Here is a 57,671-nt window from a genome sequence, read left to right on the forward strand (position 1 = left end):
TGGAGTCGCAATGCCTGGGCGATCATCACAGAACTCCACCCTTCAGAAGCCAGAAGGATAGCTTTTATTCTGTCTCGTACTCGACCATCGCGAGTGGTGTCGTGAAGACGCTCAAGTTTGATTTTTTGTTCTGATGTAATAAATATTTTCATAGCGAGGATAATGATCTCCATTTCGGATAAAATCAAGCATCTTCAATGATTACGGGTATATAAATATCATAGAATATATTGAAAATAACAATCCTTATTCTCTTAATAGGACAATACCTAATAATTATTCATTTCATTAATTTATCACCTTTATATATTTAAAATCACAATATGATATAATTTTATTTTATATATAAATCATTAGAATTATCATATTATATTGTAAATAAATTCACAAAAATAAATATTTATTACTAATTACGGGTTTAATTATCATGTGTTTTGGTTTAATTTAATAGTCGATTATTTATTAATCCTAACAATCTATTCTGGTAGACATTATTAAGTTAACAACACATAACGCTCACGTATTTCCAGATAAATTACGTCACCAACTTTTAATAACCTAGAGAAATAAAATGAAAATACTTCTTACCCTATTATTGGCAAATACTATTCAATTCAGTCTTGTACATTCAGCCAATGCAGAATCAACTTTTGATAAGATTAAATCAACGGGTGTATTCAGAATTGCAACCGAAGGGGCTTATTCACCATTTACCTACCATGATGCTTCAGGTGCTTTAACAGGCTTCGATGTTGATATCGGTCGTGAAATTGCACAGCGACTAAATGTAAGACCCATATTTATCGAAGGAAAATGGGATGGACTTATTGCCGGGTTGGATGCTGGACGCTCTGATGCTGTCATTAATCAAATTGCAATTACGCCTGAACGCAAGAAAAAATATGATTTCTCCATTCCATATATCACATCTCAAGCTGTGCTTATAATCCATAAAGATAACGACAGCATAAAAATATTCAGCGACTTACGAGGCAAAACCTCAGCACATACTCTGACCAATAACTTCGCCCAAATTGCAAGACATAACGGTGCAGAAATCATCGGCACTAATGGGTTTAGCCAGGAAATAGAGCTAGTTAGTACCGGCAGAGCCGATGCGACAATCAACGATAACCTATCTTATCTGGATTATAAGAAGCACAAACCAAATGCACCGGTGAAAATTGTTGCTTCCCATCCCAATGCAGAGCAGACAGCTATTTTACTCCGCAAAGGAGAATCAGAACTAAAAACTGCCATTGATCAAGCAATAACTGATATAAAAACTGATGGCACTTACCAACGCATCTGGGTTCAATACTTTGGCGTCAATACTGCCGAATAAGTGACACATCTCTTACTTAAATGTCCTCGTTCCCTAAAAGTCGGATACAAATTCCGACCAGGGAACCTTATCGTTAACCTCGTTTATCTGAGCAATTAGGTAATATTTCAATCAAATATAAAATATATTAATTTATACAAATTTTTCGATATATCGAAAAATGCAATATGATATAACTTTATTTTATATATATAAACTACTAGCTTGCCATATGATATTTGAAAAATTATATATAAATATATTGTTATATTCATACAATAGGGAAAATATATGGAACCCTCCTGGTTCAATTTAGTACTCGATTCTTTTTGGCCTATGCTTTATGCTGGCTTTACTTTCACGATTCCACTCACACTTATTACCTTTACTCTTGGTATCATACTGGGTTTTATTGTTGCACTAATCCGGCTGTATGGACCAAAGCCCTTTGTTGCTGTCGCCAAATTCTATGTATGGCTAATCCGTGGTACACCACTGCTTGTACAACTGTTTCTTATTTTTTATGCTCTACCCAGCGTCGGCATTACGCTAGCCGCATTTACCTCAGCCGTTATCGGTTTCACTCTGAATATCGGCGCCTATACATCTGAGATAATCCGCGCGACTTTATTATCCGTGCCAAAAGGGCAGTGGGAAGCCGCTTATTCTATCGGTATGAGCTGGCCCCAATCATTACGCCGAATCATTCTGCCTCAGGCTGCTAGAATCGCTATTCCACCTCTCTCAAACACTTTTATTTCACTGGTGAAAGATACTTCACTGGCCTCTGTAATCACAGTACCGGAACTTTTTCTTGCCGCACAACGTATTGCCGCCGTGACTTATCAACCTCTCATTCTTTACACCGAAGCTGCAATAATTTATCTAATCATCAGTTCAGTATTATCATCATTACAAGCCCGTCTGGAAAAGAAATTTTCGCAAAAGAGTGACACAAAGGAATTAGAAAATGATACAGCTCAACGGCATTGAAAAAAGTTTTAACGGGCAAAAAGTCCTGAAAAATATCGATCTTACCATTGAGGAAGGCAACCTTACTGCATTGATCGGTCCATCAGGAAGCGGCAAAAGCACACTGTTACGCTGTATCAACTTATTAGAAATTCCTCAGGCCGGGAAGCTGCAAATTGGCAATGAAAGCATGACCTTCATCGGTAAAGAGCGAATTGCTCACAAGGACGTACAACGGATCCGCCAACAAACCGGCATGGTGTTTCAAAACTTTCAGCTTTTTCCCCACCTCACCGTCATTGAAAACATTATGGAAGGGCTAATCTGGGTTCAGAAATGGTCACATGAACAGGCAAAAAATCGAGCGCTTGAACTGCTGGAAAAGGTGGGTATGCTGCACAAGGCTGATGTCTCGCCAGCCACTCTATCCGGTGGTCAGCAGCAACGTGTCGCGATTGCCAGGGCACTAGCACTTTCGCCCAAAGTGTTATTATGCGACGAGCCAACTTCCGCGCTTGATCCAGAATTGTCCCAGGAAGTTGTTGCCGTATTAAAGCAGTTAGCCAAAGAAGGGACCACTATGTTAATGGCTACCCATGATCTGCGTCTGGCCGCTAATCTTGCCCACAACGTCATATTTTTAGAATCTGGGGAAATTATCGAATCAGGAACATCAAAAACGATTTTTACCCGTGCCCTGAAACAACGTACTGTGGAATTTGTTTCAACCTTAACCAATACCTTACCGGATTGGGAGATATAACCCACCATTAAAAATCCCTTGTCATCATTGCTCTTTACATCAATCAATGATGATCAAATAAATAAATTTTTTGACAGATTGGAGAAACAAAATGAAAGTATTTTTTACCGCATTATTAGCTGGTGTCATTCAATTCGGCATTGTACATTCTGCCAGTGCAGAATCTAGCCTTGATAAGATTAAATCAACGGGTGTGTTCAAAATCGCTACCGAAGGAACCTATCCACCATTTACCTATCACGATGCTTCAGGAACTTTAACCGGTTTTGACGTTGAGATTGGCCGCGAAATTGCCCATCGCCTAAATGTCAAAGCAGAGTTCACTGAAGGCAAATGGGATGGGCTTATTGCCGGGCTGGATGCCAAACGCTACGACGCTGTACTCAACCAAGTCGCTATCACGCCAGAGCGCAAGAAAAAATATGACTTTTCCACTCCGTATATTATCTCCAAAGCCGTACTTATCACTCGCCAAAACAATGACAATATCAAGGCGTTTAGTGACCTGAAAGGTAAAACATCAAGCCATAGCTTAACCAGCAACTATGCGCAGTTAGCAAAACGTTTTGGTGCGGCAATCGTCCCTACAGAAGGATTTAATCAGGCGATCGATCTGGTTGCTACAGGCAGGGCTGATGCAACCATTAATGATAATCTGTCCTATCTGGACTTTAAAAAACACAAACCTAATGCACCGGTGAAAGTTGTCGCATCTGAACCCAATGGCGATCAGGTCGGTATTCTAATTCGTAAAGGCGAACCAGAATTACAAGCAGCTATCGATAAGGCACTCTCCGACATTAAAACTGATGGTACCTATCTGCGCATTTCTACCCAATATTTCGGTACCGACGTTTCCAAATAAGAAAGTGACCCTCTTTTCTTTCAAGAGATGGTTTCTCTTAATAGCTGGAATATTGTACAAAAAATATGGGTAGCGAAGGTCTGACACAGAATCCTGAACACATTCAGCTATGCAGAGGAAGCGTTCAGAATTCTGCACTTCTGTTAATTAAATTACGCTAAATTTTACTACTTCTTTACCTTCGTCATTTGTATCCATATAGAAACGCAAAGTTTTGTTCCCTCCTCCTGAGCTTTGCCCTTCTATACCCTTCATCCTTCAAGTTGCCTCTTTGTTGGCTGCACTCACTCACCCCGGTCACATAGTTATCTATGCTCCCGGGGATTCGCTCCCTGACTGTCGCGATGCATCTTGAAATCTATTGGGTATATACCGAATGAACTTCAAGATGCTTGAGCCGCCAGACATAAAAACATTTAAATTCAACAATATAATCGTTTTTCAAACATGCACTTTGAAGTGTCTTGAGTATATATCCTCTGCATTTACATAGCTAAAATTCTCCCCATTTGATCCTTACTTAAATGTTATTCTTTTGGAAAGTATTGTTTGATGAAATTATTGATATTCTCATTTATCCCTCTTCCCCATCGAAGATAGAATTTTAGGCTATAATTTGAATTTAGTTTTTCATCTTATTCAAGGTCAAAGAAACTTTATCAGCTGAAACAGTACAATATCTGAATTCACCATCTTAATCATGTGTAACAAATTATTATTTCCGGACTGGATTAAAACAATTTGTCCCAGAGAAATATCGTTAACATTACCTTTAAGATATTGAAATATTAATACTCAAGTTAAATTGGTATAAATAATTACAAAAATCTTATCAAAAACACTTCCTCAATTAATAATTGGAAGTTTATTACGTTTTATTATCACTCCATTATTATAGATGACAAATAATATATGGCATTGCTGAATCAACTAATCATAACTTTATATTTGAAATTCGTATCGATATTTGAGAGTATCCTTCCCGCATGCATTATGGATAAAAAATTCAATTAAGAGGCAGGAATTTCATCCATAAACATTATTTTTAATAAATAGTTCCTTAGAGAAAATAATATATTTCATTAGCCAAATTTTTTAGTTTTTAAAGAAGGGAAGTTGATCTATCCCCCTTCTGACATCACTAAAAATAAATTATGAAAGAGCTTAAAATTAAGCAGAGATAAATGTTAAATCCTTATATCAATTCATCAGCACAAGAGGTAAATATAATGAAATTTCATTATCTTAATATTATCACTAGCGGAGATAAGTATAATGCGAAACCATTATCCTAATATTATTATTGGTGGCGGTCCTGCTGGGCTAAATATGGCCCTTGAATTTAGTAAACGCGGTATTGAATATCTCTTACTTGAAGCAAACGAGACTGTTGGTGGTCAATGGGATAGATTTCCTGTATGTGGAGAATTGATCTCTCTCAACAAAAAATATGTTCCCGGAGACAATCATACCTATCGGATGCGTTATGACTGGCACACTCTCAGTACTATTGATGCTGAAGATGTCGCGAGAGATCCAAAACTTCGATTTACAGAATGGACATCAGCACATTGGCCATCAGCGAAACTCTATAAAGAGTACCTAAAATATGTGGCTGACAAAATGGAACTCACAAAATGTATACACACTAATATGCGCGTTCGACGAATAATGAAAGAGAATGAGCGTTTTATTATCGAGATTTCTGATTCTCTGCATATCTCAGCGGATCGAATATTTTGTGCTACCGGTGTATCAAAACCAATTGTGCCAGATATTAAAGGACTTAATGCTGAGACCTGTACCTTTTATGAAAACTTCGATCCAAATACCGCTGCTGAGCACTATAGAAATAAAATCGTGGTGGTACTTGGACGAGGTAACTCTGCTTTCGAAATTGCACACCACCTTATCGATATCACAGCCGAAACACGTGTTGTCACGAGATCATTACCGCTATTCGCCCGGCAGACTCATAATGTGCATGATTTACGTGCTCAAGTCTCAGATGTTTTCGATTTAATGCAACTCAAATCCAACAACAATATTGTCAGTGACCGCATTGTTGAAATTCGTCGAATCGCTAATGGGAAGCATAAAGGACAATTATTGGTTAGCTACGAGACACCTTGCCTCCATTGGTCTCCACCAAGATGGATGAAACGAACAGGTATCGTTGACGATGTCATTGTATGTTGTGGATTCAACTATACCTTATCAGATATTTTCGATATGGATACTGTTCGACCAGATGTTGATGGCAAAGGCAAATACTGTTTGCTTACATCAAGCTGGGAGTCAGTGAACATACCTGGGCTCTATTTTATTGGTGCTCCTATGCGAGTTAATGATCCAGATGCCGCTTCCGGATTTGTACATGGTTTTCGATGTAATATTCAAGCGCTTGGAAATATCATTGCTGAGAAATATCACGGCATAGCTCTCAAACCAATATTTGAATACAGAATACCCCTTAATAATCCTTCTGATGCGCTGGTATCTCTCTCCAAGTTTCTCGTAGATCTTGTCAGTACAAGCATGCCACTATTTGAGCTTTTCAGCTATTTCGGAAACATAGTCACATTCGAAGAATGTGATGATGCAAGTGTTGTGTGCGCTCGCGTATGGCCTCCATTTTCGCGAGAATATAACAACGAGCGTTGGGGAAATAAGCAAAATCGCCTTGAGGTGGTATTCGAATATGGATTCCATCGGTATGGCAATGGAGAACTCCCTACACATTACTTTACGTTACCAGCTGATCATTTTGACACTTCTCAAAGTGCTTATATTCACCCCGTGTTTCACGTTTTCCGCGAGGGTGTAGAAGTGAGTGCCTTTCATATGCAAGAAAGTCTTATTGGTCGTTGGGATATTGATGACTATGTAGATACCGAGACCAATGTTGATCAGTACAGGAATGTCGCTTTCAATGCCTGCGCCTGTGCACTCGGCATTGAAGAGCGCCGAAGCATGTTGCCAGTGCTTGATGAGTTTGTCGAAAAGTGCTATCCCCTCATGAACGAAGAGGAGATTGCAGAAGCGCTGCGGATTCAGCCAACATTGGCATTGCTTGCCAAACAATCATGATTATATTGTATTAGATATGTACAGCGAAATTTAACTAACACGTCAGGGGCAGGATAACCATTTTTATCTAAAAAATTCATGCCCCTGCACTAGATGACGAAGGCTACTTTATGTTCACAAATTTTACTACACTTCAAGGTTTGTTAGGGCTCTTGCTAACTAGCTCAATACTGATCGCTGTTCCTGGCCCAAGTATCATGTTCATTGTGGGGCAAGCGCTGTCAGTAGGACGGGCCAACGCATTACGTGGAGTGATTGGTAATGCAATCGGAACCTATTGCGTTGCCGTGGTCCTTGCCTTGGGAATTGGCTCTTTGCTCACACAATCCAGCACAGCTTTAATGGTCATTCGTCTGCTGGGCGCTATTGCCTTACTGGTCATCGGTTTCCAGTATCTTTTTTTTTCGAAGCCACTGCGAGTTGGAGAGAATATTAGTTCCAAGAAAAATAAACAGACATTAGCGCTAGGAATAATCGTTGGCGCAACGAATCCAAAAGCATTGATTATGTTTGGTACGATAGTCCCAAGCTTTTTAGCCGAAGGAATAGACAGCCCTATTTTATCCCTGCTCAGTTTCTCATTGATACCGATTGGCTTAGGCTTAGTGATAGATACAGCATGGGTCGCTGCCGCGCATGCAGTGAGTTCGCGCGCATCTTTTACTGAAAAAAGAATGAGGTTAGTGAACATACTAGGTGGAGGAATGATAACCGTAATGGCTATTTTCTTAGCAATGGGAGCTCTACTTTGAAAAATCAGCAGAGATTAACGTTCAGTTCAATTGAAATATAAATTTCTATAACCTATAAAAACGAAATAAGAATTAACCACACTTTAAATTAATAAAGGGCAACTTACAGAGTGGAAACCTGTAAGCTATCCCTCTATCATTTCTTACCTCGATACCTTAATGAAACCTATCTCCTCCGTGCTCCGGTAGATCGTCCTCATCATCTTGTGCGTCAGGATCTTCAAAGTAAGTACCCCAGCCATCATAGTTGACACCGATTTTTTCGGCCAGATTCATCAGTTGTTCAACCTGGGTATCGATCAGCTCTGCATTCAATCCACATTCACTAATAACATCACAACACATAAGGATAGTGCCATCCTCAATCTCCAATTCTTCCGCATCGGTCACTTCATAACCTAATTTAAAGGCTTCAACAGCAGCCTGTTCTAATAGATTAAAATCTTCTGCAGAAAAGTGGTGTTCAATGGCATAAAGCGCATCTGGATCACTACCATCTTCCAATAATTCTCCAATAATAAGGCGCGTTTCTTCGCGCTGTTCTTCTAAGTCTTTTTGATTTGCCATACCCAATGCCCTCAATCAGTTGGCTGTCCTGGCGTTCATTCTCCCACACCACAGTCAGCCTAACCACTATTTACGTCAAAGAAATCTAATACAGAGTTGAAATTGAATTTTTATAGATATAAATTGAATATAAATGCACAAATGAATGCAGAGGCACCCAATAATGAATCCGTTATATCAACGTAATTTCCTAAGGTTACTTGATTTTTCTTCAGTAGAAATTTACGCCTTTCTAAAACTGGCCGCTGAATTAAAATCGACTAAAAAATCCGGCACAGAAAAAGCTTTATTAACAGGCAAAAATATTGTGTTGATCTTTGAAAAAGATTCCACACGTACTCGCTGTTCATTTGAAGTAGCTGCTTTTGACCAAGGGGCAAATATCACTTACCTCAGCTCTAGTGGTAGCCAAATTGGCCATAAAGAATCAATTAAAGATACCGCTCGTATACTTGGTCGCATGTATGACGGTATTCAGTATCGTGGCTATGCTCAAAAGGTTGTTGAAACACTGGCAGAACACGCCGGTATCCCCGTATGGAATGGCCTGACCGATGAATTTCATCCTACCCAGTTACTGGCAGATTTACTCACTATCCAAGAACATCAACCAGAGAAACCGCTGTCAGAAATCAAATTTGCCTATCTGGGTGATGCCCGTAACAATATGGGGAATAGTATGCTAGAAGCCGCTGCATTGACAGGTATGGATGTTCGACTGGTTGCTCCTAAAGAATACTGGCCAGACACGACACTGGTTGCTGAATGCCAAGAACTGGCTGAAAAAATCAGCGGTAAAATTACGTTAACTGAAAATATCGCCGAAGGTGTTAAAGATGCTGATTTTCTTTATACCGATGTCTGGGTTTCGATGGGAGAGCCAAAAGAAATTTGGCAACAACGAATTAGTCTACTGAAACCTTATCAAGTAAATATGAATGTGGTGAAAATGACAGGTAATCCACAGGTAAAATTCCTGCACTGCTTGCCTGCATTCCATGATGAAGAAACAACATTAGGTAAGCAACTAGCAGCCGAGTTTGGTATGTATGGCGGGCTGGAAGTCACCAATGAAGTTTTTGAATCAAAACGCAGTATTGTATTTGATCAGGCAGAAAATCGCATACATACCATTAAAGCGGTAATGGTGGCAACACTAGCAAAGGATTTGAAAATCTGATTATTTAAATATCGGCAGGATTATGTCTACAAAGGTGTGATGCTGCCAATATCATTTTTCTTCTGGCAAATACTTGCTGTGAGATTTTTCACGAGTATAATGCGCCGCAATTTGCCGGGAGAAATCATGGAAAACAACGCTTATTTTCGTCAAGCTAAAGTGCGAGTGCAACTGCCCGAAGGCAGCCAGCAGCCATTGTTTTTCCCGCAGCTAAACCGATCATTTAATGCCCCTCAATGAGGGGCTTTTTTTTGCCCGGTAATCAATTGATGATCGCTACACCCGGATGTCAGTATTAGAGGAGAGTGAAAAATGGCTAATCCGTTATATCGCAAACATATCATCTCGATAAATGATTTGAGCCGCGAGGATCTGGAATTGGTATTGCAAACTGCCGCCGCACTAAAAACCAGACCACAGCCTGAATTGCTGAAACACAAGGTTATCGCCAGTTGTTTCTTTGAAGCTTCTACTCGTACTCGCCTCTCTTTCGAAACAGCCATCCACCGTCTTGGTGCTTCAGTTGTCGGTTTTTCAGATAGTAGTAATACTTCCCTGGGAAAGAAAGGCGAAACACTGGCAGATACTATTTCCGTTATCAGCCAATATGTTGACGCTATCGTGATACGCCATCCACAAGAAGGTGCACCGCGTCTGGCCTCTGAATTTTCTGGTCATACCCCGATTATCAATGCCGGTGATGGTGCAAATCAGCACCCGACTCAAACCTTACTGGATCTATTCACTATTCAGGAAACCCAGCAACGGCTGGATAGTCTGAATATCGCCATGATTGGTGACCTAAAATATGGTCGTACCGTTCATTCTCTGTCACAAGCGCTGGCAAAATTTAATGGCAACCATTTTTATTTTATCGCCCCAGAAGCACTAGCAATGCCAAATCATATTCTGCATATGTTGAACGAAAAAGGTGCTACTTATAGTCTACATACTAACATTGAAGAAGTCTTACCAGAGTTGGATATCCTTTACATGACTCGTGTACAGAAAGAACGTCTTGATCCATCCGAATACGCTAATGTAAAAGCACAATTTGTCCTACGTGCTACCGATTTAATAGGAGCAAAAGAGAACCTCAAAATTCTGCATCCGCTACCACGTATTGATGAAATTACTGTTGATGTAGATAAAACACCTTATGCTTATTATTTCCAACAGGCAGAAAATGGCATTTATGCTCGTCAAGCACTATTATCTTTAGTTTTAAGTGAATGATTAAGATAAAGAAAATACTTGTTAATCCGCGCACATAACTGGTTATTATTTTCTTTCTAGAGTGGAAGAATATCAACTCTTAACAATTGTCTGGAGGGTGAATACAGAAAAGTTTTACCAAAATGTATTCATAAAAAATACTATGACTCAAGATCATAAACTACAAGTCGAAGCCATTAGATGCGGTACTGTGATTGACCATATCCCAGCTCAGGTAGGCTTCAAATTACTCTCTTTGTTTAAACTGACTGAAACTGATCAACGTATCACCATCGGCCTGAATCTGCCTTCCAATCAATTAGGTAAAAAAGATCTCATCAAAATCGAGAACACATTTCTTACAGAGCAACAGGCTAACCAGCTTGCGATGTATGCGCCGAACGCAACTGTGAACTGTATTGAAGACTATGAAGTTGTCAAGAAACTGCCAATTAACTTGCCGGAGCGCATTGATAGCGTGTTAGTCTGTCCTAATAGCAACTGCATTAGCCACAATGAACCCGTAGAAAGTAGTTTTCGGGTTAAAGTCACATCTGAAGACGTAGTGCTAACCTGCAAATATTGTGAGAAAGAGTTCGACCGCAATGTAGTGATACTCAACGATTAAACGATCTATGCCAGTTGCTGAGGCAGATACAGGCACTATAATAGTACCCTTGATGAAATATTCATTCAGTTATTACATTAACAGGAGAACCTATGTCATACGAGATTAATACCGATAAAGCCCCAGCCGCAATTGGTCCATATGTTCAGGGTGTTGATTTAGGTAGCATGGTAATCACTTCCGGACAGATCCCAGTGAATCCAGAAACAGGTGATGTTGCAGAAGATATTGCTGTTCAGGCTCGTCAATCATTGGAAAACGTTAAAGCCATTGTTGAAAAAGCAGGTTTGACTGTCGGTGACATTGTTAAAACAACCGTTTTCGTTAAGGACCTGAATGACTTCAACACCGTTAACGCGACCTATGAAGCATTCTTCAAAGAACACAACGCATCTTTCCCAGCACGTTCCTGTGTTGAAGTAGCCCGTTTGCCAAAAGACGTTAAAATCGAAATCGAAGCTATCGCGATTCGTAGATAATCTCCCCTGCTCCGTTTTCTACAAACCCTTAGTCAGTCGGTGACTAAGGGTTTTTACTTTTCTCCACCCTCCAAACCTAGCTGACTATTCTTTGTCTTAGATCAAATCCTCTGGTTATTATTTTTCTTTTAATTACCATATATTGTGTTTAAATTCATAATAAAATCTATATATAGAATCATCCATATGTAAGTTAATTATCCGAGCAGGTCTGGCTGATATCTATGGATAACATTCTTAAGGAACCATATTGTGAAAACAGTTGTGATAAAACGAGATGGTCATCAGGTACCATTTGATGGAGAACGTATCAGGGATGCTGTAAAACGGGCCACCTCTGCTGCTGGTATCACAGATGATGAATATTGTGCTCAAGTTGCATCCTCAGTAACGCAATTAATGACTAACCACAGCCAAGTTGATATACGGGATATTCAAAACGCAGTAGAAAATCAATTGATGTCAGGCAACTATAAACATCTTGCCCGTATCTACATTGAATATCGTCACGACAGAGATATTGCCCGCGAGCTACATAGCCATCTTAATCAGGAAATCCGTGGCTTAGTTGAACAAAGTAATTCTTCCCTGCTCAACGAGAATGCCAATAAAGACAGTAAAGTTATCCCAACTCAACGCGATCTACTGGCAGGTATTGTGGCTAAAAATTATGCCAAACAACATATTCTGCCACGCAGCGTAGTATCAGCTCACGAAAAGGGTGAAATCCACTATCACGATCTCGACTATTCACCCTTTTTCCCAATGTTTAACTGTATGTTGATCGACCTAAAGGGCATGTTAGCCAATGGGTTCAAGATGGGTAATGCTGAAATAGAACCGCCAAAATCCATTGCAACCGCAACCGCAGTCACGGCTCAAATTATCGCTCAAGTTGCTAGTCATATTTATGGTGGTACCACAATTAACCGTATAGATGAGGTATTGGCGCCATTTGTTAAAGCTAGCTATGATAAACACTTAGCCATTGCTACAAAATGGGATATTGCCGATAAAAAATCCTACGCTGAAGCACAAACCGAAAAAGAGTGTTACGACGCTTTCCAGTCACTGGAATACGAAGTTAATACTCTGCATACCGCTAACGGACAAACACCTTTTGTCACTTTTGGCTTTGGTCTTGGTACTTCAAAAGAATCCCGCCTAATCCAGCAATCTATCCTACGTAACCGCATTGCGGGTTTAGGTAAAAACCACAAAACTGCGGTATTCCCCAAATTGGTATTTGCTATCCGCGATGGTCTGAATCATAAGCTTGGTGATCCTAACTACGATATCAAACAACTTGCCCTGAAATGCGCAAGTAAGCGGATGTATCCTGATATTCTTAACTATGATCAGGTTGTCAAAGTGACGGGGTCATTTAAAACCCCAATGGGCTGCCGTAGTTTTCTCAATGTTTATGAAGAAAATGGTGAGCAAATTCATGAAGGGCGCAATAATCTGGGAGTTATCAGCTTAAATCTCCCTCGTATTGCTATCGAAGCCAAAAGAGATGAAAAATACTTCTGGCAACTGCTAGATAAACGCCTGACATTGGCGAAGCAAGCATTAATGACCCGTATTACCCGTTTAGAAGGGGTCAAAGCACAAGTTGCCCCAATTCTTTATATGGAAGGTGCCTGCGGGGTTCGCCTGAAAGCTGATGATAATATTGCTGAAATCTTTAAGCATGGCAGAGCTTCTATTTCTCTGGGCTATATTGGCATTCATGAAACCATTAACGCATTGTATGGCGATCAAGTTCATCTATTTGATGATCAACAATTACGCGCAAAAGCTATCTCGATTGTTAAACGTCTGCGAGAAGCAACTGATCAATGGAAAAAAGAAACTGGTTATGGTTTCAGCCTATACAGTACACCAAGCGAGAATTTATGTTACCGTTTCTGCTACCTTGATACCGCTGAATTTGGTGTTATCAAAGGCGTGACAGACAAAGGCTATTACACCAACAGCTTCCATCTGGACGTTGAAAAGAAGGTTAATCCTTACGATAAATTGGATTTTGAAGCACCTTATCCACCATTAGCAAATGGAGGTTTTATCTGTTACGGCGAATATCCTAATCTGCAACATAACTTGAAAGCGTTGGAAGATGTCTGGGATTACAGCTACCTACATGTGCCTTATTACGGAACAAACACCCCCATTGACGAGTGCTATGACTGCGGATTTACCGGTGAATTCTCCTGTACCAATAAAGGGTTTACCTGCCCGCGTTGCGGTAATCATGAATCTTCAAGAGTATCAGTAACTCGCCGCGTCTGCGGTTATTTGGGGAGTCCAGACGCTCGCCCATTCAACGCAGGTAAACAAGAAGAAGTAAAACGCAGGGTAAAACACCTGACAAATGGGCAATTAGGCTAATTAAAACAGGCTAAGAAAGTGAACTATCACCAATACTACTCCGTTGATGTCGTTAACGGTCCCGGAACTCGCTGCACACTATTCGTCGCGGGATGCGAACATCAATGCCACGGTTGCTATAACAAAAGTACCTGGCGAATTAACTCTGGCCAACCATTTACGCAGGAAATAGAAGACCAAATTATTGCTGATTTACAGGATAACCGCATTAAACGACAAGGGTTGTCTCTGTCTGGTGGCGATCCTCTTCATCCACACAACATTCCTGTAATCCTAAAATTGGTAAGACGGGTTAAAACAGAATGTCCTGGAAAAGATATTTGGCTCTGGACTGGCTATCTGCTAGATAGCCTTAACGAAGCTCAGCAGGAAATTGTCAGCTATATTAATGTGCTGGTGGATGGGAAATTTGTACAAACTCTTTATGATCCTGGTTTACTATGGCGTGGCAGCCATAACCAGATTATTCATAAATTAAGATAATTTCATCGCTGCCAGTAAATTTTCTTACCAAATCCCAGCGTGTTATCAGTCATTTTTATCTCTCTGAGATTCAGTTGCCAAATAGGTGTTTCAGCCGCCATTGCCACTGGAAAGCGGCGGCAGTAACGTACTCTGGCAACTTTATCTTTTTCACCTTCAAGACGAATGACTTCCCCTTTGAACTGAATACCTTTTATCTGAGCAATATTCCGAATTTGTCCAGCAACAGTACCTGCAACTTGTGGGTTTATTTGCATCATTCTCCCATGCCGAGTATGGGATTCCGTCATAAACAAAAAAGCTACATTATCGACATCGAAAACATAAAAACAACTCGCGCACCAAATATCGTCATAGGCAGCGGTACAAAGCGTAAGGACATGTTGTCTTGCGAGATATTGACGGATAAGTATGAAGTTTTCTGTAGTGTCCACACTCCCTCCGATAGGAGGATTTTATTTGCCTGGATACCCAGAACCACGCCCGGATAAATATTACCCCGCGGCGTGTTCTGACATCTCCTGACAGAATCAGGGTTCAGTATGCTCTACTATAAATTAGTTATAGATTTCAGCAACACCTGATAATTGGTTCTTACCACTAGCAGAGATAATACGGAAAGAAGATGCACCAGCTTTGTCAGCTTTTTTGGACAACTCGGCACTCAGGCTTTCCAGGGTATCAGCTCCTGTTACAGAAACTATACCCACTTTAGGAGATGAAGAAGATTGAACTTCAGTTGCCGCTATACTACCAAAAGAGATAGCACTTAAAGCTAAAACAGCAGCGATATATTTTACATTTTTCATCATATGATCCTTAATCAATTTTTAATGGAATGAGTTACTCTCTGTGATGTGGATCATAGTATGCTCTAACAGCCAGAATAAAAATTAGCAATTATTGCTATTTATTTTCAAATTTTTTGAATGAATAACACTATATCTATGAAATTGATATGTAACAACTTTTAATAAAGTCATTATATAATAATAACTTAAAATAAATTATTCCGAAAAATAATATAGAATGATCACTTGAGTAAGATATAGATATCAAAAGTAAAAAATTAAGAAAAAAGTTATATGACTAAAAATCAGTGGGTTCTTTATTTACTAAAAACAAGAACAGGAATGCTGTACACCGGAATAACGACAGATATCAACCGTCGTTTTGCACAGCATGAAAATGGTAAAGGAGCAAAAGCACTAAGAGGAAAAGGACCATTGCAGCTGGTTTTCAGCAGTCATGTCGGCGACAAATCCAACGCCTCTCGATTGGAATATCAGGTAAAACAGTTGAGTAAACAACAAAAAGAAAGGCTGGTCATTTGCCAGCCTATCTGTATAACAGAATACTTAGCATCAATTCAGAAACGATTAAAAGGTGGAGAGTAAGTCACCAGACCAGTGTAGTCAGCTAAAAAGCTATCAGCTAATTCGTATACCTGAAAATAAGGCTCATATACTGACCACTGACAATGCAACTGATGCTTACTGGCAAGCGTAAAACCAAACCGACCGTAATAACGAGGATCACCTAAAACAACGACCACGCCATAGCCAAACTCATTCAAACTATCCAGACCTTCATAAACCAGTCTTTCTCCAATCCCCTGCCGGCGATACTCTTCAGCAACCGCCAATGGCGCCAAACCGACCCATTGGTGATCCTCACCATTAATATCTACCGGACTGAATGCCACGTAACCGATTACCTGACCTTCGTCATCTGTGGCAACCATGCCCAGTGTCAATAATCCATCTTCTCGTAATTGCTGTACCAATTCCGCTTCTACCGGGGTATCAAACGATTTCCGCAGTAACCGATCTATCCCGACTGCATCTACCGGAATTTCTACCCTAATCAACATGATAATCGCGCATGATCATATTGATCCGCGCCCTCCAGGGGACTGATTTTAATATACAACCTTAGTCCGGCCTCTTCTGCGACACACAAACAACGACGCAGGAAGGACGAAGTATCAGGACCTTTTTTACGGGTAGCTACCAGATCATCGACTTCGTTGCTAAGGCCAACATTTCTCTGCTCACGCTGACTAATAACCCAATGATTATCGCGGACAGTAACAAACCAGCGCAGATTAAGATCGCAGATTTTTCCTAACACAGCTCAGACTCCTTACTTGACAAAGTAATGTAGCTATTCTGCCAGAATATATCGGTATTTCTCCGATCCTACATCAAGAATCCAATGCAGAACCAGCTGTAAATTTTACCTTTCAGTTATTAAAGTAACATCTGCTTATAAACTGCTCTAAATCAAAACATCGACTCTTTAATTCAATTAAAATTATTAATCATTATTACTTTATTCCGGTATTTTATATCGGGAAACTTTATCCCACAAAAAACCTATATGAGGAATAAAATCGTTGCAGATAACAGGACAGATACCATCGATATCATTCTAAAGCAGGAGATCAATGCCTGTTATTCTCTCAATCTTATAGAAAAATAAAAATACAAGTAAACATACAGTTACAAATGAAATTGTAAACATAAGTTGCATGTTAAGATCTAAATTTACACATCTTGATTATAGCGGATTGCAAATTTTTAGCTTAACGTATGACATCAGTCCATACGTATTTCTTACGGTTATTCTTAGGAATGATGCTAAAAGCACGTATAGATTTCATTAAGTATTGCTTCTGGATTGACTATCCTCAGGCTGTCATTTGTCGCAAATGTATATTAGTTCGATCTTTATACAGTAAATAGGAATGGTGTATGGAAAGCCAAGATATTTATTCAAAATCTATTGGTAAGAGGATAAAGCTATGGATGGATGAACGCTTCCCGCTACAAAACGCGCCTCTTTTCTTTATCTTTTATATCATCAGTTATTCCGTAGCTTTTTATTCGATAGGGGAAAAGCCCGTTTTATCATGGGAAATCCTGCTCGGTTGCTTAATGTCCTTTTCTTATTTTTTGCTATTGCGGATATTCGATGAGCATAAAGACTATCAATTGGATTGTGAACACCACCCTCAGCGGATATTACAGCGCGGTATTATTACGCTGAAAAATCTACGGTTACTCGGTATCGGCTGTATTGCCCTGCAATTGGGTGGGAGTGTATTTTTAGATCAGGGAATTGGCTCTGTCACTTTTGCCTGGCTGTTAGTCTTTATTTGGACCTGTCTGATGGGGAAAGAATTCTTTATCAGTGAATGGTTAAACCAGCACCTCACTTGGTATGCTATTTCCCATATGTTAGTCATGCCACTCATTATCTGGTGGCTGGTTAATATCGCCAGTCCTAACCTCACACTCACTTTTCCAATATGGGTTTTGATGGGGCTATGCTTTTTCTCTGGATTTAGTTTTGAAATTACACGCAAATGCAAAGGTCCAGATGAAGAACGCCCGGAAATACCGACCTATTCATCCATTTTCGGCAGAAAAGGGGCTGTCGCTATTATCACGGCACTACTTACCATAATGTTAGTGTTACAGATTTGGCTAATTAATATCACCACCGATGACATAACATCATGGGCAGTAATTATCTTGGTAGTTTGTTATGCATTGTGTCTGTGGCAATTGAGTAAATTTCTCCGCCACCCCACCATTCAAAATCGCAAACGCGATGAAGTTGTCGTGGGAATATTTATGGTTCTGGGTTATTCAGTTTGCGCTGCCAGTATTTTAATAAAGCTTGGGTTGCTTAAGTATTGAAGGAAATATAGTTATGTTGCAAAAAAATATCCAATCATATGTGAGTAATGTCTCAGATAATACCACGACTCACATAGAGAACAGTGCACCGGGTTCAATTCTAGAATTATCACGTGACATATTCAGCAATAAACGCCAAGAGGTGTCTGATGTTCATACAACAGCAGCCCAGGTAAAATTATTACCCCGCCGCCATCTTTATACATATACCGAGGAAGCCCGGCAAAAACGTCTGGATTATTTGGCAAAACATACCGGGCACGCATTAGAGCACGTAGCAAATACCCATCTGGACGCGACAAAACTAACAAAAACTATTGAGGGATTTATTGGTTCAATAGAAATTCCTGTGGGGATTGCCGGCCCTCTCTTAATAAAAGGGCAATACGCTCAAGGGGTATATTATGCACCACTTGCCACTACAGAAGCCGCTTTAATTGCATCGGTATCCCGTGGTTCCTCAGCCATTATGCAATCAGGGGGTACGACTGCTCGTGTACTTGGTCAACGTATGATACGAGCACCCCGTTTTGAATTTTATAGCGTCTCACATAGCATAATATTCAGTGATTGGATCAACGAACATATCAGCGAACTACGGTATGAAATTGGACATCACTCCAAACATGCGCAATTGATGGAAATAAAACCACACATAATTGGACGTAGTGTCCATTTGCAATTTATCTACAATACAGCCGCTGCCGCTGGTCAAAATATGACGACTATCTGCACCTGGTATGCATGTCAATGGATCCAACAACAGCTAGCCAAAATGGCATTTATCCCACTACGTCACTTTATGATCGATGGTAATACATCTAGCGATAAAAAAGTGGCTTATCAACCTTTCATCGAAGGGCGTGGAACTCGTGTGGTGGCTGAGGTTTATCTCAATGCTGAATCCTGCCAGCAGATCTTGCGGGTCACTCCACAACAACTAGTCACGGCTTATCATCACGTCTGCGAGGGAGCCATCGCTTCAGGAATGGTCGGCATAAACATTAATGCAGCAAATGTTATTGCCGGGATGTTTACCGCTCTGGGGCAGGACATCGCCTGTGTACACGAATCGTCAGTCGCACATTTGCACATGACATTAACTGCCGATAATCGCGTCTATTGCAGTATCACACTGCCTTCATTGATCGTAGGTACAGTCGGCGGAGGTACCTATTTACCACACCAACGCGAATGCCTGAATATGTTGGGCTGCACCGATGAAAACGGTACCGCTCGCTTGGCTGAGATCATCGCGAGTTATTGCCTGGCCCTTGATATTTCAACCCTGTCAGCCATTGCTGCGGATGAGTTTGCCCAATCGCATGAAAAACTTAGCCGTAACCATCCAGCCCCCACCGGTGGCATTATTCCGCGCACCCCGCAAGAGCTTGACCTGTCATTCTTCCAACAAGCAAATTTTAATCCGGTGCTACAAGGGGCACACCTGACCACCATCAAACCTAAGTTTTCAGGCGATGATGGGCATAGCATGCTGACACATCTAAGCACAAACTATACGGAACGTTTAATTGGTCTATTTCCCTTTACGATGACCACATCCGCACAGAGTACTCTGCCAGTGATATTGAAACTGAAACCATTGGGGAGTGAGGTCGTTAATATGGTACTGGATATCGCCAAACACTGTTCCCCTGAGTTGTTTGCTGTTTTTCAGGATTTTGCACATCAGCTTGAATTTAACCAAAGCCATATCCGCGAGCTAGCGATTATGAATCAACAGGCTCCACAGCTCATGCGTTATATTCCGGTTATCTATGGTGTGATTGAAAACGAGGCAACTGGAACCTATGCCCTGATTGAAGAATTGCTGCACGATATGCTGTTAATGAACAATATTAATCTAGAAATACCTTGGGAACAGAATCACTTTGAAGCTGCCATCCGAGGAATTGCCGATGTTCACTCCATCTGGTTAGGGCAAGAAGAAGAGCTTATGTGGAAATTCCCACAACTACAAATTTCGAACGCTAACACAGTTTCACAAACGAAACCCCTATGGCAAAAACTAGGCAATTTTGTTCACCAGACATTTCCAGATTTGTTAACCGCTGAGGAACACCAAGATTTCCAGCACTGGGTAGATAACTCAGCCATCTGGTGGCAAGAGATCGAACAGATGCCCCGGACACTGATCCACGGTGATTTCAACCCTCGTAATATCGCTTTCCGGCAACAGGAAGAAGGATTACGTTTGTGTGCCTGGGATTGGGAATTGTCTACTTTGCATCTGCCACAACGTGACCTTGTCGAACTATTAGCCTTTAGCTTAGATCATCAACAAATCGATACAAACAATGTGGCCTATTATATTGAATTACACCGAATTGAACTTGAACAACAATCGGGGATTTCTCTTGATCCGATAAATTGGCGTCGCGGCTATGAGCTAGCGCTACGTGATTTCTGGATGAGAAGAATACCGCTTTATATGATGGCACATAATGTTATTGGCTACCCATTTATGGAGCGCACGATGAAAACTATCCGCTGGCTTATTTCATTAACGCGGAATCAATAGTACATCGAATTAGGTTATTTAATTTACCCTTCCTCTAATAATATAAGGGTGCAGCAATAGCTTGTAATTCATTCGTGTCTTATTGATCTATTAACCCACAAATATTATGTGCAAATAAGACCATGATATATCTACGTGTACTATTGCTGCATTGGTGGAATAACATGAAATATCTCTACACTCAAGATGACGCAATTAAATTAGCTGAACATTCCTTAGGTGGCAAAGCGGCTCATTTATTATGGCTGACACAAAATGGTTTTCCTGTACCGAATTATTGGGTCATCAGCAGCGAGGTACTAAACAGCTTATTAGCTAGCGATACATTTGCGATCAACATTGTGGAACAGTTAGCCACCGTGCCACATGATATCAGCCAGGAAAAACTCGACGCCATTGCCGCCCCTTTGCGCCAATGGTTACAATCACTCCCTCTGCCTGCAGAATTAGAAGAAGAATTGGCTTTGTTGTCAGAGAATAATCCAGATACGTTTTTCTCTGTTCGCTCATCCGCTATCGGTGAAGATGCCGCCAATGCGTCTTTTGCCGGGCAGATGGATAGTTACCTATTTCAACGTGGCAAATCTGCACTTGCCGACAGTCTACGTGCTGTGATGGCTTCAGCTTTTAATACTCGTGCGTTGCAATATCGCCTGCATAAACGACTGCCGATGGGTAATATCCGCAGTGCTGTCATCATTCAGAACATGGTTGCCGGTGAAGTTTCCGGAGTCATGTTTACTGCGCACCCAGTTACCGGCAGTAGACAGCATTACTTAATTTCATCTGCTTGGGGCACTGGGGAAGGCGTGGTTTCTGGTGAATGCGATACTGATGAGTTTTCGGTTCATCTCACCATGCCTGAGATCGAACGCCATATCACGCAAAAAGGGACAGCAAGTGTCTTCGATACCGCCAACGGCAACGGTACAGTGACAGTACCAGTCGCAGAAGAAAAACAGTGGACTCCAACCTTATCCGATAATGAAATATATGCATTGCGGGATATTGGCAAAAAAATCGCGGTGGCACGCGGTTGCCCACAAGACATCGAGTGGACGGTGCAAGACCATCAAATCTTTATTCTACAGACCCGGCCAATAACCAGATTACCCCGTCTGGATGATAAGAATGAACACCGTATTATCTTCGATAACTCTAATATTCAGGAATCTTATTGTGGAATAACAACACCACTGACTTTCTCTTTTGCCCGTGCTGGTTATGCCACCGTTTATGAACAGACAATACGTGCTTTGGGCTGCTCAGACAAACAAGTTAATCAACATCGTTCTATGCTGGAAAATATGCTTGGCTTAATTAAAGGCCGGATCTATTACAACATCAACAATTGGTATAAAGGGCTATTATTACTCCCCTCTTTCCAAACTAATAAGAAAGATATGGAAAGAATGATGGGGCTGGAAGATCCTGTCGATTTCATTAAAGATAAAGAACTTTCATTGGGCGATAAAATAAAAAAACTGCCTAGAATGGGATGGGCATTACTGCGACTACTATATGCCTTCAGAACGATGGATCAGCGAGTAGAGTTGTTTTTAGCACAATTTAAACAACATGCAGCAGCCATAAAACGAACAGAGTTACATACCTGCAACAGCGGCCAACTGATCGAGAAATTGAAATATCTGGATGAGCATCTGCTACGACGTTGGACGACGCCAATCCTGAACGATTTCTACGTAATGATGTTTAATGGCCGAGTACACCGGGGGCTGGCAGCAGCTGGCATTGAGAACCCGGCTGCATTATTGGGTGATCTCCTTTCAGGGGACGAAGATATTGAAAGCACCCAACCGACCAAAGTACTGTTAAAGATGTGCCAATTTGCGCGTCAGCGTCCTGAATTATGTACCCTGCTAACGAACGGCAATGCACATACTTTACTAACCCAAATACGCCAGCTCGATGAACCATTCTACCAACAATGCATTGATTATATTGAAAAATATGGCGATCGTACTATGGGCGAACTCAAGCTGGAAACCATTACACTAAAACAAGATCCCAGTTTTCTGTTTCTGATAATAAAAAACTACCTTGCTATCGATACCCTCACACCAGAGACGTTATCCAGCCGGGAAAGAAAATTGCGTACTCAGGCAGAAAATACCGCATTTCAGCAAATACGCGAGCGACTTGGCTCCAAACGTATGGGCACCTTTAAAAAAAATTTGCGGAAACTGCGCCAGGCAATACGCCACCGGGAAAATATGCGCTTCACCCGGACGCGTATGTTTGGGTTATACCGGGATATTTTCATACAGCTTGGTCAGGCATATGCACTAGAAGGGCTGCTTGCTGAACCTCGCGATATTTTCTACCTGACGTTAGAAGAGATCTACAGCGGCTACGAAGGAACAGCAGTACAAACCCAACTCAAGCCCTTAGTTGCTATACGCAAGCAAGAATATGCCAGCTACGAAACAGAGGATGAACCTGCTCACCACTTTTTCACTAGAGGCTCACTGTATCAACAGCAAGATTACAGCTACCCCTATCAAGAGCAACAGACCCCGACCAATAGCAGCGTGCTGCAAGGCATAGGTTGTTACCCAGGACAAGTTGAAACGACTATCCGCTTAATTAAAAACCCACAGGATGAAATGTCACTAGCCGGGCAGATCCTTTGTACCGTGCGTACCGATCCCGGCTGGGCCCCATTATTCCCTACCGCAGGCGGATTATTGATCGAGCGAGGTTCTACACTTTCACACTCCGCCGTTGTCGCTCGTGAACTGGGGATCCCCGCAATTGTCGGTATTCCTGCCATTACACAAATTTTGAAAGATGGCGATCGAGTACGCATGGATGGCGCAACAGGGAGCGTTATCCGCTTGCACGACACCACAACAAAAGAGCTGACATTAAGGAATGAACATGTCTGATATATTCATGGGAGAATGGTCTCCGGCCAATCCACTGCCTAACGGCTTTCTTGACCTTCCATCAATCATTTACCGCGATTGGCCGCTTTGGCCTGGTGAAGATCGGGAAAAGGTACAACAGCAGTTCAGCACGGAAAATCCTTGGTTTAATCACAGCAAAGCTTGGATTGGCTGTATTCCAGGGAAAACCCGTCTTGCCGGCTTTTTGGTACCTCATAGCGTTGATGGCCAACCTGCCGCATTCTTCGGCTTTTGGGAAACCGATCATGACCTGGCAAGCAACACCATGCTGTTTAACGCTTTGGAACAATGGGCCAAGAAAAATGGTGCGCGTAATCTCTATGGGCCGATTAACTTTTCAACCTTCGGACATTATCGCGTCCGACTTAATCATTTTGATGTCCCGCCCTTTGAGCATGAACCTTATAATCTTCCTTATTATTCTCTCTTATTAGAGGGATTGGGATTTGGTACTCGTTACCGCTATACCTCGCTATTCGATGACACCCAAGCAATAGCAAACAACTTTCGACAAGATTATCTACGCGCACAAAAACTCCCTGATCCCCAAGCAACATTATTTCCATTAACGCTGGAATTATGGATGCAGGAACAGGTTAAATTATATTCTTTTATCGACTCGGTCTTTGGCGAAAACTTCGCTTACACCACTCCATCTTGGACAACGTTCCAACAATATTGCGGTGAGGAATTTATTAAACCATTTTGTCGCTATCCTGCATCATTCCTGGCTAAAACCACCAACGGCGAGATTGCTGGGTTAATTCTTAGTCTATCGGTCCTGCAAGAAGGCCATCCCGCCATCGGGTTGTTGAAAACAGTGGCCGTCGCACCGCAATACCGAGGCAGCCGACTGTATAACACGCTATATGACTCATTTGAGCGGAGCGCCAGCCGAGTTCATCCTCGTTTAGGGGGTGCCCTGATGCGTGAAGATAACAAATCATTAAAGACTGCAGAACGGCTCTTCAATACATCAGCGGCCACTAAACATCAATACGCGCTTTATTACAGGAGGCTCGCATGACAAATATTTGTCAACCCATTATCGATGCAGCCCAAAAACATCCTGAACATTTAGCCTTGCAAGCACCATACCCTCTGGATAACGGCTGTAGTTTAAGTTTTCGGGACTTTTTTTCTCATGCAGCCCATTTCCAGTGTCTATTAACCCAAACTGGATTCGTTACCGGCGATCGCTTGTTAGTAATTGTTCAGCCAAGCCTGATACTTTACCCATTACTTATCGCCATCTTAGGGTTGGGACTCGTTCCGGTTATGCTTGAACGTGGGCTTTCTAAAAAGCAACTTAGAGAAATACTACGCCACAGTAAATTATCAGCCGTAATCACCCAACCTATGTTAGGAAAATTCTGGTTTCTGATCCCAGAACTGTGGCGACTGCGTCGTTTTGTCATTGGACAACGTATCTGGGGCATGAAAGAGCTGGCCCCCCCCAGTCAACATTTACCGCTAAATAGTTTTATCTGCCATGATTTACCACCTGATACGACGGGGTTAATTACCTTTACCTCTGGTTCCACTGGCATGCCTAAAGGCGCCAACCGCACCCATGACAGCCTGTTAGCACAACTTTACGCCATAAAGGCGCTTTTTCCTGAAGAAAAGAATGAAATTGACCTACACAGTTTCCCCGTTATGGTGCTGCATTCATTGTGCTGCGGTAACAGCAGTATTCTGCCCGACTTTGACTTTGCCTATCCCGCAACTGTCGATCCACAGAAAATTGTTAAACAATTGCAAGATAAAAGCATCACATGTCTCAGCGGTGCCCCTGCCTATATGAACAAGGTCACTGACTACGCCAGAAATAGCAGGTTGTCATTCCCCAATGTACGGATAGTTATTGTAGGTGGCGCCCCTGCCAGCACGTCATTGCTTGAAAACTGTTTAGCCGTTTTTCCACATGCACGGCATTTAGTCGTCTATGGTTCTACCGAAGTCGAACCAATCAGTACAATCGAAATGTCAACTCAGTTAAACCAATGGGCAACACATGATGGCTATCTGGTCGGAAAACCAGTTACACAAGCAGAAATATGTATCCGGGAGATAACCACCAATCCCCAGCAAATTACCCCACTAACCACCGGTAATGTCGGTGAAATTCTGGTTGCTGGACCTCATGTACTTAAAGACTATATTGATAATCCTCAAGCAACGAAAGAAAACAAACTCCCACGAAAACAGGGAGGTATCTGGCACTGTACCGGTGACGTTGGCTACACAGACACCACAGGACAACTTTGGTTGCTTGGGAGGGTAAAAGATAAAGTCGTGTTAGATGATGGACGAACGATCCATCCCTATATAGTAGAAAAAAAAATCAATGAACTACCCAATGTCACTCGGAGCGCATTCGTATTGCATCCTCTGGGAGGAGCCGCTCTGATACTGGAAAGTACTACCACGCCGGCAGATTTACCCGTCATTTTAGACGAACTGAATATTACGTTAGTTACCCGTATTTATTATATCAATCCTATTCCTGTCGACATTCGTCATAACAGTAAAATAAACCGCATTGCGCTGATAAATATGCTCAGGAAAGGTCAATTATCCTCCGTTGCATACTAAGGAAAAATTATGAACAATAATCATTTTATTATCCAATTAAACAAAGCAGATTATATTACTATTGGTGGCGCGGTATTTAGCGCTCTTTCTGTGGCCGCCGCACTACAACATTGGAATTACTTAGCTATTGCGTTTTTATACCTTGCCATGCTTGGTGACGCACTCGATGGTATTCTAGCCAGAAACTTAGATATTGTTCGCCCATTTGGTCGTTATCTTGATGGATTTATGGATCAACTTATTTACTTGATCTCTCCAGCCATTATCCTCTACCTTTCTGGTTATCAATCTTGGTATTCCCTGTTTATTATCTTAATGATCATTAGCGGTTGTCTGCGATTATCTGTATTTAATGAAGTCGGGAATATTAAGAACGAAAATAAGCTCTCCTATCTTGGTATGCCCGTATTCTGGAGCTTATTTATTATCAGTGGTTACGCTTTGGTAAGCCTGGTAATCGAGCCATGGCTAAGCCATCTCTTACTGACACTAGCGCTCCTTACATTCAGTATCGCCATGCTATGGGATCGCCCGTTTTATAAGTTCAAGAGTCTCCATACTATCATCAGTACAACACTTGCAGGGTTTGTTTTATTTACTGGTCTTCACTTCTGGAGTCTTTATGCTCAATAGTTTTTATCACGGGTGGATTTTAATGATCCCCGTCATCCTTGGCGGCTGTTTACATATGGTGATTGTGACAAAAAACTATTTTTCCTGTTGGGCGATTCCAATACACCAACGTTATTTCGGCCGTAACAAAACCTGGCGCGGTTTTATTACTGTACCCTTTGTTACCGCGTTATTTTCACTATTGTGGTTAGTTTTCGATACTGGAACACAAGACACGACTATTCCCCAAACTATTTCATCCTGCCTATTTGCTGGTTTTCTAGCGGGTTTCGGCTATGTTATTTTCGAATTACCAAACTCTTGGCTAAAAAGGAGACTTGGCGCACCACCGGGGAAACACCCAGAGAAAAATAAACGATTGTTTATTTTATTCGATCAAATTGATTCCGCTATTGGTGTCACAATAGCCTATTTTATTTATCTTAATCTTACTTATATAGATGCGCTTTTCTTTTTCCTCTGTTTTTTAATTAGCGCCTTTGTCGTTAAAAATATGCTATTTTTACTTTCACTGAAAAAAACGAGATTTTAAGTAGAAGATTCGATTAAAATACCGCAGCAAAACGGCTGCGGTTTCGCAGCTTATATAATAAAATTCAATTATACTCAAGACACTTCAAAGTGCATGTTTGAAAAACGATTATGTTGTTGAATTTAAATGTTTTTATGTCTGACGACTCAAGCATCTTGAAGTTCATTCGGTATATATGAAAAACAAAGATATGGAATTGTTACCTAAATATTCTACGCAAGTAATAGGTTATTTTCCTGAATTCACCATTTCGCACCATCCCGATCAGAATTCCTAGTAGCATATAAACACCACCAAGAACCAACATCATAGCAATATCTCCCAATACATTCTGTACTGGCAACCCCATCTGGTTAACACCTGCAATCGCTTTCGTTGCCCAAGTAGACGGTAAAGCAGAAGAGATTGCCCTCACCCAATCAGGCATTGCCTGTATCGGCCAAATGGTGCCAGAAATATAGAATACAGGCGTTGTCAAAAGAGCTATCGTCAAATAGATCATTTCTACGCTGCGCATACATTCTGTCACCAATTTCCCTAATCCGAGTACTGCCAACATAAACAGGAATGTCAGCATTAATAGTAGAGGAATAGACGCTTCCTGCCGGTATCCCAACACCCACGGCCAAAGAACAAAAAATATGATAGAGAGAAAAAGCCAGATTGGTAATAACGCCGATAATGCTCCCAAATAGACAGGCAATGGTGGTTTACCTTTCGGCGTACCTCGCATCGTAATACTAACCCGCACACAAGATATCAACAACGAATGTTGTAATAACATCACCAGCAAACCGGGAAAAACAATTGCAGCAAAACTAACACCTGGGTTAAATAACCCAACAGTTTCACTACGAATCGGCATCAGTAATAATTTTGTCTGCTCTGGACTGAAACCATATTTCAGTAATAATTTGCTGTTATATTCATTCAACAGTTGCCGGTGAGCAAAGGTCAACTCTTGCTGAATTTGCCCATTGGCAAGACGACTCGTTGCATCTCCATAAATCGGGAAGGTGATATTTTTTCCATTAAGGATATTTTTTTCCAGATCAGCCGGTATGATAATGATCGCGAAAATTTCACGTAATAGCAGATCATGACGGGCATCAGCCAAATTGTCATAACTGTGGACAGCAATTTTAGCCGTGGAATTAAGTTGACGTATCAGGGCACGACTAGCGAAGCTGTGATCCTGATCGATCACGGCAACAGGCAAATCCCATACTGTTGGCCGGACATATACCAAACTCATCAGACACAGAGAAGCCAACATTAACATCCACATGGGTTTTTCCAGCATTCCCATTAGCACCCGACGGAAAGTTTGCCAATACATCCGCATTATTCACCGCCTTGTAGCAGGCTAAGTCGTTTCAATAACCGATTACGCACAAGCAAGGAACAAACGAGAGGATAGATCAGTAACAAAGCACAAACAGATAAGATCCCCAGCAAAGAAACTTCACGCAGAAAAATATCAAACATCGCATTCAAGGCGTGCGTCAAGGGTTCGATATTCGCAATTATCCTCGCTGGCAATATCATTGATAATTCTGGTACAGACATACCTGAAAAGGTCATCGCGATACTCACCAGCACTCCAATAAGGCTATAAGCAGTCAGTGCGCTATTGGTGAAAGTAAACAGCAGCAGGCCAATACTTTGAGCTGCAATGACATAGAAGAAACCCACTATCACCATATATATTGGATTACCATTTACTTTTGCATCAAATACACCAATCAGAGCGGCCAGTTCTACAATCAACAGCAGAGTAAAAAACAAGGTATAAGGTGCCAGTTTTCCCAACAGAGCAAAGGTAAACGGTTTCATTGTCAGTAACATATTGCCACGTGCCATGCTATAAATTGTGCAGGTTACAACAAAAAGCTGTAACAAATGGATTGTTGCCGCAAACTGCTGATAATAGATGTAACTACCACTAGCGTTAAAAAGGCTGTCATAAACAAGCGTAACATTAGCTAGCGGAGGTAACTGATGGCCCATTTCTGTCGCCAATATGGAACGATACTTCGCATTAATCTCCACCATCAATCCACTAAGATCCTGAATTGCATAACTTCCAGCACCATAAAACAGCGCGTTGTAATACATACGCACTGTTGGCTGGCGACCACTAAGCGCATTAGCCTCAAAATCGTGTGGAATATAAAGTAAAGCGTAATCTTTAGCATTACCAAGCCGCTCAAGAGATTCCTGCAATCCACCATCGTAGGATTTAATTTGCGCATGAGAAGCTGCATCCAGGTTACGGATAAGAGTATGTGACAATGGACTATGATCATTATCTACCACTGATACTGGCAGATTGAGCAACGTCCCTTCTGAGAAATTAGCACTGATCAGCACAAATAGCATCAAAGGGAATAGCCAGCTCAGCCAGTGAAAAACTGGACTACGGATCGTAGCCCGGATTTCTTGACTAAAAGCACGTTCGAAACTACGCCATGCAATCTTGCTCCGCATCAGTCACCTATTCATCCCAACGCCACAAGGCACTCATACCAGGACGTAAACCTTCAATAGGCTGTACAGGATACAAACGAACTTCAAAAGTTCTTAAATCGAAATCACCGGTCGCACGAGTTGCGCGTTTAGTCGCATAATCTCCCATCGAAGAAATATAACGAACTTCTGCTTCGACCTCTTTATCCCCCAGCGCCGGAACACGGAGTTTGACTTTATCCCCTTTGCGTACTTTTGTCAGAATATCTTCCCGCAGGTTATAAACAAAATAAGCTTCTGGTACACGAACTAACGTCACCAGCGGGCTGTTAGCATTAAGTAATTCCCCTACTTCTGCCGGAATCGGCCCAACTTCACCCGCTACAGGAGCTTTGACCTGTAAATCATCACTTTGGGTCTGTAATTCAATTAGTTGTTGTTCTGCTTGACGCAAAGCCGCTGCATATTTCTGACGTATTTCAATCCTGTCACCATGCATACCTTCATCCAATGCCGCTTTTGCTCCTTGCATCTTCTGATAGGCAACATCCCTGCTTCGGCGGGCATTATCCAGTTCATTTGGTGAAACATAACCTTTGGATGCTATATTCTGGACACGGTTGTACTCACGCATCGCATTATCATATTCAGCCTGAGCTTGTGCCAAACCTGCTTCCAAATTCCGGATACTTTCTTCACGCGTACCATGAAGAGACTGCTCTAGCTGGGCTTTAGCCTGATCACGGACAGCTTCCAGTGAGGCTACCTGAGCTAGTAATTCAGGATTTTCGAGCGTAATCAACAACTGACCCACCTTAACATCATCTCCTCGTTCTACATGGCGCTCGATCACCCGACCTTTGGCTTTGGATGCCACAATTACTTCCGGCGCATCAACTTCACCTTGCAACAATAAGTATTGGTTATGAGAACGGAATAACACAGCCATTGCTGTGAGCAGAATAACCAGTAAGATCGTAAAAAGTGTTCTTTTTTTCATTTGTTTTACACACCCAAAATCGCCCGACCTGAAACTAATAGCATAGTCTCGCATTGTTTTACGGAAAATTTCTTATATGTTTGTGCGTATAATCACTGACAGAAAGGAAAAATTTTCACAATAGTGGAATGGTTTATGGCTCTTGTCAAATATTGTTCTACTTAAACCAAATTTTTAATTTTATCGTTAACAATTTCTGTAAACTGGTAACATTAACAATCTTCCCAGAAAGCCTATGTACGAATTTAGCCTCGTGTTGTTATTACTACAGCAAATGTGCGTCTACTTAGTCATCGCCTGGCTACTAAGTAAAACGCCGCTATTTATTCCACTCTTACAGGTCACAGTTCGCTTGCCTCACAAGTTACTATGCTACGTCATTTTCTCCATTTTCTGCATTATGGGGACTTACTTTGGTCTACATGTAGGTGATTCCATTGCCAATACTCGTGCTATTGGTGCCGTTCTTGGTGGGCTATTGGGTGGACCAGGCGTTGGCATGCTGGTTGGATTAACAGGTGGGCTACACCGTTATTCTCTTGGTGGGATGACCGCTTTCAGCTGCATGATATCGACTATTATCGAAGGTTTGATCGGTGGAATTATTCACAGTTACCTAATAAAACGCGGTCGAATAAACCAGCTGATTAATCCCTGGACAGCCGCTGTCGTAACGTTCTGTGCTGAAATAATACAAATGGGAATTTTACTACTACTTGCTCGCCCATATAGTGAAGCATTAGCGTTAGTAAAAAATATCGCCGTGCCAATGATTGTCACCAATAGTATCGGCTCAGCAATGTTCATACGTATTCTGCTCGACCGGCGCGCTATATTTGAAAAATATACCAGTGCATTTTCTGCTCAGGCACTCAAGATCGCCGTCTATACTGAAGGTATTCTGCGGAAAGGATTTAATGAAAATAACAGCATGCGGGTAGCAAAAGTTATTTATCAACAATTGGAAATCGGCGCAGTTGCCATTACGGATAGGGAAAAACTGCTGGCGTTTATTGGTATCGGTTCAGATCATCATCTTCCCGGAACACCTATTGCCTCCGCTCTATCCCGTCGGGCAATTGAAAATAACGAGGTCGTTTATGCCGACGGCAACGAAATACCTTACCGATGCTCAATCAATCCAACCTGCAAACTGGGTTCCACCTTAGTCATTCCACTACGAGGAGAAAATCAACAAGTGATCGGAACGATTAAACTCTACGAAGCTAAAAATCGTCTGTTCAGCTCAATCAACCGGACTCTTGGGGAAGGTATTGCCAGCCTGCTATCTGCCCAAATCCTCGCCGGACAATATGAACGAAATAAACAATCACTGCTCCAATCAGAAATCAAGTTGCTTCACGCGCAAGTGAATCCTCACTTTTTATTCAATGCTCTAAATACCCTGCAAGCCGTGATCCGCCGGGACAGTAAACAAGCTTGTCAGTTAGTACAATATCTCTCAACCTTCTTCCGTAAGAACTTGAAACGGTCAGAACAAATTGTCAGTCTGGCTGATGAAATCGAACATGTGAATGCTTACCTACAAATTGAGAAAGCACGATTCCGTGATCATCTGCAAATGTGTATTGAATTACCTGATTCTCTACTTAATGCCAGGCTACCTGCTTTTTCTCTCCAGCCGATAGTAGAAAATGCCATCAAACACGGTACATCACAATTGCTGGAAACCGGCAAAATTACTATCCGTGCCCATCAGCGGGATAAATTGCTGATAATGGAAGTGGAAGATAATGCCGGTCTGTATAAACCAGTTTCCATGGGCGATGGATTAGGAATGAGTCTAGTGGATAAACGACTACGACTTCGCTATGGTGAAAATTACGGTGTGCAAATAGATTGCCAACCCGAACAATTTACCCGCGTAACTTTATGTTTACCACTAGAATACAGAGGCTGATAAAACTGTGTGAGTATGAATATATTAATTGTTGATGACGAACCACTAGCACGAGAGAACCTGCGTTGTTTACTAGAAGAAGAACAAGATATCCAAATCATTGGCGAATGCGCCAACGCCGTTGAAGCCATTGGTGCGATCCATCGCCTAAAACCAGATGTTGTATTTCTGGATATCCAAATGCCACGTATCACCGGATTAGAAATGGTTAGTATGCTCGATCCAGAGCATCGCCCCGATATTGTTTTCCTGACGGCATTTGATGAATACGCAATACAGGCGTTTGAAGAGCACGCATTCGACTATTTATTAAAGCCACTGGAAAAAAATCGTTTGACCAAAACCTTACAACGATTACGTCAAGGGCATCAGAAACAAGATATTTCCATCCTGAAAGCAGAAGAACCACTGAAATATATCCCATGCACTGGCCACAGTCGCATATGGCTTGTTCAACTGGATGAAATACTTTATGTCACCTCCCGTCCAAGTGGAGTTTATGTTATGTGTACCAATGGCCAAGAGGGATTTACTGAATTAACACTTCGCACACTGGAAACTCGTACACCACTGATGAGAAATCATCGTCAATATCTGGTTAATATGACTCATCTGCGCGAAATCCTATTTGGTGATCATGGACAGGCTGAACTGATTTTACGTAACGGTAAAACTATTCCTATTAGCCGCCGCTACCTGAAGCCATTGAAAGAGGCGTTGGGATTGAAATAATAAGTGATATTCATCACATTTTCAGCAGGTTAATCAACTTTTGCTAACCACTTACCTGCTGAATCTAACCACTTAACCCGCCATACAACCACTCACTCAGACACCCTCCTGTTGCTTCCTTTAGCTGTGACAAGATAGGAATAAAAACTTATCGATCTCAGGAGAAGAGAAATGCAACACGCTCTTACTTTTATTATTGCGACGTTGTGTATCCTGGTTATCTGCTACCGCTTGTATGGTGTATTTTTCGTTAAGAAAGTACTGAAAGCTGATGACAATGAGGTAACACCTTCGCATTTACTGGAAGATGGCAAAAATTATGTCCCCACAAGGAAATGGGTCAATTTCGGCAGCCACTTCGCTGCAATTGCTGCGGCAGGCCCGTTGGTGGGCCCCGTATTAGCAGCTCAGTACGGTTATCTGCCCAGCATGTTATGGTTATTAATCGGCTGTGTCATTGGCGGTGCAGTACACGATACCGTTATTCTGTTCGCCTCAATGAAACATAGCGGTAAATCTCTGTCAGAAGTTACTAAAGCAGAGCTTGGTCCGATTGCTGGATGGTGTACCGGTCTTGCAATGCTATTCATCATCACTATCACCATGTCAGGTCTCTGCCTGGTGGTAGTTCACGCTTTGGAACGTAACCCCTGGGGTACATTTGCAGTACTTATGACCATTCCAGTAGCGGTTGGTGTCGGTCTGTGGGAACGCTTTACCGGTAATATGCGCGGAGCAACCTGGGTGGGTATTATCACTATCATGATATGCGTGATCGCCGGTCCTTACATTCAGACATCCGCTTTCGGTGAATGGTTAAGTCTGCGTACATCAACCGTCAGCATAGCACTGCCAATCTACGCATTCTTCGCAACTGCTCTGCCAGTATGGATGCTACTGACTCCACGTGGCTATATTTCCAGCTTTATGAAAATCGGTGTATTTGGAGCACTGGTTGTAGGCGTGATCTTTATTAATCCAGAGATACAATTCCCGGCAGTCACTGAATTTATTCATGGCAATGGCCCTGTACTGGCAGGTCCGGTATGGCCATTTATCTCTATCACTATTGCTTGTGGTGCAATTTCTGGTTTCCACGCATTTATCGGCTCTGGTACAACTCCCAAACAGATCGATAAATGGAGTGATATCCTGCCAGTTGGCTTCGGTGCAATGCTAGCAGAATGTGTTGTTGGCGTAATGGCACTGATTGCTGCTACCTCCCTGTATCCTGCTGACTACTTCGCGATTAATGCCTCTCCAGAAGTCTTTGCCACATTAGGTATGGACGTTGTCCACTTACCAACGTTGAGTCAAGAAATCGGCCTCGATCTGAATGGCCGTACTGGTGGTGCAGTAACGCTGGCAGTAGGTATGGCGGATATATTCACTCGTATTCCCTGGTTTAACCAGTTAACATCCTATTTCTTCCAATTCGTTGTCATGTTCGAAGCGGTATTTATCCTGACAGCCGTTGATTCCGGTACGCGTGTTGCCCGTTACCTGCTGCAAGATTTCTTGGGTGATATCTGGGCACCGCTAAAACGCATCGACTGGTTACCGGGTTCTATTGGTTGTAGTATCATTGCTTGCTTACTGTGGGGCTACCTATTGAATTCCGGCGACATCAATTCAGTCTGGGCTCTATTCGGAGTGTCCAATCAATTGATGGCATCTATCGGCCTGATGATTGGTGCAACAGTTATCCTACGACTATCTGAAAAACGCTGGTACATGTTGACCTGTCTGATCCCACTAGCTTATCTGTATATTACTGTGAACTATGCTGCTTACTGGATGGTGAAGCATGTTTATTTCAACTCCGCAGCAAAAGGTTTCAATATTTTTAATGGCACTATCTCAATTGCAATGGTTATCCTTGGTGCCGTAATTCTGGCTGCTTCTATCATGCAATGGCTGAAACTATGGCACGCGCGTAGTACCAGCAATCCAGTTAAGGCATTAAGTAATTGATCTATCTCTATATATCAAAAACGGCTCCTGTGAAAAGGAGCCGTTTTATCATTCAAATATCAGTCAATTACTGCGCGTTACTATTACTATAACGACGACGTGGAGCAGCAGATGGACCATGGTCATCACCACGACCACGGAAACTGCTACGGCTTTGGCCTTCACCACCTCGGCGTTCACCACTGAAGCGACGGCCACCACCGTTGAAGCTTTCACGATCACGACGAGGACCATTGCCATTACCGTTACGTCCTCCACCACGACGTTCGCGACGTTCAAATGGTTGTGCATCACCCATTAACTGCATATTCATTGGTTTATTCAGAATGCGGGTACGGGTAAAGTGGGACAACAAATCGCTTGGCATACCTTTTGGCAATTCAATCGTGGAATGTGTTGCAAACAGTTTAATATTACCAATATAACGGCTACTGATATCACCTTCATTAGCAATTGCACCAACGATATGGCGAACCTCAACACCATCATCGCGGCCTATTTCAATACGGTACAACTCCATTTCACCGACATCACGACGTTCACGACGAGGACGATCACCACGCTCGCCACGATCATCAAAACCATTACGACGACGATCATCACGTTCGTTGAACTCACGGCGAGGACGACGAACAGGATCTGGTGGCAGAATCAAAGGACGTTCACCCTGTGCCATTTTCAATAATGCTGCCGCCAGCGTTTCTATATCTAGATCTTCCGCAGGTTGCAATTTGGACAACAGAGCACGGTACTGATCCAGATCACTACTTTCCAATTGCTGCTGTACATTAGCTGCAAATTTTTCCAGGCGACGCTGACTCAACAATTCTGCATTTGGCAGTTCAACTTCCGGAATAGTCAGCTTCATTGTACGTTCAACATTACGCAACAAGCGGCGTTCACGGTTTTCTACAAACAACAACGCACGACCCGCACGACCCGCACGACCAGTACGGCCAATACGGTGAACATAAGATTCTGCATCCATTGGAATATCATAGTTGACAACCAAGCTAATGCGTTCTACATCCAAACCGCGCGCAGCAACATCAGTTGCAATCAAAATATCCAAACGACCATCTTTCAGGCGTTCCAAAGTCTGTTCACGCAGTGCCTGGTTCATATCACCGTTCAAGGCTGCACTATTGTAGCCATTACGCTCCAGTGCTTCTGCCACTTCCAGAGTTGCGTTTTTGGTACGCACAAAAATAATCGCAGCATCGAAATCTTCAGCTTCAAGGAAACGCACCAGTGCTTCATTTTTACGCATACCGTAAACAGACCAGTAACTCTGGCTGATATCAGGACGAGTAGTCACGCTCGCCTGAATACGCACTTCCTGCGGATCTTTCATAAAACGACGAGTAATTCGGCGGATAGCTTCTGGCATAGTTGCAGAAAACAGCGCAGTTTGGTGCTCAGCAGGGATTTGGCTCATGATGTTTTCAACATCTTCGATAAAGCCCATGCGCAGCATTTCGTCAGCTTCATCCAAAACTAAACCGCTCAGGTTAGACAGATCCAAAGTACCGCGCTTCAGATGGTCCAGAAGACGACCTGGTGTACCTACAACAATTTGTGGCCCTTGACGCAAAGCGCGCAATTGAACGTCATAACGTTGTCCACCATACAGTGCAACAACATTTACGTTACGCATATGCTTAGAAAAATCTGCACATGCTTCAGCTACCTGTACCGCCAGTTCACGGGTCGGTGCCAGCACAAGGATCTGAGGAGCTTTCAGCTCAGCATTAATGTTATGCAATAAGGGCAAGCTAAACGCCGCAGTTTTACCACTGCCAGTCTGTGCCATACCCAGCACATCACGGCCGTTTAATAAGTGGGGAATACATTGTTGCTGAATTGGAGACGGCTTTTCATAGCCAAGATCTTCCAGTGCAGAAAGAATAGGTGCTGATAAACCCAGATCAGCAAAAGAGATTTCAGTCTCAGTGGTCATGTAATGGTGCCTCATTAGTTATGGCGGCCAGTCTACATAACGCATCGAAAAGAATTTCGGTCATTTTCATTTAAAATGTGAACTGGCTCAAAGTATTTAATTAAACGAACAAATAAGCCCTCATCGGTCAAGATGATGGACTTTGTTAATCAATCTCGAAAAATGTTCGTCAGCTATTGCTGGTCCGATTCTGATAGGTCGTCTTGTTCTTGGCCTAACAGCGCCAACTCCAACAATGCATAGCGGTGCTCAACAAAGTTATGTGCATTATTAGCTACCGTCAGTTTGAATAACGCAGATGCGCTATCCTTGTCCCCCAGACTTAGGTAATGCTTACCTAAATAGAAGTCAGTTTCACTGAGATGCTCAGCGAGCGAAGTGTTATCCGTTGCATTCTCTTTTAAGCGATCCATCAATGTATATTCACTGATTTTACCTAAGTAGAATTCAACTATATTCCAGCCCCATTGCCCCCGGTTCGCTTTTTCGTAGTGTTGCGACAAATTTGCCATCGCTCCTTTAGGATAAAATTCTTTTTCCACTAGGTACAACCACAACGAACGAAAAGGATCATTTGGATCGTCTTGATAAAACGCCTGCAGATCATCCTGCGCTAACTTATACCGACCACCGTAATACAGCGCGATGCCACGGTTCAGACGCGCATAATTGTAAGTTGGATCAAGCTCTAATACAGAATCAAACGCTTCATAGGCGGCATCAAAATTGCCAGCCTGCGTAAAGTAAATCCCGAGATAATTGAAAATCTCTGGAATATTCGGGCGAATAGATAAGGCAATAGAAAAATCATTCCGTGCCAAAGCTCTCAGCCCGAGGCTATCATACAGCACACCTCTCTCATATAAAAGCTGTGCGTATTCATCTTCTGTCAAAGACCGACTCGCAAGAATTTGTTCCATACGAGCCAGAATGACTTCCTGCTGCAATGAAGGTTGTAACGGAATAGCAAAAACTTCGTTTTTACGCCAATCCTTGCTGCTGCATCCTGTTAGAATAAGTATTGCTACAGCATAACACCAGCGCAGAAAAAAATTCATTTCCTACTCCCGAAAATCAGACATTGATAAGAATGCCCTATCACCCATCTTGCATTTATTGGGCCTCCTGCCCTTGAGTCTATTAAACGGCGCCTTTTACAAGACGCCGTTTATAACATCAAATTTATTCTGCTGATTGTGGTGCTTGTAGCGCTTCCTCAACAGTTGTACCTACTGTTGCTTCTTTAATGCTCAAACGAACACGGCCCTGGCGATCAACTTCCAGTACTTTGACTGATACTTCCTGACCAACCTGCAAATAATCAGCCACTTTCTCAACACGTTTATCAGCAATCTGAGAAATATGTACTAAACCTTCTTTACCACCACCGATAGCAACAAATGCGCCAAAATCAACAATACGGGTTACTTTACCAGTGTAAACACGACCAACTTCGATCTCCGCAGTAATTTCTTCAATACGGCTGATTGCATGTTTCGCTTTTTCGCCATCAGTTGCAGCAATCTTCACTGTGCCATCATCTTCAATCTCAATAGTAGTACCGGTTTCTTCAGTCAGTGCACGAATAACTGAACCACCTTTACCGATAACATCTTTGATCTTGTCAGGATTAATTTTGATAGTGTGAATGCGTGGTGCAAATTCAGAAATATCATTACGTGGGCAATTAATCGCTTGCTCCATCACACTCAGAATATGCAAACGTGCACCTTTTGCCTGATTTAAAGCAACTTGCATAATTTCACGAGTGATACCTTCAATTTTGATATCCATTTGCAGGGCGCTAACACCTTCACGGCTACCCGCTACTTTAAAGTCCATGTCTCCTAAATGATCTTCATCACCCAGAATGTCAGACAGAACAACAAAATTATCCCCTTCTTTCACCAGCCCCATTGCAATACCAGCAACAGCAGCTTTGATCGGCACACCTGCATCCATCAATGCAAGAGATGCACCACAAACAGATGCCATTGAAGATGAGCCGTTTGATTCAGTAATTTCAGAAACTACACGAACAGTATATGGGAATTCATTAGCTTTTGGCATGACTGCCAATACACCACGTTTAGCCAGACGGCCATGACCAATTTCACGACGTTTTGGTGAACCAATCATACCTGTTTCACCGACAGAGTATGGAGGGAAGTTGTAATGTAATAGGAAACGATCTGTACGTTCCCCCATCAGCTCATCAATGATTTGTGCATCACGTTCTGTACCCAGAGTCGCAGTAACCAAAGCCTGAGTTTCACCACGAGTAAACAGTGCAGAACCGTGAGTACGAGGAAGAACACCAGTACGTACGTCCAACGCACGAACCATATCTTTTTCACGACCATCAATACGAGGTTCACCGCGCAAAACACGACTGCGAACAACATTTTTCTCTAAGCTACCCAAAATTTCATGGATTTCGGCTTCATCCAGAGCTTCATCTTGTTCCAGTAATGCTGCTGTAACTTCATCTTTGATAGCATCAACTTGAGCATAACGCTCTTGCTTCTCAGTGATACGATAAGCATCACCCAAGCGGCTTTCGGCCAATGCAGCAACACGATCATGTAATTCTTGGTTAACAGGCTCTGGCACCCAATCCCATTTCTCTTTGCCCGCTTCCGCAGCCAACGCGTTAATGTTATCAATAACCACCTGTTGTTGATCATGACCAAACACTACCGCGCCCAACATTTGTTCTTCAGTTAATAAATCTGCTTCAGATTCAACCATCAATACAGCGCCAGCAGTACCTGAAACCACCAGATCCAAACGGCTATTTTTTAGCTCATCACTGGTCGGGTTCAATACATATTGATCATTGATATAACCAACACGGGCAGCACCAATTGGGCCATTGAATGGAATACCAGAAAGTGCCAGTGCAGCAGAAGCACCAATCATTGCAACAATATCAGGGTTAACTTGTGGATTAACAGAAACAACAGTTGCTACGATCTGAACCTCATTCAGGAAACCCTCTGGGAATAAAGGGCGCAAAGGACGATCAATCAAACGCGCTACCAGCGTTTCACCTTCTCCCGGGCGACCTTCACGACGGAAGAAGCTACCTGGAACACGACCGGCAGCGTAAGTACGTTCCTGATAATTAACAGTCAGTGGAAAAAAATCCTGACCAATTTTTACTTTTTTCTGACCAACAACAGTTACGAATACAGCCGTGTCATCCATATTTACCATAACAGCAGCTGTGGCTTGGCGAGCCATCATACCGGTTTCGATAGTAATGGTATGTTGGCCATATTGAAATTTACGAACAATCGGACTCAGCAAAATAATATCCTTTCGTTAACGTTGCCTTTTATATTTAGCAGACAACAATGAATGATCTCTCCATGCCACATCCTCGCGACTAATGACAGGACTTACCTCTTAAGTACTCTCATTAGCCGCGCGAACCTCTGTAACCGAAGAGCTTTACTAAAACCACCATCAACATTCCTATGCTGTTACATAATGATGGTTTTTCAGAAGAAAAGGGGCCATATATGGCCCCTTTCCACTGAAACTTGCTTGATTAGCGACGCAGGCCGAGACGCCCAATCAGCGCAGTGTAACTTGTTACATTTTTACGCTTCAGATAGTCCAGCAATTTACGACGCTGAGAAACCATGCGCAGCAGACCACGACGGCTGTGGTGATCTTTTTTATGCTCTGAAAAATGACCTTGCAAGTGATTGATCTGCGCAGTCAGCAAAGCAATCTGTACTTCACTAGAACCGCTGTCATTCGCATCACGACCAAATTCAGCAATAATTTGCGCTTTTGCTTCAGTACTTAGAGACATATTACAACTCCAAAAATATATCAATTAAAATCACGGGTGCCGATCTCTAATTCAGCCGCCCAACATATAGCTGCGCCATTCTACGCCGCAAATAAGTTAAGCGCAAGATAACCCCAAATACCCTAGTCCTTACTTTCAACCACCAAACGACGAGGAGCAACAAGCCCATCATCATTGATAGCAGCAATACCGATGAATTTCCTTTCATCTCCTTCAGTTACACGTACCATACTTTCAATCAGCGCTGAAGATTTAGCACTTCGCACCGCTTGACCTTGTTTAAAATAAGAAGCAACGACTGGAAGTAAATTAACTTCGGGAAAATGAGCAACTGCACTATCGATTGGCAATAACAATGGATCAGTTAATTCTCCTACAGGTATTTCCCGATCCTCAGCCTGATTTTGCAATTCATATAATTGTTCAAGTGTCACCATTCGATCATTTGGGTAATTCGCTACCTGCAAACGACGTAAATAAATAACGTGAGCGCCACAACCTAATAACTCGCCTAAGTCATCAATAATGGTACGAATATAAGTTCCTTTCGAACAATGTATCTCCAATTCCAGCTCATCCTTTTCCCAACGGATAAACTGTAATTCATAAACCGTAATTGGCCGAGCTTCTCGTTCTACTTCAATTCCCTGACGAGCATATTCATATAGTGGTTTCCCCTGATATTTCAGTGCAGAATACATAGAGGGAATTTGCATGGTATTACCACGAAATTTATTCAAAGCATCATCAAGCTGAGCTCGATCTAGCTGAATTGCTCTCTCACTGATGATCTGCCCATGTGAATCAGATGTGTCGGTTCGCTGACCAAGACGGGCTACCACCCGGTAACGCTTGTCAGAATCAAGTAAAAACTGGGAAAATTTAGTCGCTTCACCGAGGCAAACCGGTAGCATACCCGTTGCCAGTGGGTCCAACGCACCAGTGTGACCAGCCTTGCTGGCATTGAAAATACGTTTTACTTTTTGCAGTGCATCATTAGAAGAAATATCTTGCGGCTTATCCAGTAACAGCACACCATGTATATCGCGACCGCGACGACGACGCCCCATTAGTTCTCCTCTTTGTGATCCGCAGAAGCCCGACGTTGTTCATCATCTTTAACGACATTAGTGACCAGATTAGACATTCTCATCCCCTCTACCAAGGAATTGTCATAGGAAAATGTCAATTCTGGTACAACACGTAAACGCATTGATTTACCCAGCAGAGAGCGAATAAAACCAGAAGCTTCACCTAATGCCTTAATACCATTTTTCACCACCTCAGAATCATGCTCTTCAGTCAACACATTTAAAAAAGTGACGAAAACTTTGGCATAAGCCAAATCTCGTGAAACTTCAACACCAGAAACAGTTGCCATACCGATCCGTGGATCTTTCACTTCTCGCTGCAAAATGATAGCAATTTCTTTTTGCATTTCCTGCGCAACACGCTGAGTACGACTGAATTCTCTTGCCATTGTTGTATCTCCTGATATTTGGGGGGCATAAGCCCCCCAACAATGAAATTAACCAGCGGTAGGAATTAAGCGATAGAACGTTTAACTTCAATTATTTCAAATACTTCTATCATGTCACCGACACGAACATCATTGTAGTTCTTAACACCGATACCGCATTCCATACCGTTACGGACTTCGTTAACGTCATCTTTAAAGCGGCGCAAGGATTCCAGTTCGCCTTCGTAAATCACCACGTTATCACGCAGTACGCGAATCGGGTTATTACGCTTAATAGTACCTTCAGTCACCATACAACCTGCAACTGCACCGAATTTCGGTGACTTAAACACATCACGAACTTCTGCAAGGCCCATGATCTGTTGTTTATATTCAGGGGCCAACATACCACTCATTGCCTGTTTAACTTCATCAATCAGGCTATAGATGACAGAGTAATAACGAAGATCCAGGTTTTCATTTTCAACGACACGGCGCGCAGAAGCATCAGCTCGAACGTTGAAACCTAGAATAATTGCATTAGAAGCAGCAGCCAGTGTAGCGTCAGTTTCAGTAATACCACCTACGCCAGAACCGATAATTTTTACTTTCACTTCATTGGTAGACAGTTGTTCCAATGCTTCACGAATTGCTTCACATGACCCCTGAACGTCAGATTTCAGAACGATATTCAGTTCAGAAACCTCACCTTCTTCCATGTTAGCAAACATGTTTTCCAGTTTAGATTTCTGCTGGCGAGCCAGTTTCACTTCACGGAATTTGCCCTGACGATACAAAGCCACTTCACGGGCTTTTTTCTCATCACGTACAACAGTTGCTTCATCACCAGCCGCAGGTACGTTGGACAAACCGAGGATTTCCACAGGAATAGATGGGCCTGCTGAGAATATTTCACGGCCCAGTTCGTCACGCATTGCGCGAACTCGCCCATATTCAAAGCCACAAAGTACAATATCACCTTTGTTCAAAGTACCTTCTTGAACCAGTACTGTCGCGACTGGACCACGACCTTTGTCCAAGAATGACTCGATAACAACACCGCTAGCCATACCAGAACGAACGGCGTTCAGTTCAAGAACTTCTGCTTGTAATAAGATTGCGTCCAGTAGCTCATCAATACCGATACCTGCTTTAGCAGATACATTAATAAACTGAGTTTCACCGCCCCACTCTTCAGGCTGAACACCATGCTGAGAAAGTTCGTTTTTAACACGATCTGGATCGGCTTCTGGTTTATCGATTTTGTTAACCGCAACAACCACAGGAACATTCGCTGCTTTTGCATGTTGGATAGCTTCAATAGTTTGAGGCATTACACCATCATCAGCAGCAACAACCAGAACTACAATGTCAGTAGCTTTTGCACCACGTGCACGCATTGAAGTAAACGCGGCGTGTCCCGGAGTATCCAGGAAAGTAATCATGCCACTTTCAGTCTCAACATGGTAAGCACCGATATGCTGAGTAATCCCTCCAGCCTCACCAGAAGCAACTTTCGTAGAACGAATATAATCCAGAAGAGAAGTTTTACCGTGATCAACATGCCCCATGATGGTAACAACCGGTGCTCGAGGCTCAGCTACCGCTTCGCCTGTATCACGGTCGCTCATCAGCGCTTCTTCCAACTCATTCTCACGACGCAGGATAACCTTATGGCCCATTTCTTCAGCAACCAGTTGTGCAGTTTCCTGATCAATCACTTGGTTGATTGTTGCCATTGCTCCCATTTTCATCATGACCTTAATGACCTGAGAACCTTTAACCGCCATTTTATTAGCCAGCTCAGCAACAGTAATAGTTTCACCGATCACAACATCACGGTTAACCGCTGCTACAGGCTTGTTGAAGCTCTGTTGCAATGTGCTAGTTTTACGCTGTTTGCCCTTTGTACGGCCAACTGCGCGGGCTTCTTCTCGATCTGCCTTAGATTCTGAATGTTTATTATTTTTCTTCTGACGAGTAGTTTTACCACTGCGGCTGCGAGTACGGCGATCACCTTCAACTTTTGCATCGTTTTCATCTTCTGCTGCACGGGCGTGGCGAGAAGTGGTCATATGATAATCATCGTTATCGCTGGAATCTGAATCATTTAACCATTTATCCTGATTCTCTTCAGCCATACGACGAGCTTCTTCAGCAACGCGCCTAGCTTCCTCCTCTACCTTACGGCGCATCTCTTCTTCTGCTTTACGCTTAAGGTCGGCAGCTTCTGCTTCACGACGAGCTTTTTCATTTTGGACTGTTTTATCAGTCTGAGCTGGTTTTTGTCTATGTTCGGTATGTTGATTGGTCACTTTTTCATTTTCCGCTGCCTGGCGCTTAGCTTGTTCAGCCGCTTCACGTTTGGCTTTTTCCTCTGCCTCACGCCTAGCCTGATCTTCAGCGAGTCTCTTCGCTGCTACTTCTTCGGCTTCGCGTTGCGCTTTTTCTTCTGCTTCACGCCGTGCTTGCTCTTCCGCTTCACGCTTCGCCTGCTCTTCCGCTTTAGCCTGTTCAATTGCATCGCGGTTCACATATGTGCGCTTTTTGCGGACCTCAACGGCTACCGGTTTACTTTTACCATCGGTGCCTGAAACATTCAGTGTACTACGTGTTTTACGCTGTAATGTTAATTTATCAGGTTTACCAGCTGAACCACCTTGTTCGCGGTTCAAATGTGCCAGTAAAGCCTCTTTTTCTTTCTGGGAAACCAAATCAGCTTCGGTTTTTTTAATACCTGCATCAGCAAATTGCTGTACCAGGCGATCAACCGATGTCTGGATCTCTTCTGCCAGTGATTTTACGGTTACATCTGTCATGCTGTTCCTTCCTGCTACAGTTTATTACGCATCATCGCCAAACCAACAGATATTGCGGGCAGCCATGATGAGCTCGCCTGCTTTCTCATCATTTAAACCTTCAATATCAGATAGGTCGTCGATACCCTGCTCGGCAAGATCTTCCAGCGTACAGATGCCACAGGCAGCTAGGTCAAATGCCAAAGTGCGGTTCATGCCAGTCAGATTTAACAACTCTTCAGTTGGTTGTTTATCATTGAGGCTTTCTTTTTGAGCCAGTTCCAGAGTAGTTAAAGCAGCTTTCGCACGTTCACGCAGGACTTCGATCGTTTCCTCATCAATGCCCTCAATTTCCAGAAGCTCATTAATTGGCACATAAGCCAATTCTTCCAGAGTTGAGAAACCTTCCTCGACCAGAACGGTAGCAAACTCTTCATCAATATCGAGATGCTTAGTGAATACATCAATAGAAGCATGAGCTTCTGCCTGATGTTTTGCTTGCAGCTCATCAGCAGTCATGACATTCAATTCCCACTTGTCATCACCACGGTGTTTTTTCAACAACTGCGCAGCCAAGCGTACGTTTTGACCATTACGACCAATAGCCTGAGCTAAGTTGTTGCTTTCAACGGCAACATCCATCGTGCACTTATCTTCATCAACAACAATAGATGCAACATCAGCCGGAGCCATAGCATTAATTACGAATTGAGCAGGGTTATCATCCCACAGTACGATATCAATTCGTTCGCCGCCCAGCTCGCTAGAAACGGCTTGTACTCGCGCTCCACGCATACCAACACAAGCACCAACTGGATCGATACGCTTGTCGTTAGTTTTTACTGCAATTTTAGCGCGGGAACCCGGATCACGGGCGGCGGCTTTAATTTCGATAAGCTCCTCGCCGATTTCCGGAACCTCGATACGGAACAGTTCAACCAGCATTTCCGGACGGGAACGGCTGACAAACAATTGCGCACCTCGTGCTTCAGGGCGAACATCGTACAGTACACCACGCACGCGGTCACCTGGGCGGAAATTTTCCCTTGGTAACATATCCTCGCGAAGGATAACTGCTTCAGCATTATTGCCCAAATCAAGAGTGATATTCTCACGATTGACTTTCTTAACTACACTGGTGATGATCTCACCTTGCTGCTCACGAAACTGGTCAACAACCATAGCGCGTTCAGCTTCACGTACTTTCTGTACGATAACCTGTTTAGCTGTCTGGGTTGTAATACGATCAAACGTTACTGATTCAATTTGATCTTCAGTATAACTACCCAAATCGATTTCAGGCTCTTCAAATCTAGCCGCTTCCAGTGTAATTTCACGCGTCGGCTGAGTCACTTCTTCAACAACTAGCCAACGGCGGAAGGTATCAAAATCGCCAGATTTACGATCAATACTGACACGAACATCAATATCTTGTTCATATTTTTTCTTGGTGGCTGTGGCCAGTGCTGTTTCCAGCGCCTCGAAGATTTTTTCGCGTGGAAGGGATTTTTCGTTGGAAACCGCTTCCACAACAGCCAGAATTTCTTTATTCATCCTAGTTGCCTCATTCGAACTTTAAAAGTGGGGTACCAGGTTCGCTTTCTGGATGTTGCTCAGTGCGAACACTTCATCTTTTCCATCCACTGTAACCGTGATCATTTCGCCGTCGACAGTTTTGATAACACCCAGCCATTTCCGACGGTTTTGCATTGCTATACGTAAAACCAGACTGACTTCCTCACCAATAAAACGCTGGTAATGTTCAGCAGTGAACAACGGGCGCTCCAAGCCGGGTGAAGAAATTTCCAAGTTATAAAGCACTGAGATAGGATCTTCGACATCCAATACCGCACTGACCTGGTGGCTAACATCAGCACAATCATCAACAGTGATACCATTCTCACTATCAATATAGATCCGCAGTGTAGAAACACGCGCACGAATAAACTCTAAGCCGACTAATTCAAAGCCTAAAGCTTCAACTGGTGCTGAAATCATCGCTGTTAATTTTTGTTCTAATGTGGACAAGCCCACCCCCAAGACATAAAAAAAGGGCTTATTAGCCCAGTAGTTTTGTTGTCAAATAACAAAAAACCCCGAAATTCGGGGCTTTATGCAACTGGACCCTGTTTGCTGCTAGTGGATTCAACCACTCACTTCCTTCATACACCTTTCGAATCAGGATCAATATCTCAAATATTGCTGAATTATTTCATTCAAAAAAGGTGCATCTTATTCATTAAGAAGTGGTTGCGGGAGCCGGATTTGAACCGACGACCTTCGGGTTATGAGCCCGACGAGCTACCATGCTGCTCCATCCCGCGTTCGAAAACGTGGCAAATATACGCCGATAACCGCGAAAACGCAAGCTATCTAAAAATGGTACCGAGGACGGGACTTGAACCCGTAAGCCCTAATGCGGGCACTACCACCTCAAGGTAGCGTGTCTACCAATTTCACCACCTCGGCACTGATGTAAGGCTATCTACCTACTTACAACAACCTTACCTTTAATCCTTCGTGACGACTACTGAGGGATATCACTATCTGGTGCTGCGGGCACTGTCGGAATGTCTGCTGATTTCTCGACTTTAGCTGGCTCACCAATATTTTCCCACTTACTGCTCATACCAGTTTGGTTACTTGTCATATTACCGAGTACCAGACTAATAATGAAAAATAGAGTGGCAAAAAGCGCCGTCATACGGGTCATGAAGTTACCCGAACCTGACGAACCAAACAGTGTTGCAGACGCACCCGCACCAAAGGAAGCTCCCATATCAGCACCTTTACCCTGCTGTAGCATAACCAAGGCAACCAGCCCGATAGCAACCAGCAAGAAAACAACTAAAAGAGCTTCATACATATGTTGTACCTGTATCTTCGTGGGGTTTACCACAGTCTATGCGGTTACCTTAATACTGCATCACCCACTCAAACAGGCTAATCACCTGACTGAGTGGGTCTGCATACTAACTAAACCATATCTGATACGCAAGGTTAATTTCAATAATCAGAATCACTTGAAGAAAAAAACAACAAATTAACCAGCGTGTTTCACTGCATCAGCAATACGATGCGCCAGAGCGGTTACCTGCTCATTATCTTCACCTTCTACCATGACGCGAATTAATGGCTCAGTACCAGACTTACGTAATAATACCCGCCCACAACCATTTAATTCAGCTTCAACAGACTTGGTGACATTAATTACATTTTCTGATTGAAGTGGATCATGTGAGCCAGAGAAACGAACATTCACCAACACCTGCGGTAAAAGTTTCATACCACTACTCAAATCATGCAGGCTCATATGGTTACGTACCATTGCGCTCAGGACCTGAAGACCTGCAACAATACCATCACCTGTAGTTGTTTTATCAAGTAGGATAACATGACCAGAGTTTTCTGCACCTAAACGCCAGCCTTCTTCCTGTAGTTTTTCCAGTACATAGCGGTCCCCCACTTTGGCACGCAAAAATGGGATACCAAGTTGTTTCAATGCCAGCTCTAATCCCATATTACTCATCAACGTACCAACAACACCACCACGCAATTGCCCTTGTCTCAACGCTTCACGAGCAATAATATAAAGGATCTGGTCGCCATCAACTTTCTGCCCTAAATGGTCAACCATAATAACGCGATCACCATCACCATCAAATGCCAAACCAACGTCTGCTTTCTCCTCCACAACACGTTGCTGCAACAAACGAACATCGGTAGCACCACATTTTTCGTTAATATTAATACCGTTTGGCTCGCAGCCAATCGTCACAACGTTAGCCCCCAATTCTCTAAGTACATTTGGAGCAATGTGATAAGTCGCACCATTAGCGCAATCAAGCACAATTTTTAATCCATTGAGACTTTGCTCGCTTGGAAAAGTGCCTTTACAGAACTCAATATAGCGACCTGCCGCATCGACAATACGGTTTGCACGCCCCAATTCAGCAGATTCTACGCAAGTTAGTGGTTTTTCCATTTCTGCTTCAATAGCCTCTTCCACATCATCTGGAAGTTTTGTGCCGTCGATAGAGAAGAATTTAATACCATTATCGTAATAAGGGTTATGAGAAGCAGAGATAACAATTCCCGCTTCAGCACGAAAAGTACGGGTCAGGTAAGCAACAGCCGGTGTTGGCATAGGACCAGTGAATGAAGCAGACAAACCAGCCGCCGCCAAACCAGCCTCTAAAGAAGACTCCAACATATAGCCAGAAATACGGGTATCCTTACCGATAATGATCTTACGAGAACCATGGCGAGCCAATACCTTACCTGCCGCCCAACCGAGCTTTAACACAAAATCCGGCGTAATTGGACTGTCACCCACTTTTCCACGAATGCCATCAGTACCAAAATATTTACGATTACTCATAATTTTTCTCTTCCTTTTACTGAAAGTGTTGCTTCGACAATTCGCATTGCTTGTACAGTTTCTCTAACGTCATGTACCCGGATAATCTGCGCTCCTTGCATAGCAGCAATAACAGCACAGGCCACACTACCGGCAACCCTTTCTTGTGGCGGCACATTAAGTAATTGGCCTATCATAGACTTACGAGACATTCCTGCTAGCACAGGCAAGCCAAATTGATGAAATTCATTTAAATGCGCCAATAATTGATAATTATGTGTCAAGCTCTTACCAAAACCGAAGCCCGGATCAATAATAAGCTTATTTTTTTCTATCCCTGCCGCAACACAACGTTCAATTTGTTTAGTAAAAAATTGTTTCACTTCACTCAATACGTTTTCATAATGAGGCATATCCTGCATAGTCCGCGGCTGCCCCTTCATATGCATCAAACAAATAGGTAAGCCAGATTGAGCAGCACTTTCTAAGGCACCAGGCTCTTGCAATGAACGAATATCATTAATCAAACAAGCGCCGACTCTTGCCGATTCACTCATAACCAATGCTTTTGATGTATCAACAGAAACCCAGATATCAAAGCGCTGAGCTAAAGCCTCAACAATCGGTACAACCCGATCTACTTCTTCCTGTTCACTGATCTCATCAGCGCCAGGGCGGGTAGATTCTCCACCGATATCAATGATCGCAGCTCCTTCAGTAATCATTTTTTCTGCATGTCGTAAGGCCATATCAAAAGTATTGTAAACACCACCATCAGAGAATGAATCTGGAGTAATATTCAAAATGCCCATCACTTGTGGACAAGAAAGATCAAGAACACTATTTCTGGCTATGAGTTGCATGTTGGTCTACCTTTAATGCCAAAACCCCAGGGGTCACCTGGGGTTTGAGGAGTATATCTACCAGACTCAGGAACAATTACCGATCACTGTTTCCTGGTTTCCCTGATTGTTCACCACCTTTTGCCGATATATCAGTATTACCAGTTGATTTTACAGGCTGTGGCGGAGATGTATTATCTGCTGGACGGCTGCTATTGTTGCTACCATTACCATTTTCCCATCCTGCCGGTGGGCGCACATTTGTGCGATTCATTAAATCATCAATCTGAGGGGCATCAATGGTTTCATACTTCATCAATGCATCTTTCATTGAATGTAGGATATCAAGATTATCCATCAGAATCTGGCGAGCACGTTGATAATTATCATCGATAATTGCCTTAACTTCCTGATCAATCAAACGAGCTGTTTCATCAGACATATGCTTAGCTTTAGCAACTGAACGCCCGAGGAATACTTCACCTTCTTCCTCCGCATAAAGCAATGGACCAAGTCTTTCCGAGAACCCCCACTGTGTCACCATGTTTCGGGCAATTGAAGTCGCGACTTTGATATCGTTAGATGCGCCAGTAGAAACATTGTCAGGACCGTAAATAATCTCTTCTGCCAAACGACCACCGTACAGGGTTGAAATCTGACTTTCCAGTTTCTGGCGGCTGGCACTAATCTGGTCACCTTCCGGCAAGAAGAAAGTCACACCCAAAGCTCGACCACGAGGAATAATAGTAACTTTATGAACGGGGTCATGCTCAGGAACCAGACGACCGATAATTGCATGGCCTGCCTCATGATAAGCAGTTGATTCTTTTTGCTCTTCCGTCATCACCATGGAGCGACGTTCTGCCCCCATCATGATTTTGTCTTTTGCTTTTTCGAATTCAACCATAGAAACCACACGCCTGTTGCTACGAGCAGCAAACAAAGCAGCTTCATTTACCAAATTCGCCAAATCAGCACCAGAAAATCCGGGAGTACCACGAGCGATGACCGAAGCATCAACATCAGTATCCAGAGGAACACGACGCATATGAACTTTTAAAATCTGCTCACGACCACGTACGTCTGGCAGGCCAACAACAACCTGACGGTCAAAACGGCCAGGACGCAGTAACGCCGGATCAAGTACGTCAGGACGGTTAGTCGCAGCAATAACAATAATACCTTCATTACCTTCAAAACCATCCATCTCCACCAGCATTTGGTTTAAAGTCTGCTCACGCTCATCGTGGCCTCCCCCCAAACCAGCACCACGCTGACGACCTACGGCATCAATTTCATCGATAAAGATGATACAAGGTGCGGCTTTCTTCGCTTGCTCGAACATATCACGAACACGGGATGCACCAACACCAACAAACATTTCAACAAAGTCAGAGCCAGAGATAGTAAAGAACGGAACCTTCGCCTCACCAGCAATTGCCTTTGCCAGCAAGGTCTTACCAGTACCTGGTGGCCCAACCATCAGAATCCCTTTCGGAATTTTCCCACCCAATTTCTGGAAACGGCCTGGCTCACGTAGGTATTCCACCAACTCACCGACCTCTTCTTTTGCTTCGTCACAACCAGCAACATCCGCAAAAGTGGTTTTAATCTGGTCTTCTGTCAGCATACGAGCTTTGCTTTTACCAAATGACATCGCCCCTTTACCACCACCACCTTGCATCTGGCGCATAAAGAAAATCCAGACCCCGATAAGCAACAACATCGGGAACCAAGAAATAAAAATAGAAGTAAGCAGGCTTGGTTCTTCCGGCGGCTCACCAACTACTTTCACATTCTTATTTAGTAAAGTATCCAACAGCTTTTCATCCTGTACTGGCAGGTAAGTGGTATATCTGCTGTTATCTTTCTTACTAACATTAATCTCACGACCTGAGATACGAACTTCGCGCACCTGATCCTGGGCTAACTCATTGATGAAGGTAGAGTAATCCACCCTACGACTATTAGAATCGCTGGGGCCAAAACTCTGGAATAACGACATCAGCACAACTGCGATAACTAACCAGAGAATCAGGTTTTTCGCCATGTCACTCAAGGGATTAACCTCATATTACAACTGTGTTAACAAATAGCATTCAGGGTACTACAGTTTCCGCCCTGTCGCTACAATGTATACTTCACGCGATCGTGCCCGCGAAGCGTCTGGCTTACGAATTTTTACATTCATAAACAGGGAGCGAATTTCCCTCAGGTATTCATCAAAGCCTTCTCCCTGAAATACTTTGACAATGAAACTCCCCCCGGGGGCCAGCACATCACGACACATATCCAACGCCAATTCAACCAGATACATGGATCGAGGAATATCGACCGCAGGTGTTCCGCTCATATTGGGTGCCATATCCGACATGACTACCTGGACTTTGTTATCACCTACTCGCTCGAGCAACGTCTTCAATACAAGTTCATCACGAAAATCGCCCTGAAGGAAATCGACTCCAACAATGGGGTCCATCGGTAAAAGATCACAGGCAATTACCCGCCCATTCTCATTAATTTGACTTACTGCGTATTGAGACCATCCACCAGGGGCAGCACCTAAATCGACAACGGTCATGCCAGGCTTAAAAATTTTGTCACTTTGTTGAATTTCATCAAGTTTAAACCAAGCTCGAGAACGAAGCCCTTTTTTCTGTGCCTGAAGAACATATTTATCACTAAAGCGTTCTTGTAACCAGCGACTGGAACTTGCCGAACGTTTTTTATTGGCCATTGTCCTTTCCAACTATACTAATAAAGAGCCAGATATCTATTGCTCGACAAACCAAAACCACAACACACTATTTATGGTGATAGATATAAGATGGCGGTAGAATGTCCCGTTTTCAATCCTAACTAAGCAAAAAAACAATGACTCTTAACAAAAAACAAGTACAACACCTAAAAAGTCTCGCCCATCCGTTAAAACCTGTCGTCATGATTGGTAACAACGGTCTGACTGAAGGCGTGTTGGCAGAAATTGAACAGACGCTGGCACACCATGAGCTTATCAAAGTCAAAATCACAGGCGAAGATCGTGAAATCAAAAATTTGATCGCCGATGCAATTGTCCGCGAGACCGGCGCATATAATGTGCAAATTATCGGGAAAACATTGGTTCTTTACCGCCAATCGGAAAAACGCCAGATTATTTTACCTAAATAATCAAATCACATTTATATAAAAATGCCATACGCATTATTATGATAAAAAAGGCCGAATCTGGCCTTTTTTACTTTCTATACAATTCCAGTGTAACTTTACCTAACATAAATCGGCAGCAACAAGCTGATCCTAAAGTTTAAATATATTCAACTTTCAAGATCTCATATTCCACTTCCCCCCCAGGAGTCTTGATAGTAACAACATCATCAACTTCTTTACCAATCAGGCCACGAGCAATCGGTGAATTCACGGAAATTAAATTTTCTTTAATATCAGCTTCATCATCACCGACAATCCGGTAAGTCTGTTCTTCATCAGTGTTTACATTCAAAGCTGTAACTGTGGCACCAAAAATAACACGTCCAGTCTTGGGCATCTTTGTGACATCAATCACTTGTGCATTAGAAAGCTTAGCTTCAATTTCTTGGATACGGCCTTCGCAGAAACCTTGTTGTTCACGAGCTGCATGATATTCAGCGTTTTCTTTCAGGTCACCATGTTCACGCGCTTCAGCAATGTCTGAAATAATTTTTGGACGGCGTACGTTTTTCAGATAATCTAACTCTTCGCGCAACTTATCCGCGCCACGTACCGTCATTGGAATCTGTTTCATTATATTAATCCTCTAAACCTTTCCTGAGCAAAAATCAAGCATCATCCTGATGTTTTCAGATAACAGCACAATGAGCACACCTTGTCGGGCGGGCTTCTAAACAATAAACAGTCATGTAAACTACAGGGTTACCCAGAGTCCACAATCATTTCCACATATTAATGTATCATTCTAACGTAGACTTGGTGATGGGTCATCGTTTACTTTTCCCCACTTTGCGCCTTAGTATTGTGGTATGTTCACATCCACATGCGAAATTTATGTCCTTTTTTAAAATGGCTAGCAGATTAGTTTGCGTTACCAGTCTGTACTTAACTATTGCCAACGCAAGCGCTACACCTGTTGAGGAATATGCACAATATTTGCCTAATGGCACTAATCTAGCATTAATCGCTCAAAAAGTCGGCTCCAACACACCATTACTTGATTATCACGGCCAGCAAATGGCTCTACCAGCAAGTACTCTGAAAGTTGTCACAGCCCTTGCAGCATTATTACAATTGGGCAAAGATTATCGCTTTATCACTACATTGGAAAGCAATGGCAAAATTTCAAACGGTGTTTTGAAAGGAAATTTGACTGCTCGTTTTGTTGGAGATCCGACACTAACCCGTCAACAACTTCGTAATATGGTTACTGTTCTACAACAATCTGGCGTGAAAAAAATTGACGGGGATCTTCTGATGGATATTTCCGCTTTTGCCAGCCACGATAAAGCCCCCGGTTGGGTATGGAACGACATGACCCAATGTTTTAGTGCTCCGCCTGCTGCTGCAATTGTCGATCGAAACTGTTTTTCAGTTTTACTATATAGCGCGGAACATCCCGGTGATACTGCATTTATCCGTGTCGCATCCTTTTATCCAGTGAATATGTTCAGTGAAGTTAAAACTCTGGCAAAAGGATCACCTGAAAGTCAATATTGTGAGTTGGATGTGGTTCCCGGAGAACTTAACCGTTTTACGCTAACCGGATGCCTCACTCAACGCAGTGAACCATTACCATTGGCCTTCGCCATTCAAAATGGTACTAGCTATGCAGGAGCAATCCTCAAAAACGAACTACAAATTGCAGGAATTGAAATAACAGGCAATCTCAGACGCCAAAGCTTACCAACCGAACCTAGTAAAGTTCTAGCTCAGAATCAATCGGCACCATTACATGATCTACTTAAGGTCATGCTAAAAAAATCTGACAATATGATCGCTGACACCGTATTCCGAACAATAGGCCGACAACATTTTAATGTACCAGGAACCTGGCGTTCAGGCTCTGATGCAGTGCGGCAAATATTGAAACAAAAAGCCAGTATCGAACTGGGAAACACCGTTATGGTAGATGGTTCAGGATTATCCCGTCACAATCTGATCACTCCAACAACCATGATGGAAGTATTACAGTTTATCGCTCAACATGATCAAGAATTAGATTTTATTTCTATGCTGCCATTAGCCGGTCATGACGGCACTCTAAGATATAGGGGTGGATTGGATGAAGCAGGAGTAAATGGAAAAGTTTCAGCTAAGACAGGCGCCCTGCAAGGAGTTTATAATCTCGTTGGCTTCATAACTACTGCTAACGGTCAAAGAATTGCCTTCGTACAGTTTATTTCTGCCTATGCCGTACCGCCAAAAGAACACCAAAACCGACGGGTCCCTTTAGTAAGATTTGAAAGCAGACTGTATAAAGATTTATATAAATACAATTAATAAAACGAGCGCCACAAACATGTGGCGCCTTTAACTATTATAATGAAAGAATGGAAGAATCAGCGTTTATAGATAAACTCAACGCCTTCGTTGTCATCTTCGTCCCAATCATCATCCCAATCATCGTCTGTTTCCGAAACCTGATTTAATTGCTCTTTATGGTAATCATCCCACATGAATTCAACTTTCTCAGACTGAACTTCACCTTCTGTCGTATTCATATTACGAGGCTGAGTTTTCATAAACTCCATAATATTCCAGCAAAGCTCTTTAATCCCCAGACGATTTATCGCTGAGATCATATAGAAGCCACCTTCCCAACCCAATTCATCAACAATGGCTTGTGCACGCTGTTTAACTTCTTCAGGTTCCAACAGATCAACTTTGTTAAATACTAACCAGAGTGGTTTTCGTGCTAATTTTTCACTATATTGCTGTAGCTCGTTGACAATAATCCGAGCATTTTCGACAGGATCCGATTCATCAACAGGGCAGATATCGATTAAATGCAATAGCACCCTGCAACGCTCCAAATGTTTTAAGAAACGGATGCCCAAGCCAGCGCCATCAGAAGCACCTTCAATAAGCCCTGGAATATCCGCGACAACGAAACTCTGCTCGTTATCCATCCTTACTACACCCAAACTTGGCACCAGAGTTGTAAATGGATAATCTGCAACTTTTGGTTTAGCCGCAGAAACAGCACGAATAAATGTGGATTTACCCGCATTTGGCATCCCCAGCATGCCAACATCCGCTAACAACATAAGTTCCAGCATCAATTCACGGGTTTCACCTGAAGTACCCATCGTTCTTTGACGAGGAGCCCGGTTAACAGAAGATTTAAAACGGGTATTACCAAGGCCATGGAACCCTCCTTTAGCGACCATCAAACGTTGCTCATGTCGGGTCATATCACCCAGAACTTCACCTGTTGCCACATCGCGAATACGCGTACCAACAGGCACTTTGATAGTAATATCCTGACCTCGCTTACCTGTACAATCTCGGCTTTGACCATTTTGCCCACGTTCTGCCCGGAAAGATTTTTCAAAACGATAATCAATCAGTGTGTTGAGATTTTCATCAGCTAACAGATAAACATCTCCACCATCTCCACCATCTCCACCATCTGGCCCACCTTTCGGAATATATTTTTCACGACGGAAGCTAACACAACCATTGCCAC

Annotated in this window: 51 protein-coding genes, 2 tRNA genes and 1 pseudogene (1 of these 54 running past the window's edge); 26 read left to right on the top strand and 28 right to left on the bottom strand. The window is 42.7% G+C overall.

Going from position 1 to position 57,671, the window contains the following annotated elements:
* Positions 1-152, bottom strand: a pseudogene (locus BO26_RS23065) (IS630 family transposase); the annotation flags it as partial.
* A 419-nt stretch (positions 153-571) separates the two neighbouring features.
* On the opposite strand from BO26_RS23065, the gene BO26_RS06930 reads away from it, so the two are divergent.
* The 6 genes from BO26_RS06930 to BO26_RS06955 all read left to right on the top strand — a co-directional run bounded on the left by BO26_RS06930 (position 572) and on the right by BO26_RS06955 (position 7,766).
* Entirely contained in the window at positions 572-1,345 is a 774-nt protein-coding gene (locus tag BO26_RS06930) for an amino acid ABC transporter substrate-binding protein (protein WP_036770321.1), read from the top strand.
* A gap of 270 nt (positions 1,346-1,615) precedes the next feature.
* The gene (locus tag BO26_RS06935) at positions 1,616-2,317 is read left to right on the top strand and encodes an amino acid ABC transporter permease (RefSeq protein ID WP_036770323.1); all 702 of its coding nucleotides are present in this window, start codon (positions 1,616-1,618) and stop codon (positions 2,315-2,317) included.
* A complete protein-coding gene (locus BO26_RS06940; protein ID WP_036770325.1) occupies positions 2,295-3,059 on the top strand; it encodes an amino acid ABC transporter ATP-binding protein in 765 nt (254 codons plus the stop codon). Before BO26_RS06935 ends, BO26_RS06940 begins: the two co-directional genes overlap by 23 nt.
* Positions 3,060-3,150: 91 nt before the next feature.
* Positions 3,151-3,924 carry an amino acid ABC transporter substrate-binding protein gene (locus BO26_RS06945; RefSeq protein WP_036770328.1) on the top strand — a complete coding sequence of 258 codons (774 nt, stop codon included), beginning with the start codon at positions 3,151-3,153 and terminating at the stop codon, positions 3,922-3,924.
* A 1,275-nt stretch (positions 3,925-5,199) separates the two neighbouring features.
* On the top strand, positions 5,200-7,014 hold the full coding sequence (locus tag BO26_RS06950) for an NAD(P)-binding domain-containing protein (RefSeq protein ID WP_036770330.1): 1,815 nt from the start codon (positions 5,200-5,202) through the stop codon (positions 7,012-7,014).
* A gap of 152 nt (positions 7,015-7,166) precedes the next feature.
* On the top strand, positions 7,167-7,766 hold the full coding sequence (locus tag BO26_RS06955) for a LysE family translocator (RefSeq protein WP_236637365.1): 600 nt from the start codon (positions 7,167-7,169) through the stop codon (positions 7,764-7,766).
* Positions 7,767-7,922: 156 nt separating this feature from the next.
* Here BO26_RS06955 and rraB read toward each other — a convergent pair whose 3' ends face one another.
* On the bottom strand, positions 7,923-8,333 hold the full coding sequence (gene rraB / locus BO26_RS06960) for a ribonuclease E inhibitor RraB (protein WP_036770335.1): 411 nt from the start codon (positions 8,331-8,333) through the stop codon (positions 7,923-7,925).
* 163 nt (positions 8,334-8,496) lie between these two features.
* Here rraB and argF point away from each other — a divergent pair, with 163 nt between their 5' ends.
* The 7 genes from argF to nrdG all read left to right on the top strand — a co-directional run bounded on the left by argF (position 8,497) and on the right by nrdG (position 14,709).
* Complete coding sequence (argF, locus tag BO26_RS06965; RefSeq protein WP_036770338.1) at positions 8,497-9,513, top strand: ornithine carbamoyltransferase; 1,017 nt, start codon at positions 8,497-8,499, stop codon at positions 9,511-9,513.
* Positions 9,514-9,552: 39 nt separating this feature from the next.
* A complete protein-coding gene (locus tag BO26_RS06970; RefSeq protein WP_036770341.1) occupies positions 9,553-9,753 on the top strand; it encodes a hypothetical protein in 201 nt (66 codons plus the stop codon).
* 72 nt (positions 9,754-9,825) lie between these two features.
* Positions 9,826-10,749 carry an aspartate carbamoyltransferase gene (gene pyrB, locus BO26_RS06975; RefSeq protein ID WP_036770344.1) on the top strand — a complete coding sequence of 308 codons (924 nt, stop codon included), beginning with the start codon at positions 9,826-9,828 and terminating at the stop codon, positions 10,747-10,749.
* Between the two features lie 142 nt (positions 10,750-10,891).
* Positions 10,892-11,356 (top strand): aspartate carbamoyltransferase regulatory subunit, encoded by a 465-nt coding sequence (pyrI, locus tag BO26_RS06980; protein WP_015836076.1) that lies wholly within the window; start codon positions 10,892-10,894, stop codon positions 11,354-11,356.
* 92 nt (positions 11,357-11,448) lie between these two features.
* Positions 11,449-11,835: a 2-iminobutanoate/2-iminopropanoate deaminase gene (gene ridA, locus BO26_RS06985; RefSeq protein ID WP_036770346.1), complete on the top strand. Its 387-nt coding sequence runs from the start codon at positions 11,449-11,451 to the stop codon at positions 11,833-11,835.
* A 252-nt stretch (positions 11,836-12,087) separates the two neighbouring features.
* Entirely contained in the window at positions 12,088-14,226 is a 2,139-nt protein-coding gene (gene nrdD / locus BO26_RS06990) for an anaerobic ribonucleoside-triphosphate reductase (RefSeq protein WP_036770348.1), read from the top strand.
* Positions 14,227-14,244: 18 nt separating this feature from the next.
* Positions 14,245-14,709, top strand: a complete 465-nt coding sequence (gene nrdG, locus BO26_RS06995) for an anaerobic ribonucleoside-triphosphate reductase-activating protein (protein ID WP_036770350.1) — start codon at positions 14,245-14,247, stop codon at positions 14,707-14,709.
* Between the two features lie 2 nt (positions 14,710-14,711).
* On the opposite strand, the gene BO26_RS07000 is transcribed toward nrdG, so the two are convergent.
* Complete coding sequence (locus BO26_RS07000; protein ID WP_036770351.1) at positions 14,712-15,143, bottom strand: YhbP family protein; 432 nt, start codon at positions 15,141-15,143, stop codon at positions 14,712-14,714.
* Positions 15,144-15,266: 123 nt separating this feature from the next.
* On the bottom strand, positions 15,267-15,518 hold the full coding sequence (bhsA, locus tag BO26_RS07005) for a multiple stress resistance protein BhsA (protein ID WP_036770353.1): 252 nt from the start codon (positions 15,516-15,518) through the stop codon (positions 15,267-15,269).
* 276 nt (positions 15,519-15,794) lie between these two features.
* Between bhsA and BO26_RS07010 the strand changes: the two genes are divergently transcribed.
* Positions 15,795-16,106: a GIY-YIG nuclease family protein gene (locus BO26_RS07010; protein WP_036770355.1), complete on the top strand. Its 312-nt coding sequence runs from the start codon at positions 15,795-15,797 to the stop codon at positions 16,104-16,106.
* On the opposite strand, the gene BO26_RS07015 is transcribed toward BO26_RS07010, so the two are convergent.
* Both BO26_RS07015 and BO26_RS07020 read right to left on the bottom strand, forming a co-directional pair.
* The gene (locus BO26_RS07015; RefSeq protein WP_036770358.1) at positions 16,079-16,582 is read right to left on the bottom strand and encodes a GNAT family N-acetyltransferase; all 504 of its coding nucleotides are present in this window, start codon (positions 16,580-16,582) and stop codon (positions 16,079-16,081) included. The two genes, BO26_RS07010 and BO26_RS07015, sit on opposite strands and share 28 nt — an antisense overlap.
* Positions 16,576-16,842, bottom strand: a complete 267-nt coding sequence (locus BO26_RS07020) for a hypothetical protein (protein ID WP_051690900.1) — start codon at positions 16,840-16,842, stop codon at positions 16,576-16,578. Before BO26_RS07020 ends, BO26_RS07015 begins: the two co-directional genes overlap by 7 nt.
* Before the next feature lie 623 nt (positions 16,843-17,465).
* Here BO26_RS07020 and BO26_RS07025 point away from each other — a divergent pair.
* The 7 genes from BO26_RS07025 (at position 17,466) to BO26_RS07055 (ending at position 27,651) form a co-directional block, all read left to right on the top strand.
* The gene (locus BO26_RS07025) at positions 17,466-18,416 is read left to right on the top strand and encodes a prenyltransferase (RefSeq protein ID WP_036770360.1); all 951 of its coding nucleotides are present in this window, start codon (positions 17,466-17,468) and stop codon (positions 18,414-18,416) included.
* Between the two features lie 13 nt (positions 18,417-18,429).
* Positions 18,430-20,958: a phosphotransferase gene (locus BO26_RS21525; protein ID WP_051690901.1), complete on the top strand. Its 2,529-nt coding sequence runs from the start codon at positions 18,430-18,432 to the stop codon at positions 20,956-20,958.
* Between the two features lie 164 nt (positions 20,959-21,122).
* Positions 21,123-23,867 carry a phosphoenolpyruvate synthase gene (locus tag BO26_RS07035; protein ID WP_236637374.1) on the top strand — a complete coding sequence of 915 codons (2,745 nt, stop codon included), beginning with the start codon at positions 21,123-21,125 and terminating at the stop codon, positions 23,865-23,867.
* Entirely contained in the window at positions 23,860-24,915 is a 1,056-nt protein-coding gene (locus BO26_RS07040) for a hypothetical protein (RefSeq protein WP_036770366.1), read from the top strand. Before BO26_RS07035 ends, BO26_RS07040 begins: the two co-directional genes overlap by 8 nt.
* A complete protein-coding gene (locus BO26_RS07045; RefSeq protein ID WP_036770368.1) occupies positions 24,912-26,486 on the top strand; it encodes a fatty acid CoA ligase family protein in 1,575 nt (524 codons plus the stop codon). The genes BO26_RS07040 and BO26_RS07045 overlap by 4 nt, the downstream gene beginning before the upstream one ends.
* A gap of 9 nt (positions 26,487-26,495) precedes the next feature.
* The gene (locus BO26_RS07050; RefSeq protein WP_036770371.1) at positions 26,496-27,119 is read left to right on the top strand and encodes a CDP-alcohol phosphatidyltransferase family protein; all 624 of its coding nucleotides are present in this window, start codon (positions 26,496-26,498) and stop codon (positions 27,117-27,119) included.
* A gap of 22 nt (positions 27,120-27,141) precedes the next feature.
* Entirely contained in the window at positions 27,142-27,651 is a 510-nt protein-coding gene (locus BO26_RS07055; RefSeq protein WP_236637377.1) for a CDP-archaeol synthase, read from the top strand.
* Between the two features lie 199 nt (positions 27,652-27,850).
* Here the strand turns inward: BO26_RS07055 and BO26_RS07060 are convergent, their stop codons facing one another.
* The 3 genes from BO26_RS07060 to BO26_RS07070 are packed head-to-tail and all read right to left on the bottom strand — an operon-like array spanning position 27,851 to position 31,120.
* The gene (locus BO26_RS07060; RefSeq protein WP_036770376.1) at positions 27,851-28,996 is read right to left on the bottom strand and encodes an ABC transporter permease; all 1,146 of its coding nucleotides are present in this window, start codon (positions 28,994-28,996) and stop codon (positions 27,851-27,853) included.
* Complete coding sequence (locus tag BO26_RS07065; protein ID WP_036770379.1) at positions 28,996-30,141, bottom strand: ABC transporter permease; 1,146 nt, start codon at positions 30,139-30,141, stop codon at positions 28,996-28,998. The genes BO26_RS07060 and BO26_RS07065 overlap by 1 nt, the downstream gene beginning before the upstream one ends.
* A 7-nt stretch (positions 30,142-30,148) precedes the next feature.
* Positions 30,149-31,120, bottom strand: a complete 972-nt coding sequence (locus tag BO26_RS07070; protein ID WP_036770383.1) for an HlyD family secretion protein — start codon at positions 31,118-31,120, stop codon at positions 30,149-30,151.
* 235 nt (positions 31,121-31,355) lie between these two features.
* On the opposite strand from BO26_RS07070, the gene BO26_RS07075 reads away from it, so the two are divergent.
* From BO26_RS07075 to BO26_RS07085, 3 genes are all read left to right on the top strand, one after another.
* On the top strand, positions 31,356-33,041 hold the full coding sequence (locus BO26_RS07075) for a sensor histidine kinase (RefSeq protein ID WP_036770386.1): 1,686 nt from the start codon (positions 31,356-31,358) through the stop codon (positions 33,039-33,041).
* Positions 33,042-33,056: 15 nt separating this feature from the next.
* On the top strand, positions 33,057-33,773 hold the full coding sequence (gene btsR / locus BO26_RS07080) for a two-component system response regulator BtsR (protein ID WP_036770389.1): 717 nt from the start codon (positions 33,057-33,059) through the stop codon (positions 33,771-33,773).
* Positions 33,774-33,944: 171 nt separating this feature from the next.
* Positions 33,945-35,747, top strand: coding sequence for a carbon starvation CstA family protein (locus BO26_RS07085; RefSeq protein ID WP_036770392.1), 1,803 nt, complete (start codon positions 33,945-33,947; stop codon positions 35,745-35,747).
* 67 nt (positions 35,748-35,814) lie between these two features.
* Here the strand turns inward: BO26_RS07085 and BO26_RS07090 are convergent, their stop codons facing one another.
* The 17 genes from BO26_RS07090 to rlmE form a co-directional block, all read right to left on the bottom strand.
* Positions 35,815-37,707 (bottom strand): DEAD/DEAH family ATP-dependent RNA helicase, encoded by a 1,893-nt coding sequence (locus BO26_RS07090; RefSeq protein WP_036770395.1) that lies wholly within the window; start codon positions 37,705-37,707, stop codon positions 35,815-35,817.
* The gene (gene yrbN / locus BO26_RS24610) at positions 37,697-37,777 is read right to left on the bottom strand and encodes a protein YrbN (protein WP_110882688.1); all 81 of its coding nucleotides are present in this window, start codon (positions 37,775-37,777) and stop codon (positions 37,697-37,699) included. Before yrbN ends, BO26_RS07090 begins: the two co-directional genes overlap by 11 nt.
* Positions 37,778-37,880: 103 nt before the next feature.
* A complete protein-coding gene (gene nlpI / locus BO26_RS07095) occupies positions 37,881-38,765 on the bottom strand; it encodes a lipoprotein NlpI (protein WP_036770397.1) in 885 nt (294 codons plus the stop codon).
* Positions 38,766-38,889: 124 nt separating this feature from the next.
* Positions 38,890-41,019, bottom strand: coding sequence for a polyribonucleotide nucleotidyltransferase (gene pnp / locus BO26_RS07100; protein WP_036770400.1), 2,130 nt, complete (start codon positions 41,017-41,019; stop codon positions 38,890-38,892).
* Positions 41,020-41,263: 244 nt separating this feature from the next.
* A complete protein-coding gene (rpsO, locus tag BO26_RS07105) occupies positions 41,264-41,533 on the bottom strand; it encodes a 30S ribosomal protein S15 (protein ID WP_015836102.1) in 270 nt (89 codons plus the stop codon).
* Between the two features lie 122 nt (positions 41,534-41,655).
* Positions 41,656-42,603 (bottom strand): tRNA pseudouridine(55) synthase TruB, encoded by a 948-nt coding sequence (truB, locus tag BO26_RS07110; protein ID WP_036770401.1) that lies wholly within the window; start codon positions 42,601-42,603, stop codon positions 41,656-41,658.
* Positions 42,603-43,013 (bottom strand): 30S ribosome-binding factor RbfA, encoded by a 411-nt coding sequence (rbfA, locus tag BO26_RS07115; protein ID WP_036770403.1) that lies wholly within the window; start codon positions 43,011-43,013, stop codon positions 42,603-42,605. The genes truB and rbfA overlap by 1 nt, the downstream gene beginning before the upstream one ends.
* A 65-nt stretch (positions 43,014-43,078) precedes the next feature.
* A complete protein-coding gene (infB, locus tag BO26_RS07120) occupies positions 43,079-45,811 on the bottom strand; it encodes a translation initiation factor IF-2 (RefSeq protein WP_036770405.1) in 2,733 nt (910 codons plus the stop codon).
* Positions 45,812-45,835: 24 nt separating this feature from the next.
* Positions 45,836-47,344 carry a transcription termination factor NusA gene (nusA, locus tag BO26_RS07125; RefSeq protein ID WP_036770407.1) on the bottom strand — a complete coding sequence of 503 codons (1,509 nt, stop codon included), beginning with the start codon at positions 47,342-47,344 and terminating at the stop codon, positions 45,836-45,838.
* Positions 47,345-47,365: 21 nt separating this feature from the next.
* Entirely contained in the window at positions 47,366-47,818 is a 453-nt protein-coding gene (rimP, locus tag BO26_RS07130) for a ribosome maturation factor RimP (protein ID WP_036770409.1), read from the bottom strand.
* A gap of 219 nt (positions 47,819-48,037) precedes the next feature.
* Positions 48,038-48,114 (bottom strand) — tRNA-Met (locus BO26_RS07135).
* 56 nt (positions 48,115-48,170) lie between these two features.
* Positions 48,171-48,259 (bottom strand) — tRNA-Leu (locus tag BO26_RS07140).
* 58 nt (positions 48,260-48,317) lie between these two features.
* Positions 48,318-48,656 (bottom strand): preprotein translocase subunit SecG, encoded by a 339-nt coding sequence (gene secG, locus BO26_RS07145; RefSeq protein WP_036770411.1) that lies wholly within the window; start codon positions 48,654-48,656, stop codon positions 48,318-48,320.
* A 177-nt stretch (positions 48,657-48,833) separates the two neighbouring features.
* Complete coding sequence (glmM, locus tag BO26_RS07150; RefSeq protein WP_036770413.1) at positions 48,834-50,171, bottom strand: phosphoglucosamine mutase; 1,338 nt, start codon at positions 50,169-50,171, stop codon at positions 48,834-48,836.
* On the bottom strand, positions 50,168-51,013 hold the full coding sequence (gene folP, locus BO26_RS07155) for a dihydropteroate synthase (RefSeq protein WP_036770415.1): 846 nt from the start codon (positions 51,011-51,013) through the stop codon (positions 50,168-50,170). Before folP ends, glmM begins: the two co-directional genes overlap by 4 nt.
* Positions 51,014-51,089: 76 nt before the next feature.
* Positions 51,090-53,051 (bottom strand): ATP-dependent zinc metalloprotease FtsH, encoded by a 1,962-nt coding sequence (ftsH, locus tag BO26_RS07160; RefSeq protein WP_036770417.1) that lies wholly within the window; start codon positions 53,049-53,051, stop codon positions 51,090-51,092.
* Between the two features lie 48 nt (positions 53,052-53,099).
* Positions 53,100-53,729 carry a 23S rRNA (uridine(2552)-2'-O)-methyltransferase RlmE gene (gene rlmE, locus BO26_RS07165; RefSeq protein WP_036770419.1) on the bottom strand — a complete coding sequence of 210 codons (630 nt, stop codon included), beginning with the start codon at positions 53,727-53,729 and terminating at the stop codon, positions 53,100-53,102.
* Between the two features lie 137 nt (positions 53,730-53,866).
* On the opposite strand from rlmE, the gene yhbY reads away from it, so the two are divergent.
* The gene (gene yhbY, locus BO26_RS07170) at positions 53,867-54,160 is read left to right on the top strand and encodes a ribosome assembly RNA-binding protein YhbY (protein ID WP_036770421.1); all 294 of its coding nucleotides are present in this window, start codon (positions 53,867-53,869) and stop codon (positions 54,158-54,160) included.
* 136 nt (positions 54,161-54,296) lie between these two features.
* Here the strand turns inward: yhbY and greA are convergent, their stop codons facing one another.
* Entirely contained in the window at positions 54,297-54,773 is a 477-nt protein-coding gene (gene greA / locus BO26_RS07175; RefSeq protein WP_036770424.1) for a transcription elongation factor GreA, read from the bottom strand.
* A 260-nt stretch (positions 54,774-55,033) separates the two neighbouring features.
* On the opposite strand from greA, the gene dacB reads away from it, so the two are divergent.
* Positions 55,034-56,482 carry a serine-type D-Ala-D-Ala carboxypeptidase gene (gene dacB, locus BO26_RS07180; RefSeq protein WP_036770516.1) on the top strand — a complete coding sequence of 483 codons (1,449 nt, stop codon included), beginning with the start codon at positions 55,034-55,036 and terminating at the stop codon, positions 56,480-56,482.
* Between the two features lie 59 nt (positions 56,483-56,541).
* Here dacB and cgtA read toward each other — a convergent pair whose 3' ends face one another.
* Positions 56,542-57,671, bottom strand: the 3' portion of a protein-coding gene (gene cgtA, locus BO26_RS07185) for an Obg family GTPase CgtA (RefSeq protein ID WP_036770427.1). The gene runs 46 nt beyond the window's last position; the window shows 1,130 of its 1,176 coding nt (coding positions 47-1,176); its start codon lies beyond the right edge, outside the window; it ends in the stop codon at positions 56,542-56,544.

Origin of the sequence: Photorhabdus australis DSM 17609 (assembly GCF_000711895.1) — a bacterium.
Taxonomy (GTDB): Bacteria; Pseudomonadota; Gammaproteobacteria; order Enterobacterales; family Enterobacteriaceae; genus Photorhabdus; species Photorhabdus australis.

Bases quoted from the DNA above. Each gene is read 5' to 3' on its own strand.
- secG (WP_036770411.1), bottom strand. From the start codon at position 48,656: ATGTATGAAGCTCTTTTAGTTGTTTTCTTGCTGGTTGCTATCGGGCTG.
- btsR (WP_036770389.1), top strand. From the start codon at position 33,057: ATGAATATATTAATTGTTGATGACGAACCACTAGCACGAGAGAACCTG.
- BO26_RS06950 (WP_036770330.1), top strand. From the start codon at position 5,200: ATGCGAAACCATTATCCTAATATTATTATTGGTGGCGGTCCTGCTGGG.
- bhsA (WP_036770353.1), bottom strand. From the start codon at position 15,518: ATGAAAAATGTAAAATATATCGCTGCTGTTTTAGCTTTAAGTGCTATC.
- nusA (WP_036770407.1), bottom strand. From the start codon at position 47,344: ATGAATAAAGAAATTCTGGCTGTTGTGGAAGCGGTTTCCAACGAAAAA.
- glmM (WP_036770413.1), bottom strand. From the start codon at position 50,171: ATGAGTAATCGTAAATATTTTGGTACTGATGGCATTCGTGGAAAAGTG.
- BO26_RS07035 (WP_236637374.1), top strand. From the start codon at position 21,123: ATGAAATATCTCTACACTCAAGATGACGCAATTAAATTAGCTGAACAT.
- pyrI (WP_015836076.1), top strand. From the start codon at position 10,892: ATGACTCAAGATCATAAACTACAAGTCGAAGCCATTAGATGCGGTACT.
- truB (WP_036770401.1), bottom strand. From the start codon at position 42,603: ATGGGGCGTCGTCGTCGCGGTCGCGATATACATGGTGTGCTGTTACTG.
- folP (WP_036770415.1), bottom strand. From the start codon at position 51,013: ATGCAACTCATAGCCAGAAATAGTGTTCTTGATCTTTCTTGTCCACAA.
- rbfA (WP_036770403.1), bottom strand. From the start codon at position 43,013: ATGGCAAGAGAATTCAGTCGTACTCAGCGTGTTGCGCAGGAAATGCAA.
- yrbN (WP_110882688.1), bottom strand. From the start codon at position 37,777: ATGAAAATGACCGAAATTCTTTTCGATGCGTTATGTAGACTGGCCGCC.
- dacB (WP_036770516.1), top strand. From the start codon at position 55,034: ATGTCCTTTTTTAAAATGGCTAGCAGATTAGTTTGCGTTACCAGTCTG.
- rraB (WP_036770335.1), bottom strand. From the start codon at position 8,333: ATGGCAAATCAAAAAGACTTAGAAGAACAGCGCGAAGAAACGCGCCTT.
- greA (WP_036770424.1), bottom strand. From the start codon at position 54,773: ATGAAACAGATTCCAATGACGGTACGTGGCGCGGATAAGTTGCGCGAA.
- BO26_RS07050 (WP_036770371.1), top strand. From the start codon at position 26,496: ATGAACAATAATCATTTTATTATCCAATTAAACAAAGCAGATTATATT.
- pyrB (WP_036770344.1), top strand. From the start codon at position 9,826: ATGGCTAATCCGTTATATCGCAAACATATCATCTCGATAAATGATTTG.
- BO26_RS07065 (WP_036770379.1), bottom strand. From the start codon at position 30,141: ATGCGGAGCAAGATTGCATGGCGTAGTTTCGAACGTGCTTTTAGTCAA.
- rlmE (WP_036770419.1), bottom strand. From the start codon at position 53,729: ATGGCCAATAAAAAACGTTCGGCAAGTTCCAGTCGCTGGTTACAAGAA.
- BO26_RS21525 (WP_051690901.1), top strand. From the start codon at position 18,430: ATGTTGCAAAAAAATATCCAATCATATGTGAGTAATGTCTCAGATAAT.
- rpsO (WP_015836102.1), bottom strand. From the start codon at position 41,533: ATGTCTCTAAGTACTGAAGCAAAAGCGCAAATTATTGCTGAATTTGGT.
- BO26_RS07060 (WP_036770376.1), bottom strand. From the start codon at position 28,996: ATGCGGATGTATTGGCAAACTTTCCGTCGGGTGCTAATGGGAATGCTG.
- infB (WP_036770405.1), bottom strand. From the start codon at position 45,811: ATGACAGATGTAACCGTAAAATCACTGGCAGAAGAGATCCAGACATCG.
- BO26_RS07090 (WP_036770395.1), bottom strand. From the start codon at position 37,707: ATGACCACTGAGACTGAAATCTCTTTTGCTGATCTGGGTTTATCAGCA.
- argF (WP_036770338.1), top strand. From the start codon at position 8,497: ATGAATCCGTTATATCAACGTAATTTCCTAAGGTTACTTGATTTTTCT.
- BO26_RS07055 (WP_236637377.1), top strand. From the start codon at position 27,142: ATGATCCCCGTCATCCTTGGCGGCTGTTTACATATGGTGATTGTGACA.
- nlpI (WP_036770397.1), bottom strand. From the start codon at position 38,765: ATGAATTTTTTTCTGCGCTGGTGTTATGCTGTAGCAATACTTATTCTA.
- BO26_RS06930 (WP_036770321.1), top strand. From the start codon at position 572: ATGAAAATACTTCTTACCCTATTATTGGCAAATACTATTCAATTCAGT.
- BO26_RS07025 (WP_036770360.1), top strand. From the start codon at position 17,466: ATGGAAAGCCAAGATATTTATTCAAAATCTATTGGTAAGAGGATAAAG.
- BO26_RS06935 (WP_036770323.1), top strand. From the start codon at position 1,616: ATGGAACCCTCCTGGTTCAATTTAGTACTCGATTCTTTTTGGCCTATG.
- BO26_RS06940 (WP_036770325.1), top strand. From the start codon at position 2,295: ATGATACAGCTCAACGGCATTGAAAAAAGTTTTAACGGGCAAAAAGTC.
- BO26_RS06970 (WP_036770341.1), top strand. From the start codon at position 9,553: ATGCTGCCAATATCATTTTTCTTCTGGCAAATACTTGCTGTGAGATTT.
- BO26_RS07070 (WP_036770383.1), bottom strand. From the start codon at position 31,120: ATGAAAAAAAGAACACTTTTTACGATCTTACTGGTTATTCTGCTCACA.
- BO26_RS07015 (WP_036770358.1), bottom strand. From the start codon at position 16,582: ATGTTGATTAGGGTAGAAATTCCGGTAGATGCAGTCGGGATAGATCGG.
- BO26_RS07040 (WP_036770366.1), top strand. From the start codon at position 23,860: ATGTCTGATATATTCATGGGAGAATGGTCTCCGGCCAATCCACTGCCT.
- BO26_RS07010 (WP_036770355.1), top strand. From the start codon at position 15,795: ATGACTAAAAATCAGTGGGTTCTTTATTTACTAAAAACAAGAACAGGA.
- BO26_RS07085 (WP_036770392.1), top strand. From the start codon at position 33,945: ATGCAACACGCTCTTACTTTTATTATTGCGACGTTGTGTATCCTGGTT.
- ridA (WP_036770346.1), top strand. From the start codon at position 11,449: ATGTCATACGAGATTAATACCGATAAAGCCCCAGCCGCAATTGGTCCA.
- BO26_RS06945 (WP_036770328.1), top strand. From the start codon at position 3,151: ATGAAAGTATTTTTTACCGCATTATTAGCTGGTGTCATTCAATTCGGC.
- BO26_RS07045 (WP_036770368.1), top strand. From the start codon at position 24,912: ATGACAAATATTTGTCAACCCATTATCGATGCAGCCCAAAAACATCCT.
- yhbY (WP_036770421.1), top strand. From the start codon at position 53,867: ATGACTCTTAACAAAAAACAAGTACAACACCTAAAAAGTCTCGCCCAT.
- BO26_RS07075 (WP_036770386.1), top strand. From the start codon at position 31,356: ATGTACGAATTTAGCCTCGTGTTGTTATTACTACAGCAAATGTGCGTC.